This window comes from Streptomyces sp. NPDC005794 (assembly GCF_042871445.1).
In the GTDB taxonomy this organism is placed as follows: Bacteria; Actinomycetota; Actinomycetes; order Streptomycetales; family Streptomycetaceae; genus Streptomyces.
Genome location: NZ_JBIAIN010000002.1, coordinates 411,301 through 468,382 on the forward strand (window position 1 = coordinate 411,301; position 57,082 = coordinate 468,382).

The window sequence follows — 57,082 nt, forward strand, 5'->3', positions numbered from 1 at the left end:
GTGCTGTGTGCGCTGGCCTGGTCGGCGGCCAGCCTGATCGTCTTCCGGGTGATCCAGGGGCTCGGCGGCGGGCTGCTGCCCGCGACCGGGCAGGCGCTGCTGGCCCGCGTCGCGGGCCCGGGCCGCACCGGTCGGGTGATCAGTGTGGTCGCGGTCGTCCCGCTGCTGTCACCGGTGTTCGGCCCGCTGGTCGGCGGCTCCGTCCTCGAAGTGGCGTCGTGGCCGTGGCTGTTCCTGATCAACCTGCCGATCGGCGGTTTCGCCGTGCTGCTCGCCCGCCGCTACGTGCCCGTGGTGCCGCCGTCGACACGGCGCACGCCGTTCGACCTGCGGGGGGCCCTGCTGCTCTCGCCGGGCCTGGCCGTGCTGGTGTACGGGCTGACCGAGGTGGCCCAGGGCCGTACCCTCCCGGCAGTGACCGGTGTGGTGGTGGGGCTGGCCATGCTGGCCGGCTTCACCGTGCACGGGCTGCGGACCCGACGCACCCCGCTGGTCGACCCCCGGCTGTTCGCCCGGCCGCCCTTCGGCGCCGCCGCCCTCGCGCTGCTGGTCCTGGGCGCGTCGGTGTTCGGCACGATGTTCCTGCTGCCGCTGTACTTCCAGACCGGCCGGGGGCTCTCGCCGTGGGAGGCCGGGCTACTCCTCGCCCCCCAGGGGCTGGGCGCGGCCGCCGGTTCGGTCCTGGTCACGCGCACCATCGACAAGGTCGCGCCGCGCACCCTGGTGGTGACCGGCATCGTGCTGATCCTGGCGGGGACGGTTCCGTTCACCCAGCTGGGCCACGACGTCCCGGACGCGGCGATCGCCGCGGCGCTCGCGGTCCGCGGCCTCGGGATGGCGATGGTCGGCGCGCCCGTGATGAACATCGTCTACAGCCGCATCGAGCCCGAGCAGTTGCCCCGCGCGTCCGGAGCGCTCAACCTGCTGAACACCGTGGGCGGTTCGGTGGGTACGGCCGCCCTCGCCGTGGTCCTGGAGAGCCGGCTTTCCGCCCGTGGCCCGGACGTGGCATGGGCGTTCGCCGACACCTTCTGGTGGGTGCTCGGCTTCTGTCTGCTGGCCGCCGCCGGGGCCACGAGACTGCCCCGGACCCAGGCCGGAATGCGATGACGCGCCCCTGCCGGCGCCGTGCACGGTGCGACACCCGTACGATCTCCGGCGGAGCACGCGAGCCGGACGAGTAACGGGGGATTTCACATGCAATGGCCCGCCCGCCAGGAATTCGACCGCTGGGCCGGACGGCAGCAGAGCTGGGGTGCCGGCCTCATGGTGATCTCGGCAGCCCTGTTCCTCTGGCTGGGCTACCTGCTGCTGATGCCTTTCAGCGCGCCGGACGGCGCCTTCGACGAAGTCGCTTGTGAGGCCCCGCTGTTCCACGACAGTGAGGACACCACGCACAGCAAGGACACGCCGTACAGCGAGGACGTGCACCGGCTGTGCGCCGTCGAACGGGACTGGCCTGAGCTGCTCGGGATCGGCATCCTCGCCGTGCCGCCCGCGGTCGCGGGTGCGGCGCTGTTCACCAGCGGGAGCGCGCGCAAACGGGCGAGCGCCCACGTCTTCCGCATCCTGGAGATGCAGGAGTCCGAGGAGCGCCGCGCACGGCAGAAGGCCCGGCCGAAACCATGAGCGCGCCTCAGGGGTACTCCTGTGGGGCGTTCCGCGGCGAGCCGGCCCAGCCGGACAGGAAGCTGAGGGCTTCCGCCGACCGGGAGGCGGGCTCGGCGGTGTAGACGAGCAGGGTCTGGTCCGTCGTGCCGCGTACGTCCAACACCTGGAAGTCGAGGCTGAGCTCGCCCGCGGTGGGGTGGACGAACCTCTTGCGTCCGTAGCTCTGGGCGCGGACGTGGTGGTCCGACCACCAGCGGCGGAAGTCGGCGTCCTTCAAGGACAGCTCTCCGACCAGCCGGGCCAGTGCGGGGTCGTCCGGATAGCGGCCCGCTTCCATTCTCAGATAGGAGACGCACTCCTTCGCGACCTTCTCCCAGTCGGCGTACAGGCCGCGGACCCCGGGATCGAGAATCGCGAGGCGGATGTGGTTCCGCTGACGAGCCGGCAGCGCGGCGAAGTCGGTGAACAGGGCCGCGCCCAGGCTGTTCCAGGCGAGGATGTCCATCCTCCTGCCGAGGACGAGAGCGGGCACGCCCGTCATGCTGTCCAGCAGCACACGGGTCGCGGGGGACACCGATGACGCGGGGGCACCTGCGGAACGCGTCCTGCTCGCAGCGGAGTTCATGGCCGCGCAGCGCAGCAGGTACTCCTCCTCGTCCGGGCGCAGGTTCAGTGCGCGGGCGAGTGCGGTCAGCACCTCGGGCGACGCGGACTTCGCGCGTCCCTGCTCCAGACGGACGACGTAGTCCACGCTGACGCCTGCCAGCGCGGCGAGCTCTTCCCGCCTCAGCCCCGGCACACGGCGTCGGCCTGCCGTCGGCATGCCCGCCTGTTCCGCGGTGATCCGTGCGCGACATGCCCGCAGGTACTCGCCCAGCTCCGTCATGTTCCGTCCTTCCTCCGCCTCCGATGGTAGGCAGACGACAGGTCAGGCGGCACCGGCCCTCGTGTCGTCGTGATCGGTGGACAGGGCCAGGTGCCGCCAGGCAGCGGACTCCTCCCGCAACTGGGCGATCTTGCGGTCCAGTTCCGCTACGCAGTCGCTGCCCAGCTGGGCGCGCAGGGGCGGATTCTTCGCGTCGGCGAGGACGAGTACGGCTGCGGCGCCCTTGACGGGGTCGCCCGGCTGGGTGTGGTTGAGGCCGGGGACGGAGTCCCGTACGGCGCCGGCACTCGGGGCGTAGTCGTCGATGAGGCGGCCCTCGGTGTGCAGGCTGGTCCGGTCGAGGAAGTCGGTGCGGAAGTACCCGGGCTCCACGAGGGTCACGTCGATGCCCAGCGGGGCCAGCTCCTCGCGCATGGCCTCGGAGAGCCCCTCCACGGCGAACTTGGTCGAGCAGTAGACGCCGAACCCCGCGGAACTGGCGAAGCCGCCCAGCGAGCTCAGGTTCAGCACGCGTCCCGCTCGCCGCCTGCGCATCACCGGCAGCACGGCGCGGCTGACGTTGAGCAGTCCGAAGACGTTGGTGTCGTACAGGGCGCGGACGGCGATGTCGGAGGATTCCTCGACCGCGGCGAGCAGTCCGCGTCCGGCGTTGTTGACCAGGACGTCGATGGTGCCGAAGGCATCGACGGCGGAGGCGGCGGCGTCGTGTGCCTGGGCCTCGTCGGTGACGTCCAGCGCGAGTGCGAGGAGGCGGTCACCATGGCCGGGCAGAGCCTCGCGCACCGCTTCGGGGTCGCGCGCCGTGGCCACGACGCTGTCGCCGCGTTCCAGCGCCTGACGACTGATCTCCAGACCGAATCCGCGAGAGGCGCCGGTGATGAACCAGGTGGTCATGTTCGTTTCCGTTTCGACGTATGAGGATTCTTGCGCGGACGGCGCGGAAGCGGCTTCCCGCCCGGACTTCCTGCGCCGTGATCCATGCTCGGGCCGCGCCGGGAAACCGACCAGGGACGTTCCTTCCTGGGTGCGCGGACATAGGAAGGCCAGTACCACCCGGCACCCGGACCCCAGCCGCAGACCTCGCGCGGTGGCTACGGTCGCGTCGTGTGGGTCAGCAGCCGCTCGGCCTCCAGCAGCACCCGCTCGTTGATGTAGCGCTCGGCGCCGAACCCGAGGGCGGCCGCCTCCTGAACCCGGGGACGATGTCGCCCGAATGCCGGGGGAGGGGCGTCGGCTTCGGCATCGGGCGGGTGATCCGCTGTGAGGAGGACCTCAGGTGTATGTATTGGCCTCCCGCAATAATTCATATTTAATAACATCGGTGGTTGTCCCCGGGCATCACCGACCGCTTGTCCCCGGGCATCACCGACCGCCCGAACGCCGTCCGCGCCGCAGCTTCCGGAGTCGCCCCATGCCGTCCACAGACCCTCAGACGTCCGTGCGGGCGCGCCGTTTCGACGGACGTGCCGTCGTGGTCACGGGAGCGGCCGGGGGGATCGGCGCCGCCACCGCCCGGCGTCTCGCGGACGAGGGGGCCCGGGTCCTGGTCGCCGACATCGACGCGACGGAGGGCGAGCGCACCGCCCGTGCCATCCGGGACGCCGGGGGAGAAGCCCTCTTCCACCGCACCGATGTGAGCGACGAGGGCGCCTGGGTGTCCGCGCTGGACGCCGTGCACGAGGCGTACGGCCCCGTCTCGGCGCTCGTCTCCAACGCCTACGCCGTACGCGTCGCACCCGCCCACGACACGACGCTCGACCAGTGGAACCAGCAGCTCGGTGTCACCCTGACCGGCGCGTTCCTCGGTTTCCGAGCCTGCCTGGACGACCTGCGCGCCACTCGTGGCAGTGCCGTCCTGATCTCTTCGGTCCACGCCCTCGTCGGGTTGCCGGGGCGCCCCGCCTACGCCTCGGCGAAGGCGGGACTGACCGGTCTGGCCCGGCAGCTGGCCGTCGAATACGGACCCGAGGTGCGCGTCAACGCCCTGCTGCCCGGCCCCGTGCTCACCCGCGCCTGGGACGGCATCAGCGAGGAGGACCGGCGCAGCAGCGCCGAGCAGACCGTGGCCGGGCGGCTCGGGCGGCCCGAAGAGGTCGCCGGGGCGACCGCCTTCCTGCTGAGTGAGGACGCCTCCTTCGTCACCGGTGCCTCGCTGGTCGTCGACGGCGGCTGGAGCGCCTACAAGACCAGCGCCTGAACCCCGCGCCCTCCCGCCACGAAGGATGCCCGTGCCCCGGTGCGCCCGTCCGCCCGGCCGCACCCGGCCGTACCAAGGAGAAGCATGAAGATCACCCGCGTCGAGACGTTCGCGGTGCCGCCCCGCTGGCTGTTGTGCCGTGTCGAGACGGACGACGGCGTCGTCGGCTGGGGCGAGCCGGTGGTCGAGGGCCGCGCCGCCACGGTCCGCGCCGCCGTGCACGAGCTGTCCGAGCTCCTCGTCGGGCAGGACCCGCTGCGGATCGAGGACCACTGGCAGACCATGACCAAGGGGTCGTTCTACCGTGGTGGACCGGTCCTCTCCAGCGCGGTCGCCGGACTGGACCAGGCGCTCTGGGACATAGCCGGCAAGGTCTACGGCGCACCCGTGCACCAGTTGCTCGGCGGCCCGGTGCGCGACCGGGTGCGGGCCTACACCTGGGTCGGCGGGGACGAGCCCGCTCAGATCGCCGATACCGTGCGGGAGCAGGTCGAGGCCGGGTTCACCGCCGTGAAGATGAACGCCTCCGGGCGGATGAACCGGCTGGCGACCACCCGCGACATCGACGAGGTCGTCGCCCGAGCCGCCGCCGCACGCGAGGCGCTCGGCGCCGACAGGGACTTCGCCGTCGACTTCCACGGCCGGTTCACGGTCGCCAACGCCGCCAAGGTGCTGCCGCACCTCGCCCCGTACAACCCGCTGTTCGTCGAGGAGCCCGTACTTCCCGAGTACACCCACCGGCTGCGTGACCTGGCCGCGGGATCGCCCGTGCCACTGGCCACCGGGGAACGGCTCTACTCGCGCACGGAGGTGCTCCCCGCGCTGACGGCCGGGGTGGCGGTCATCCAGCCCGATCTCTCCCACGCCGGCGGTATCTCCGAGGTCCGCCGGATCGCCGCGCTCGCCGAGACCTTCGACGTGCTCCTCGCTCCGCACTGCCCGCTGGGGCCCGTCTCGCTCGCCGCCAGTCTGCAGATCGCCTTCAGCACCCCGAACTTCCTCATCCAGGAACAGAGCATCGGCATCCACTACAACGTCGGCGCGGGCCCGCTGGACTACCTGGTCGACACGTCGCCGCTCGACTTCCACGACGGGCATCTCCTGCGGACCACGGCCCCCGGTCTCGGCATCGAGGTGGACGAACGAGCGGTCCGCGCCGCCGACAACACCGTCCAGGACTGGCACAACCCGCTCTGGCGCCACGCCGACGGTTCCTTCGCCGAATGGTGAACCCGTCCCGACCGCACGCCCTCCCCGCGACCCTCTTGGACGTGAACGACATGCATTCGCTGACCCCTCTGCACAGTGCCACCTTCGCCGCCGTGCTCCGCCGCACGCGCCTGGCCGCCATCGTCCGCGGCCCGGATCCCGACGCCGCCCTGCGCACCGTCCTGACCCTCGCGGAGGAGGGCGTGGCCCTCGTGGAGGTCTCCCTCAACACCACCGACGCCCTCGGAGTCGTACGCCGAGCCGCCGCCGAGGTGGGGCCAGGAACCGTCGTCGGCGTGGGCACCGTGCTGACCGAGGACGACGTCGCCCGCGCCCAGGAAGCCGGGGCCGGCTGGATCGTGACCCCCGCACTCACCGAAGCCGTGGCCGCGTCGGTCCGGGCCGGGCTGCCGGTTCTGGCCGGCGCTCTCACTCCGACCGAGGCCGTCGCGGCCCGGAACGCGGGAGCCGACGCCGTCAAGCTGTTCCCCGCCTCGCTCGGCGGCCCCGCCTACCTCAAGGCCCTGCGCGACCCCTTCCCCGACATGCCGTTCGTCCCCGTGGGAGGAGTGGACCTGGCCGGCGCCGAGCAGTACCTCGCCCACGGCGCGGTCGCGGTCGGTGTCGGCTCGCCGCTGGTGGGCGACGCCGCGCGCGGCGGCGACCTGGCCGCCCTGCGGGCACGCGCCCGCCGCTTCGTCGCGCTCTGCGCCGGACACACGCGGGAGGAGGCGTGACCGCCGCACCCGAGAGGCAGGCCGCGTCCGCCGATGTGCTGACGTTCGGTGAGACCATGCTCGCCGCCCAGCTGCCCGGCGCCCTGGCGGTCGGCGCGCAGGCCCGGACCACCGTCGCCGGCGCCGAGTCGAACGTCGCCATCGGTCTGGCCCGGCTGGGCCACCACGCCGTCTGGGCCGGCCTCGTCGGCGACGACGAGCCCGGGCGCCTCGTCCTGCGTACGCTCCGCGGCGAAGGCGTCGACATCACCCGAGCCGCCACCCACGCCACGGCCCCCACCGGTGCGATGCTCCGCGAGCGACGCGTCGCGGACCTCGTCCGTGTCCACTACTGGCGCAGCCACTCCGCCGGCTCACGGCTCACCCCCGCCGCCGTCGCGCCCGCACTCGGTGCCGGCGCCCGGATCCTCCACCTGACCGGCATCACCTGTGCCCTCGGCCCCGGCCCCCTGGAGGCGGTGCGCACGGCAGCCGCCCACGCCCACGCCCAGGGATGGACCGTCGCCCTGGACGTCAACCACCGGCTGCGGCTCTGGACGGCCGAGGAGGCGGGCAGGGCGATCCGACCGCTGCTGCCGCACCTCACCGTCCTGATCGCCTCGGACGACGAACTCCCGGTCGTCACCGATGCGTTCACCGAGGGCTCCGACGGGGAGGAGCGCGCCGTCGACGCACTGCTGGACGCCGGAGTGCGAGAGGTCGTCGTCAAGCGCGGAGGAGAAGGAGCCGCCTTCCACGACCGGGAGGCCCGGCACTCCCTCCCCGCTCTGCGCGTGCACGTACGGGACACGGTGGGAGCCGGGGACGCGTTCTGCGCCGGATACCTCTCCGGTCTGCTCGACGGGCTTCCGCCGGCCGGGCGTCTCGACCGCGCGAACACACTCGGTGCGTTCGCCGTCGCCTCGGACGGCGACTGGGAGGGACTGCCGCGGCGCGACGAACTCGGCCTGCTCGCCGCCGCACCGGGCACCGCGATCCGCTGACCGGCCCCACCCGCGACTGCCCGCCCACGACAGCTCGGAGAGCCCACCATGACCGTCCTGACCCCCTTGAACTTCCCGGACCGGCTGGAACTGGGCGAGGGCATCCGCTGGGTCGACGGCAGGCTCGTCTGCGTCGACATCCTCACCGGCCGCCTCCTGACACCCGACGGGAAGGGGGCCGCGGCCACACTGAGGACCCTCGCCCGCCTGGACGTACCCCTGGGCGCGGTAGCGCCGGTCGAGGGACGTCCCGGCAGCTGGATCGCGGCGGCCGGTACGGGCATCTGCCTGCTGGGCCCCGGCACGGACACCGGGTGGCTGGCCACCCCCGAGGACGGTGCGGCGACGGCGATGCGCATGAACGACGGATGCGCCGACCCGCACGGCCGGTTCTGGGCCGGGAGCATGGCGTACGACGGGACACCCGGAGCGGGCTCCCTCCACCGGGTCGGCCCCGACGGCTCGGTCACGCGCGTACTCGACGGCATCACGATCCCCAACGGCCCCGCGTTCGACCGGCAGGGCACCACGATGTATCTGGCGGACAGCGCCCGTGGTCTCGTGCGGCGCTTCCCCGTGGATCCGCGTGACGGCGGTCTCGGTACACCCGAGGAGTTCGCCCGGATCGACGGGGGAAGCCCCGACGGCATGACCGTGGACGCCGACGGCGCTCTCTGGACAGCCGTCTGGGGCGCGGCAGAGGTCCGCCGCTACCTGCCGGACGGCACGCTGGACACCGTCCTGCGCCTGCCCGTCGCCCAGCCCGCGGGCGTATGCCTGGGCGGGGACGACCGGCGCACTCTCTTCGTCACCACGGCCCGGGTGGGGCTCTCCTCACCCGGGCCGCTCGACGGCGCGGTCTTCCGGGCCCGGGTCGACGTACCGGGCCTTCCGACGGCCGCGTACCGGACCGCCCTGCGCTGAGCGGGGGTCAGCTCTCCGCGAGGGGGACCGATCCCAGTACGTCCGGTCCGCAGCGCACTTCCAGAACGACGGCAGCCGGGTCCGCCGCCGGCACGCGGTCCAGGACCAGGGGTGCGCCCGCGGCGCAGGAGCCGAGGCCGCGTGTCTCGCGTACCCGGCCTTCCGCGTCCCGCAGCAGCACGTCGACCGGGCCCGAGCCCATCGGCACACAGATGCCGGTCACCGTTCCCCTCGTGTACGCGAGCGGCTCGCTCCACCAGGCGTCCCGGCCCACGGAGGTCACCGCGCCGAGGCGTGGGCCGAGCGAGACGGCGCAGTCCAGCTCGGTCGTGTCACCCGGAGCCAGCTCCAGGTAGGGGCCGAGCACCTCGCACTCCACGACCCGGTGGCTCGGCCGCAGCCCGCCGAGGTGCTCCAGCGGCTTCTCCAGCGGATGCTCCATCCAGACCTCGGCCCGCGAACCACCGTCCGTGTAAGGGGCGGTGGGGTCGACGGGGAAGCTGCAGGTCCAGGTGCCGGACGGGCCCACATGGGCGATCCACCCGGCCGCGTCGGGGAATCCGACCTTGCCGACCACGTCCTGCGCCGGGAGGTGCAGGACGCCTCCGTGGCGCTCGACGTGCGGGCGCCCGGTGCCCGCGACCAGGTCGACCGATTCCGGTGCACCCGATCCGGCCGACCCGAGCCACACACCGTCGCCCGGCTGCCGGGACGGGTGCCCGGGCAACTGCGTGACGTTCCAGAGGGCCCAGCGGACGCTCTCTCCGGCCGTGTTGAGGGCCGTCAGCCGCAGCCCGAAGTCGCTCCGGCCCGCATCGAGAGTGATCCGCCGGGTGAGGCGGAGGCCGGTACGCGGGTCGTCCGCGCTGGTGAGGGTGACGACGGCGCGCGAGCCGTCGTCCGCCACGTCCACCGCGCAGACGTACGGCCCCGAGTCGAGTACGGGGTCCGGGGGGCCGGCCCACTCCGCCGGTCCCGACCAGCCCTGCGGGGCCGGCCATGTCTTGTCGCCGCCCCAGTTGTGCCAGGCGGACATCGGCCCGTCGTGCGGGCCGACGGTCCGAGGGTCGCGGGCGTTCAGCTCCTCGTCGAGGAGGGCCGGATCGCGGTGCAGGAACTCCTGCCCGTCGCGGACCGCCGAGAGGATACGACCGCCCAGGGCGGGCGCGATCACCAGGCGGACCAGGCCGTTGTCCACCTCCACGACCTCGTGCCCGGTGCGGGCCCGACGGACGGCGCGCACCGGCCCTCCGGCGGTGCGACGTGCGGGTGCGGATGTGCTGTTCACAGACGTACTCCTGGGGAAACGGGGCCGGACGGCAGGGGGCCGGGAGGCCACCCGCCGTCCGGGTCATGCGGGGGACGGACGGCGACGGGCGCAGTACGACGGCCGCCCACACCGAACCTGGGCACGCCGAACCGGCAGACCGGCCGGATCAGTCCTCGAAGACGAGGCAGACCTTGCCCGCCGCGCGGCCGGCCGCTGCCTCGTAGGCGCGCCCCGCCTCCGACAGCGGGAAGCGGTCACTGACCAGCCGCTCGGGGTGCAGCTCGCGCCGGGCCAGCATTTCGGCCAGCCGGGTCATGCCCTGGACGGAGGTGACCCAGGAGCCGGAGATCTGCACCTGCTTGTGGAGGACGTCGTCCGAGACGTCCAGCGTCATCTGCCCGCCCTCGCCGACGAGGGCCAGCCGGCCGCGTACCCGCAGGGCCTTGAGGGCGAGGGAACGCGCCCCGGGGTGGCCGGAGCAGTCGACAGCCGCTTCGACACCGGTGCCGCCCGTCAGTTCGTGGACCCGCCGGAGCGGCTCGTCCGACGAGTCCAGCACCTCGTCGAACAGGCCGAGGGAACGTGCCCACTCCATGCGCTCCGGAACCACCTCTGCGCCGTACACGGTCGTCACGCCGAAGGCCCGGGCGACCAGGGCGGCGGCTGCGCCGACCGGGCCGAGCCCGGTGACCAGCAGACGGTCCGCGCCGCTCACCGCGATCCTGGAGAGCGCCTCGTAGACCGTGCCGATGCCACAGGCGATGAACGCGCCGTCGACGTACGTCAGCGGTTCGGGCAGCGGGACGCAGGTGTTCTCGTCGGCGAGCACGTAGGGGGCGTGGCCGCCGTCGCGCTGCCACCCGTAGGCGGCTCGGGACTCGGAGGTGCAGCCGATGAAGTACCCGCGGGCACACTCGTCGCACTGGCCGCAGCCGGAGATGTGATAGACCGCCACCCGGTCACCGGGCGCGAGCCGCTTGCAGCCGGGACCCACCTCGACGACCTCGCCCGCGGGCTCGTGGCCGGCCACCACGTTGTCGTACGCGGCACCGCCCTCGCCGATGTGACCGTTGTAGATGTAGTGGATGTCGCTCCCGCAGACCCCGGAGGCCCGCGTGCGCAGGACGACCTGGCCGTGGCCGGCGCGGGGACGCGGCGTCTCGCGCAGGTCGACGGTGCCGTCGCCGGGCAGGAAGGCGCCGACCATCGTCGGGCCGTCAGCGGTGCCGGTGTGTGTGCTCATGATGTTCCTCGTTGCTTCGGTGCTGCGTGCGGGGTGACTTACGGCGGACCCGGGGGCGGGGTCAGGACGACAGGAGGTCCTTCGGCGCGGTGGGTGAGGCGCCGCGGGTGCGCCGGGAACCAGGGTCCTCGGGCACGTCCAGGTAGCGCCAGGTCAGCAGGGCGCCGACCAGGTACATGCCGATGTAGACGAGGACGACGCCGGTGTGGCCGACGAGCGGATCGACGACGGAGTACGTCAGCGGCCCGATGAAGGTGGAGAGCCCGGCGGCGAGGCTGTAGATGCCCATCGCGTTGCCCTTGTCCTCCTCGGGCACCAGGGACGGCAGCAGGGCGGACAGCGGGATGTATCCCGCGAGCATGATGCCGTAGACGACCGTGGCCAGCAGCGCCACCGTGTAGTTGCCCGGGGCGAGCTGAGGGACCCAGTAGACGAGCGCCACACCGACCGCGCAGCCGACGCCGCCGGCCCAGGCGATGGTGTCGCGCCAGCCGAGCCGGTCGCTGAGCTTGCCGAAGAACGGGTCGGCGAGGATGCCGATGACCCCCATGAAGGTGACCAGCGCCAGGTACTTCGACTCGCTGATGCCGATGTCGTCGGTGAAGAACGACGGCAGGAACACGAAGAACCCGAAGTACGGCGTCGTGTTGATCATCCGGACCACCGCGGCCACGCCGATGCGCGGATGGCGCTTCAGCACGCTGACGCCCCGCACGAGTTCACCGCGCACGGTGAAACCGGGCGCCGAGGTGTCCACCATCGGGCGGGTGCCGCGGACCTCCCGTACGGCGAACGAACCGATCGCCGCGCCCACCACGACCAGCCCGAGGGAGAGCCAGAACGTGGCGTAGGCGCCGAGCAGGGGGATGCTCACGGCAGCGATGCCGGAGCCGATGGTGGGCAGGCCCGCGCTGTAGGCGAACCAGAACCAGCCGGCGGCGGACCCGCGCAGCTCCTTGCGGGCGGTCAGCTGGATCCAGAGCAGGAAGGCGTAGGCGAAGAGCGGGTAGGCGATGCCACGCAGCCCGTAGAAGACGTAGACGAGTACCTGGTTGTGGCTGGGGAGCGCCACCGTGAGGAAGAGGACCTCGAAGACGATCCAGAGCACCGCGCCTATCCGCATCACACGGCGTGGGCCCCACAGGTTGGAGAGCGCGCCGGAGAGCCATGAGCCGATCGCGACGAAGGCGCCGTAGACGCTGATGACGAGGCCAGCGCCGGAGGAGCTGAAGCCGCTGTCCCGCAGATACGGCTCGAGGTAGTTCGACTCGACCCCGTCGCCGATCATGAAGATCAGAACGGCGACATAACCCCACATGAGGGGTCGGGGGATACCCATGCGCTCCACCCATGGCAGCGCGCTGCGTGGCGTCGTCGGCACACCGGGGGCTGTGCTCATCGAAGTTCCTTCCTGGGCCCGGTGGGGGCCGGGGGACGTGGTCGAAGCGGCAAGCGGAGTTATTAAATATGAATTATTCTGATGGTTCAATGGTGTCGCTGCTCACAGAGCCCTCCGGGTCCCGGGGGCCGGGCGCCCGGGGCCGTACCGACCAGGCATGGTGGGCCCTGCAACGCGCCGTGCGCCCGCCCGTACGGCTTCACCAGGACGAGGAGGCAGGCCATGGCGGCCTACGTCGGCAGGGGCATACACGGTCAGGTCGTGGAGGCCCTGGGGTACCGGATCGTCTCGGGACGGATCGCGCAGGGGGACACCATCGAGGTACGGTCCGTCGCCGAGGAGATGGACATCAGCCTCACCGTGATGAGGGAGTCGCTGAAGGTCCTCGCCGGCAAGGGGCTCATCGACTCCCGTCAGAAGCGCGGCACGTTCGTCCAGCCGGACCGCGAGTGGAACTTCCTCGACGCCGACGTGATCCGCTGGCGGGTGGCGAGCGGCAACGGCGCGAAGCTGCTCGGCGACCTCGCCGAGGTGCGTGCCATCATCGAGCCGGCCGTGGCACGGCACGCCGCCGGGCGCAGGGGCGAGCGGGATCTCGCCGCCCTCGAGGAGGCGCTGGCGGCCATGAGCACGGCACAGGGTGACGCCGACGTGGCGGCCGCCGCCGACACGGCCTTCCACCGCGCGCTGTTCCTGGCGACCGGGAACGACCTGCTGGCCCGGTTCGATCTGCTGCTGGAGCCCGGGCTGCGGGAGCGCGACCGTCTCGTGCACACACACCGGCAGGACGACGATCCCGTGCCCAGCCACCGCGCGGTCCTGGACGCCGTCAGGGACCGCGACGAGGAAGGCGCGCACACCGCGATGCTGGAGCTCCTCAACAAGGCGACCGCCGACGCGGAGACCGTGACCGGAGGCTGAGCGCGGCGCGGTGTCGCACACGGGTGGGGTCAGGCGCGCAGCAGGGCGTTGCACTCCTGCTGCAGGCGGATGTCCTGCCACATGGGGTGCTGCGGGGCGGCGTTGGAGCACACGACGGCCCCGCGCGCCCCGGCCCGGGCGGCTTCGGAGACGGCGCGGCGGCAGAACGCGGCGCCGACCGGGCCCTCCTCGAAGGTGCCGTGCAGGGGCGTGTACCCGACCCAGCCCTCGCCGAAGACGAACGGCACACCCGTCTCGGCGGACCAGTCGGCCGCGGCCGCGATCCAGATGCCGAGCTTCGCCTCCATCGCGGAACGGTGGACGGCGTAGCGGTCGTAGAGCCAGGCGTCGAAGAGGACCGGGTCGCACCAGTCGTGGAGGTAGACCTCGCGCAGGCCCACGACGGTCGCTTCGAGACGCCACCGGTCCTCCTCGGGCGGGGCCCAGTCCTCCAGGTCGGGTGCTCCGGGGCGGAGGAGTTCCCGCGCGGCACGCTCCTGGGGGAAGGGGCGGGAGGGGTCGCGCAGCGCGTAGGCGTCCAGGAGTTCGTCCAGGACGCCGTACACATAAGGGTGGAAGACGGCCACGTCGACGTCCCGGGGAATGCCGCGCATCGAACCGACGGGCACTTCGGCGTAGTTGACGGTGACCGGCCGGTCGGGGTGCCGCTCACGGAACCGGGCCAGGCCCCGTTCCAGCCGGGGACGCAGGGCCACGACGGTGTCGTCGCCGGTGAGCCCTTCGGCCAGACGCCCTGCCTGGACCTCGTTGTGCAGCTCGGTGAACGCGATCCGGTCGTCCAGGCCGTCGTGGTCGGCGAGGAAGTCGATGAGGCCGGCCAGCGCGTCGGCGAGTGCCTCCGCGCGACGCTCGGGCTCGATCGCCGTGATCGCGTCGAACCAGGCCCGGTCACCTGCGAAGGAGGGCGACTGCTGGTACTCCCAGCTGGAGAGGATGACGAAGCAGTCGTGCCGCCTGGCCGCCTCGAACAGGGCGAGCAGGTGGGCGCGGGCGTCGATCTCGGTGGTGCCGCGTACGTCGTACCAGCGCACCCGCTGCCCGTACGCACCGCCGAGGGGGCCGAGCCGGAGTCTGCTGGTGTCGAGGCCGGTGCCGAACAGAAGCAGCGGCATGGCGCAGACGCGGACGGTGTTGTATCCGCGCTCGACCGCTTCGGCGAAGGCGCGGTCGAGATCGGCGAAGGGCTCGCCGGGGCCGGTGCGGGTGTACCAGCTGAAGTCCCACAGGGAGATGGTGAGGGCGGCGGGAAGATGGGCGGGCAGGGGGGTGGGCATGGCGGAGCGCGCCTTCCGTGGGTCGGATGTACGGGGGAGCGGGGCGGTCAGCTCTGGACGGCGCCGGCGGAACGGACGGCGACCCGGCGGACGGGTACCAGACGGGCCGCGTGCAGAGCGGCCGTCCCCTGCGCGGCGTCGAGTCCGGCACGGACCGAGGCGTCGACGTACACCTTGCTGTCGCGGGGCAGGGGAAGCAGGCGGATCTCGATGCCGTGCTCGACGGCCTCGTCGGCGAACCGTCGCAGGCCGATCTCCCAGTCGGGTCCGTACCAGAAGTGGTCGGCCACGAGCCGGCCGCCGACGCGGGCGCGAGCGGCGTCGCCCGTGAAGGAGAGCCGCAGCAGCACCTCGCCCTCGCCCTCGAAGGCCTCTCGGGGCACGGAGATCCGGTAGACGGAAGCCGAGTCGAAGTCCTCGTCCCTGGGGGCCGAGGCGCGGTTGTGCGGTCCACCGGTGCGTGCGGGCGGGGCTCCGGCGTCGGCCCGCACGCATGTCACCACGGGTTCGTACGTCGCCTGCGGGAGGCCGAGCGTCCAGCGGGTGAAGGCCCCGTCGGACTCAGGGGCGCCGAGGCCGGGGCCGGCGAGCGCGGCGGGTGCCGGCAGCAGGCCGAACGAGGGGGCGGAAGAGGCGGTGTGCAGGCGCAGTTCGGGGCCGTCGGCCAGGACGAGCTCGTCGCACAGGACGAGGCGGTCCTCGCCCCAGACGCGGACCCGGTTCGCGGACCGTGCCCGGTCCTCGTCGAGCACGAGTACGCGCACGGGGCCGGCCGGGCCGTGGACCGTGAGCACGGCGCCGGTTCCGGGTTCCGGCACCGACACCAGGGTGGCGTCCGCGCCTGCCGTCACCTCGGCCGGTCCTTCGACGCGCAGCCCGGCGGGCAGGGCGAGGCTCACGGGGATTCCGGCGGTGGCGGCGAGCACGGCCAGGGGGACGCCGTCGATGTGGAGCCGGGTGACGGGCTGGGCGGTGGCCCAGTCCAGCCGGACTCCGTTGCCCAGGTCGTAGCCGATCGGCCAGACGAAGTGCGCTCCGGAGGGCACGGTCACCGGCCGCTCGGGGAGGGTGACGGCGCGGCCGTCGTCGAGCGTGACCCGGAAGCTGACCTGGTCGTGCCGCGGCAAGGACTCGTGCGGCTGGTGGTTGTTGACGAAGAGGAAGCCTCGCTCACCGTCCGACCGGACGGCCCAGCGCAGGGTGGTCCGGTCGTCGAGTCCGTCGGGTTCGGTGTCGGGCAGGACGAGCGGCATTCCGGCGAGGGCGGCACCCGAGTCCCGCAGGAAGAGGTGCTGGAGCCGCAGCGCGTGGAAGGACGGCCGAACCTGCCCGTACTCGCCGAGGGGAGCCTGGAAGTCGTAGGAGACCCTCGGCAGGTCGTTGGGGTAATGCGTGGCGTGGGACTCCTGGTTGGGGACCGTGTGGTCCAGGCGCTGGGAGCAGCCGTGGTACAGGTAGTAGCCCTGCCACACGGAGCCGCTGCCGAGTTTGGCCAGCGCCAGTGCGGTGATGTCCTCGGCGGGCACGGTGGGGCGGCGGTGGTAGGCGATGGCCATGCCACCGCCCAGCTCGCAGGTGGCGTACGGGTAGCGGCGGTCGTCCGGACCCGTGCCGCTGGGCGCTGAGTTCCGGAGGTCGGCGCCGATGGCGTGGTCGTCGCGGATGGGTGTGAAGAAGTAGTGGCGGCGCATGTCCCGCGTCCAGCCCTCGTGCGCGTCCTCCCAGAAAGCCTCCGGGTAGCCGCCGTACAGTGGCAGCAGGACGTCCTCGGGGAGCCGCGCCGCTCCCCAGCCGGTCGCGGTCCACAGCGGGGCCCGGATACCGGCGTCCTCGGCCATGCGTCGTAGCGTCGCGAGGTGGGCGGGCTGGTCGTACAGCTCGTTCTCGACCTGGACGGCGACGATCGGGCCGCCCTCGTCGTGCGCGAGGCCGCGCAGCTCGTGGGCGATCCGGGCGTAGTACGGCTCGACGAGCGAGAGGTAGGCCGGGTCGTCGGTGCGCGGCGTGCAGTCGACGTCCGCCAGCCAGTCGGGGAAGCCGCCGTTGCGGCACTCGCCGTGCGACCAGGGGCCGATGCGCACCGCCACGGCCAGGCCGAGGTCCGCGCACAGCTCGACGAAGCGGCGTACGTCGAGGTCTCCGTCGAAGCGCAGGGTGCCGCGCCGGTCCTCGTGCTGGTTCCAGAAGAGATAGGTCGCCACGAGGTCGATGCCGCCCGCGCGCATCTTCAGCAGCTCCTCGCGCCATTCGGCTGCCGGGTAGCGGCTGAAGTGGAACTCGCCCATGACGGGGATCCACGCCTCGCCGGCGCGGAGCACCCGACGGCTGTCCACCGACACGGCGTGCGGAGTCCCTTCGGTGCTTCCCATCGGCAGGTGCCCGGAGAGCGGTGCGGACGGCCTTCGGATGTGCAACGACAACATGACAGGCGGCTCCTGCGTATGCAGCTGGGGGAAGTGGGTTCATCGTCAGCGCGGACCAGCACCCTGTCAAGATGTATTCATAATTAATGTCTAGTTCTGTGGCTGGGGCGGGCACCGGGCGTTGCAGCGCCCGGAACACGTACACGCCACGGCCATGCCGTTCCCTGCGCGCGGGCCGGGGGTCGTTCACGGCGGGAAGGCCGACCGACGCCTCGTACCCGTACTACGTAGTCGCGTAGTGATGCCGGGCGTTGCCGCACACGCCGATCACCTCCGCCGGATCCGGGAGTCCTCCGAGATCATGGCGGCCAAGGGGGTCCCGGGCACTTACGAGGACCTGCGCCGCACCCTCATGCGCGAGTCCGGCGGCGACCTCGATACGACCAACGGCTGGGACGCCAACGCGCAGAACGGGACACCCTCCGAGGGCCTGCTGCAGGTCATTCAGCCGGCCTTCGGCGCCTGCCATGTCGCCGGCACCCCGCGGGGTGTGCGGCGTGGGACTGCCCCGGTGACGGTGACGGTTTCGGTGACCTGGCCCCAGGTTCCGATCGTTCAGCCTTGACCGGGGCGGAGGTCCGCCGCCTGCCCCGGCTGTGTGAGCCGGCGCAGCGCGCGTACCAGGGCCTCGACACCCGTCTCCGCCTTGGACCGGGGGCACCCCACGTTGAGCCGTACCCGCCCGGGGGAGCCGTAGGCCGCGCCCGGCATGATGGCCACCTTCTCCACCTCGACGAGCTCGCGCTGCAGGGCGGTGTCGTCGACCCCGAGCGGCCGCAGGTCGATCCAGGCGAGGTACCCCGCCTGCGGGGGCTCCCAGCCGAGCTGCGGGAACTCACCGCGGAGACGGTCGGCGACCATCGCGAGGCTGCCCGCGAGATACGCGCGCAAGGCGTCCAGCCAGGGTGCACCCTCCCGGTACGCGGCGATGTGCCCGACCAGCGACAGCACGGCGGGGGAGGACAGGCCGTCCGCCTCCTTGAGCTGCCGCAGGTAGGCGTCCCGCGACGCGGGATCCCCGATGATTCCGTAACTACCGGTCAAGGCGGGGATGTTGAACGACTTGGACGCCGAGGTGACCACAGCCCACCGGCCCTCACCGCCGAATCGGGCCCAGGGGCGGTGCACATGCGGGGCGTGTGCCAGGTCGGAGTGGATCTCGTCGCTGATGACGGCCACGCCGTGCCGTGCGCACAGGCGCGCCATCCGGCCCAGCTCGTCCTCGGACCAGACCCTGCCCGTCGGGTTGTGCGGTGAGCACAGCAGCAGCACGGCGGTGTCGGGCAGTGCCAGGAGCCGCTCCAGTTCCTCCCAGTCGTCGAGCGGGCACTCCCGCAGCTGCCGCCCGTGGGCTGCCACGGTCTTGGGGAACGCGTCGTACATGGGGGTGTGGGTGACCACACCGTCACCGGGGTCCGACCAGAGGCGGAGAAGCTGCGACACCTGGTAGACGACGGACGGCGCGTAGACGATCGACTCGGGATCGACGGCCGTCGCGTGCCGCGTCGCGTACCAGTGGACGATCGCCGAGAGGAAGTCCTCCTGTCGCCACCGCGAGTAGCCGAGCACACCGTGGTCCAGCCGGCCGCGCAGTGCGGTCAGGATCTCCGGGGCGGTCTCGAAGTCCATGTCGGAAATCGTGAAGGGCAGCAGATCCGGCACGCCGAAACGGTCCTCGACGTAGTCCCACTGCGTGCACCAGGTGCCGTGCCGGTCCACCGGGGCGTCGAAGCCGTAGGCGGGGGAAGGGGAAGGCATGGTCAGCCCACCGGAATCATGGTGGCGATGGCGTCCTTCACCGACTGGACCTGCGGCCCGATGACGACCTGCACGGTGTGGCCGTCGAGCTTGATCACGCCCACGGCGCCGAGCTTCTTCAGCCGGGCCTCGTCCACCCGTCCCGCGTCCTGCACCGTCATGCGCAGACGGGTGATGCAGTTGTCCAGCGACCGGATGTTGTCGGCGCCGCCGATCGCGTCGAGGATGGCGACGGCGTCGTACTTCCCTGCCACCAGCTCTCGCGCGGGCTCCGCCGCCGCGTCCGAAGCGACGGGCTCACCGTCCTCGTCGTCCTTTTCCTTGTCGCGGCCGGGAGTCCTGAGGTCGAAGCGGGTGATCGCCCAGCGGAACAGGCAGTAGTACCCGGCGAACCACACGGCCGCGATCACCGGCACCAGGTACCACTTGGTCGACGAGCCCTGGAGGAGGCCGAAGACCAGCCAGTCGATGACATTGCCGTCGGTGTTCCCGATGAAGACGCCGAGCAGGGCCGCCGTGAGGAAGCCGAGTCCGACCAGCACCGCGTGGATGGCGTACAGCCACGGCGCGACGAACAGGAACAGGAACTCCAGCGGCTCCGTGATACCGCCGACCACGCAGGCCACCACGCCGGACACCAACAGGGCCTTGATCTCCGGGCGCATCTTCTTGTTAGCGCAGTGGTACATCGCGAGGGCCGCGCCCGGAAGGCCGCCCAGGTAGGACGCCATCTTGCCCTGGGAGAGGAAGTGCGTCGCGTCGGTGACGGCGGAGTTCGGCGCGCCCGCGCAGTCCAGGTGCGCGTAGAACATGTTCAGCGCCCCGGAGACGTTGTCCCCGCACACGGCCCCCGAACCGCCGACGTCGGTGAACCGGAACATGGCCACGAGGATGTGGTGCAGCCCGATCGGCCGCAGCAGGACCTCGCCCATACCGAAGAAGAAGGGCCCGAAGACGCCGGTGTGCCCGATGCCGCGGCCCACGGCGGTGATCCAGCCGTTGAAGGTCGGCCACACCACGGGGATGAGCAGACCGAGCACGCTCAGGACGAGGGCGGAGATGATCGGGACGAAGCGCAACCCGCCGAAGAAGGCCAGTGCGTCAGGCATCCGCTGCGCACGAAAGCGCTGGTGGAGGAGGCTGACAACGATGCCAACGGCCACGGCTCCGAGGAGTCCCGTATCGATGGACTGGACGCCGAGCACATCGGCTATGCCGTAGTGCGCGATCGCCTTCTCGTCCTCGAAGTCGACGCCCGTGGCGGTGAGGTAGAAGTTCACCGCGAGATTCATGGCGGCGAAGCCGACGAAACCCGAGAACGCGGCCACACCCTTGTCCTCGCGGGCGAGGCCGAGCGGAATCGCCATCGCGAAGAGGACGGGCAGGAAGGTGAAGGCGACCAGCCCCGTGTTGGCCATCCAGGTGAAGACGAGGTGGAAGCCCTCGGCCTTCAGGAAGGGGAGGTTGTCGGTGACGGCCTCGCTGGAGAGCGAGGAGCCGATGCCCAGCATGATGCCGCAGAAGGCGAGCAGGGCCACCGGGAGCATGAACGTCTTGCCGAGTCCCTGGAGGAATTCCCAGAGTGCGGCCTTGGTCTTCTGCATGTGTACGGAACTTTCGAGCCTGGGGGGACGGGACCCGGGTGCTCGCCGTGGCGATGCGGGGACCCACGGGTGACCGAGCGGAGGAAGGCGTGACGTGTTCGATCCGCACGGATCACACCACAGCAGGTCGGCGACTGTCCATGGAGGCCGGAGCATCAGTCTGCGGAGGGCCCTGAGGAGCGGGTGCGCGGAGTGAACCGGCTGTCGCGTGCCGTGACGTACGCCACCCGTTCGTACCGCCCCCGGATGTTTGCCGCCGCGTCGGCGGGTAAGGGGCTCTGTGATCGCCGGGGTGGATAATCCGGTGGATAGTGCGCAAATCATCTACCGAATGAGGAGGTTCGATGTCCTCGAAGCGACGTCGGAAGAAGAAGGCCCGCCGCAAGAACGGCGCGAACCACGGCAGCCGTCCCCAGAGCTGAGGACGTTCCGGCGTGCCGGGGGGTGGCGCGTGCCGCCCCCCCCGGACGTGTTCCTGGCGGGGGTATGCCCCGGCTCGACGTCTCGGCGCCACCGGATCAGGTGAGCAGGTGATTGCGGTGGGAAGCGCGGCGGGCGGCGGCCGGCAGGGCGTGGATCCGGGGGCCGGCCTGGACGAGGCGGGCCAGGGGCTTCGGGCAAGGCCGGTTCGGAGGTGTCCCTGACGGGCGTGTCCTCGACACGTGAGCCGGGGGCGCCGCGGTCGGGGGCGGCCGGGCTGTGCGCATGCCGCGGTGGTGCCGCGTCGCCGGCGCCGACGCCCGCCGGCGGGGTGCGCAGGACCAGCAGGGCGACATCGTCGCCGCTGGGGTCGATGCGGCTCAGGAGTTCGTCGAGGAAGTCCTCGATGTCGCGGCGGGCCAGGGCCGCGGCATGCCGGCGCAGCGTGGCGAAGCCGGCTTCGATGTCACGGGTGCGGCTCTCGACGAGCCCGTCGGTGTAGAGCAGCAGGGTCGACTGCGGCGGGAGATCCGCGTGGGCGTCGGTCCATCCCAGCCCCAGATGCAGGGCCGAGCTGAGACCGAGGAGCGGACCGTGACCGCCTTCCAGGAAGCTCGTGTGCCCGTCGGCGGTGATCAGCAGCGGCGGTGGGTGGCCGGCGTTGACCCAGTGGAGCTGCCAGGGCCCGCCCTCCTTACCTTCGATGCGTGCGAAGACGCAGGTGGCCATGGGAGCGTCGCTCGTGTGGGTGATGGCCTCGTCCAGGCGGCGCATGATCAGGCTGGGGGGCTCCCTCCGGTCCCAGGCCAGGGCGCGCAGCATGTTGCGCACCTCGGCCATGTGGGCGGCGGCCTTGAGGTCATGGCCGACGACGTCCCCGATGACCATCGTCAGGACGCCGTCGTCGAGGAGGAAGGAGTCGTACCAGTCCCCGCCGATCTCCGCGGCGCTCTCGGCGGGCAGATAACGGGCCGCCAGCTCCAGGTGGTCGACCTGCGGCAGCGGAGTGAGGAGCTGGCGCTGCATGGTCTCGGCGACGTGGCGCTGCTGCTCGAACAGCTCCGCGGCTTCCATGACGAGGCCGGCGCGGCGCGCGATGTCGGAGAGTACGAAGACCTCGTCGTCGGTGTAGGAGGAGCCCGGGGCGACGCGCGCCACGGTCAGTGCGCCGAAGACCTGCCGCCGGGTGTGCAGGGGCACCACGACGGCACAGGTGCCTCCCAGCCGGTCGAACAGTTCCCGGTGCGCGGTCGCGAGCGGACTGTCCGGCGCTTCCGTGAGGGCGTCCGCGTCCAGCACGACGGGCTCGGCGCTTCGCAGCGCCTGCACGACCGGTGAACGCGTGGATTCAGGCACGGGCGGCAGCGGTCCCACGAGCGTCTCCGCGGCCATCCGGCCACCGGAGGCGCGGACGGCGACGCGCTGCATCTCACCCTGCTGCCCCGCCGTACGCACGTCGACCGCCGCCCAGTCACCCATGTCGGGTACGAGCAGCCCCGCCAGCCTGTTCAGCATCTGCGGCGTCTCCAGGGTGGAGATCAGAACGGTCGAGACCTCCGCCACCATCGTCAGTCGTGCGGTGAGTCCCTCCAGAGCGGCGAGGTGGGCCGCGGTCTGCTCGGCGGCGTCATGGTGCAGGCTGAAATCGTGGAAGACGAACACCGCGCCTTCGTCACGCCCCGCGTGCCGCAACGGAGTGGCCGCCCAGATGACCGGCACCAGGGCGCCGTCCCCACGAAGGAAGAACTCCTCGCTTCCCTCGGCCGGTCTGCCGTCCTGCAGCACGGTCAGCAGTCGGCACTCGCTCCGTAGGACCGTGCCCCCGTCCCGCCGGCGGTGCAGCAGAGCGTGTATGTCGTGACCGAGCATCTGCCCCTGCGGACGCTCGAGGAGCTGTTCCGCGCGTGGATTGCACGCGGCGATCCGACCGGTGGTGTCGGTGACGAACACCCCCGCGCCCAGGCTGTCGAACACCGCGCGCATGAAGCCGATCTCGAGCGCCCCGTCCGCGGAACTCATCGGGCGGCCCTCGTCCTCGCGTAGGCATCTCCGCCCGCGCTCGCCGTCATCACGTCTTCCGTGCAGTCCGGCGACGGGAGCCGCACGGGCGGTTCCCGGTCCGCCGCAGGCGTCGCGGTCTGGGAGGTCATGCGCTCAATGCCTTCTGCTTCGTGGTCGGAACCCCGTGCCCGGTCCGAGCGGCGAGGAGGCCGGACGGATGGGGTACCACAGCCTCTGTTCATCATTCATCCGGCACGCCCGTTCCGCCGCTCGGGAGAGGCCGCCACGGCCGGCCGGCCGGGCCCGGCGAGCGCGTGATCGGGACGGGAGACCCGCGCACCAGGCGTGCAGGGCAGTGCAGGGCGCCGGGGCTCCTATCGCTCCAGCACCAGCGCGGAGCCCTGGCCCACGCCGATGCGCAGCGTCGCCACGCCGACTCCGGACCCGGCGGCCTTGAGCTGATGGGCGATCGAGCCCCGCGAGGCGGGCTCCCGAGGCGCCGAGGGGGTGCCCGACGACGTACACGTCGCGGGGGCGGAAGCTCATGACGCGACCCTCTCGGCCCTGCGGACCGGAGCGGCCGTCCTCTCCAGGACCTCGGCGGCGCTCACCCCGGGGGCGGTCTCCACGAGGACCAGGCCGCCGTCGGTCACGTCGAGCACGGCGAGATCGGTGATGACGCGGTGGACACACGCCTTGCCGGTCAGCGGCAGGCTGCACTCCTCGACGATCTTCGGGCTGCCGTCCTTGGCGGTGTGCGTCATGGTCACGATGACGCGGCGGGCACCGTGCACCAGGTCCATGGCTCCGCCGATGCCGGTCACCATCTTCCCCGGCACGGCCCAGTTGGCGAGGTCACCCCGGGCCGAGACCTGCATCGCCCCGAGCACGGCGGCGTCGATGTGACCGCCGCGGATCATGCCGAAGGAGAGCGCCGAGTCGAAGAACGAGGCGCCCGGGCGGACGGTCACCGTCTCCTTGCCCGCGTTGATCAGATCGGGATCGACGTCCTCGTCGTACGGGAAGGCGCCGGTGCCCAGGATGCCGTTCTCGGACTCCAGGACGACGTGCACGCCCTGCGGCAGGTGGTTCGGGATCAGCGTCGGCAGTCCGATGCCGAGGTTGACGTACTCGCCGTCGTGCAGCTCCGCGGCCGCCCTGGCGGCCATCTCGTTCCGGTTCCAGGCCATCAGTCCTGTGCCTCCCGTTCGGTGATCGTCCGCTTCTCGACCTTCTTGTCCACGGCCTGCTCGGCGGTCAGTGCGACCACCCGCTGCACGAAGATGCCCGGCAGGTGCACATGGTCCGGGTCGATCTCACCGGGCTCGACCAGTTCCTCGACCTCCGCGACGGTGATGCGGCCGGCCATGGCGGCGAGCGGATTGAAGTTGCGTGCGGACCTGTTGAAGACCAGGTTGCCGTGCCGGTCGCCCTTCGCCGCCCTGACGAGGGCGAAGTCGGTGCGGATGCTGTGCTCCAGGACGTACTCGGTGCCGTCGAAGTCGCGTACTTCCTTGGCCGGGGAGGCCACCGCCACCCCGCCCCCGCCGTCGTAGCGCCAGGGGAGCCCGCCGTCGGCGACCTGCGTTCCCACCCCGGCGGGGGTGTAGAACGCCGGGATGCCGGCCCCGCCGGCGCGGAGCCGCTCGGCCAGGGTCCCCTGCGGGATCAGTTCGAGCTCCAGTTCACCCCCGAGGTACTGCCGGGCGAACTCCTTGTTCCCGCCGATGTACGAGCCGGTCACCCGGCTGATCCGGCCGGCGGACAGCAGTACGGCGAGACCGGTGTCCATCGCTCCGCAGTTGTTGGATACGACACCGAGCCCGCTGACGCCGTTCGCGTACAGGGCGTCGATCAACACGTTCGGCACACCGCTGAGGCCGAAGCCACCCACTGCCACCGAGGCGCCGTCCGGCACGTCGGCGACGGCCGACGCCGCTGACGTGACCACCTTGTCCATGGAACCGCCCATCCGCTAGTGTTCGCATGGTGAAGTTTCCTTCACTGTGATGGAAGAGTCTGCCGCCCGGATCAGAGCTCTGTCAACGGCCCTGACACCTGGTGCACACGCCCGACTGGAGAAACAGATGCCACCGACCAGCACCGCCGGGCCCGGCGCGGAGACGCCCACGGAGGCCGTCGCACCGCTCATGCGCGGGATCGCCGTGCTGCGCCGGCTGACCGACGCGGACGGCTCCCTCAGCCTCAGTGACCTGGAACGCGCCACCGGACTCGCCCGCTCCACGGTCGACCGGGTCACGCTCACCCTCGCCCGGACGGGATACGTCCGCCTCGACGGCCGGACCGTCACCCTCGCGCCGCGCCTGATGGAGCTGGGCAACGCCTATCTGTCCTCGATCCGGCTCCCCGGGCTCCTCGGAGACCTGGTGGACGCCCTCGCGGACGAGCTCGACGAGTCCGTGTCGCTCGCGGTGCCCGACAGCGGGGACATCCGCTTCGTGCACCAGGCCACCCGGCGCCGCGCGATGTCCCTGAGCTTCCGCATCGGCGATCTGCTGCCCGCCGAACGCACCGCCCCGGGCGCGGTCTTCGCCACCCTCTGGGGGCCTGCGGAGTGGCAGGCCTGGCGGGAGAGGCGGGTTTCCGACCCGCCGGGCGCCGGCTTCCCGTCCCTGCCGCCGCGTCCGCACCCGGCGGACGACACCTTCGCGGAACGGGTGGACGCGGCTCGGGCCGACGGGTGGGCGCTGGACGACCAACTGATCGAACCCGGCCTCCTCGCCCTCGCCGTGCCGGTACAGGACCCCGCCGGAGGTATCGCGTGCGTACTCGGCGTGGTCAGCCACACCAGCCGGCACAGTGCGCGGGGGCTTCGCGACCGCCTGTTGGCGCGGCTGCGCGACGCCGCCGAAGCCATGGAAGGCCGACTGCGCGCCGCGCCCTCCACCGGCTCCGCACCCGCTCAGGGGCCCCTCGCCTCATGGACGGCGGCCTCGAAGCAGGAACTGGGCCGGGAGTTCGTCGAGTCCCTCGCCAGGGGCCTGACCGTGATCACCGCCTTCGGTGACACGGGCGCCGCCCTGACGCTCAGCGCCGTCGCCCGCGCCACCGGCCTGTCCCGTGCCTCCGCGCGCCGCGCGCTGATCACCCTGGAACACCTCGGCTACGTGGCGGTCGACGGGCGTGACCACCGGCTGACCCCGCGCGTCCTGGCACTCGGATACCCGCCGCTCTCCCGCATCACCCTGCCTCGGATCGCCGAACCGCACCTCGCCGCACTGGCAGGGCGGATCCATGACTCGACGTCCCTCGCCGTGCTCGTGGACGACTCGGTGCAGTACGTGGCGCGTGCGGCCACCCATCGCATCATGAACGTCAACATCACTGTCGGCACCCGCTTCCCCGCCTACGCCACGTCGTTGGGCCGCGTCCTGCTGGCCGACCTGCCCGCCGCCGAACTCGGGCCCCTCCTCGACCACGCGGAGCTGCGGCCCCTGGCCCCCCACACCCTCACCCGCCGGGCCGAACTCGAAGCCGTGCTGGAACGCGTGGGAACAGAGGGGTACGCCCTGGTCGACGAGGAGCTGGAAGCGGGCCTGCGCTCGATCGCCGTACCCGTACGGGACCGGGAGGGAACCGCGGTCGCGGCCGTCAACGTCGCCATGCACAGCAGCAGCCGGACGATCGACGCGTGCCTCGATCAGGTGCTGCCCCAACTCCGCCTCACGGCCCAGAGCATCGAGTCCGAACTGCACACAGCGGCCCGCTTCACCCGCGTGGCGGTGGTGTGAGCCGAGCTCGTCCGTAGTGAGGGCGGCGGCGGAACTGCCGGTCCGGCTCTCGGTCCCGCCGAGCCTGACGGCGGGGGCGCCGTCTGCGGATGGGCGAACGGGCGGCGGGACCCTCCACCGCACCGCCGGTCCCGCTCCGGGTGCGGAGGACAGCGCGAAAACAGAGGATGCGAAAGGTGGCCGGCCGCACCGGACGGCCCGTCGTACCGACCGAGAAGCGACATCCGAGGGAGACGACACCATGGCGCCCGAACGATCCTCTTCCGGCAGCACCGCGTCACGGGACCCCGGCCTCGCCCGGCCGCTGGCTGAGCGGGCGGGGTGGAGCGATGTGGACCTGCGCGCAGTGGACACCGTACGGGTGCTCGCCGCGGACGCCGTCCAGAAGACCGGCAACGGCCATCCCGGTACGGCGATGAGCCTGGCACCGCTCGCCTACCTGCTGTTCCAGCAGGTCATGCGGCACGACCCCGCCGACGACCAATGGCTGGGCAGGGACCGCTTCGTCCTCTCCTGCGGCCACACCAGCCTCACGCTGTACATCCAGCTCTACCTGGCCGGCTACGGCCTGGAGATGGACGACCTGAAGGCGCTGCGGACCTGGGACTCGGCGACCCCGGGCCACCCCGAGTACCGGCACACCCGAGGCATCGAGATCACCACAGGTCCGCTCGGCCAGGGCATGGGAGCCTCCGTCGGGATGGCGATGGCGGCACGCCGCGAGCGGGGTCTGCTCGACCCGGACGCCGCGCCGGGCACCAGCCCGTTCGACCACCACGTGTACGTGCTGGCGTCCGACGGCGACATGATGGAAGGTGTCGCGTCCGAGGCCGCGTCCCTGGCCGGCCATCAGCAGCTGGGCAACCTCATCACCTTCTACGACTCCAACCACATCTCCATCGAGGACGACACCGACATCTCGTTCAGCGAGGACGTGCCGGCCCGCTTCGCCGCGTACGGCTGGCACGTGCAGACCGTGGACTGGACCCGCACGGGCGACTACGTCGAGGATGTCGACGCCCTGCTCGACGCGATCGAGGTGGCGAAGGCGGAGCGGTCCCGGCCGTCGCTGATCACGCTGCGCACGATCATCGGATGGCCCGCCCCGACGAAGAGGAACACCGGCAAGGCCCACGGAGCGGCCCTGGGGGACGGCGAGGTCGCCGACGTCAAGCGGCTCCTCGGCTTCGACCCAGAGACGTACTTCCCCATGGAGGACGAGGTCCTCGCCCACGCCAGGGCCGTGGGGGAGCGGGGTGCGGACGCCCGGAAACGCTGGCTGCGGACCTACGAGGACTGGCGGACCGCCGCCCCGGAGCGGGCTGCCCTGCTGGACCGGCTGCGGGAGCAGGAGCTGCCCGAGGGCTGGACCGACGCCCTCCCGGACTTCCCGGCCGACGCGAAGGGCATGGCCACCCGAAAGGCGTCCGGCAACGTGCTCACCGCCCTCGCACCGGTCCTGCCCGAGCTGTGGGGCGGCTCCGCCGACCTGGCGGGAAGTAACAACACCACCATGGACGGCGAGCCCTCGTTCGTTCCCGCCGACCGGCAGACGACCGAGTTCACGGGTGGCCCCTACGGCAGGACCCTGCACTTCGGCATCCGTGAGCACGCGATGGGCGCCGTACTCAACGGCATCGCGCTGCAGAGCCTGACGCGCCCCTACGGCGGCACGTTCCTCACGTTCAGCGACTACATGCGTCCCGCGGTCCGCCTCGCCGCCCTGATGAAGCTCCCCGCCACCTACGTGTGGACCCACGACTCGATCGGACTGGGCGAGGACGGCCCCACCCACCAGCCCGTCGAACACCTGGCCGCGCTACGCGCGATCCCGGGCCTCGACGTCGTCCGCCCTGGTGACGCCAACGAGACCACCACCTGCTGGCGGACGATCCTGGAGCACACCGACCGCCCCGCCGGTCTCGTCCTGACCCGGCAGAATCTTCCGGTGCTCGACCGCGCCGACGGCGTCCACGCCTCCGCCGAGGGAGCGGCCCGTGGAGCCTACGTCCTGGTGGAGGCCTCCGGAACCGCCCCCGACGTCATCCTGGTCGCGACGGGGTCGGAGGTCCAGATCGCGCTCGACGCCCGCACACTGCTGATCGACGAAGGGCTGGCCGTACGCGTGGTCTCGATGCCCTGCCGCGAATGGTTCGCCGAGCAGCCGCTGACCTACCAGGACGAGGTGCTGCCGCCCGACGTGCGCGCCCGCGTCAGTGTCGAGGCCGCCGTCGGCCAGGGCTGGCGCGAGGTGGTCGGTGACGCCGGACGGATCGTCAGCCTGGAGCACTACGGAGCGTCCGCCGACTACGCGCGGCTGTACGCGGAGTTCGGCATCACCGCCGAAGCCGTCGCCGCGGCCGCCCGCGCCAGCATCCGCGACGCGGTGGAGCCCCCCAGGCCGGGCGGGCGACGGCCCTGAGCCGGGTCCGTGAACCGGGTGGTCAGCCGGACTTCCGTGTGGCAGCCCGGAGCAAGGAGGCCCCCGCGGGTGTGAGGGTGTGCAGTACGGCCGGGCCGTTGCGGACGGTGGTGATGAGGCCCGCGTCGCGCAGCGCGGTGGCGTGCCGGCTGGCCGAGGACGCCGAGACTCCGGCGGCACGGGCGATCTCGGCGGTCGTGGAGCCGGTGGACGCGGTGCGCAGAGCGACCGCACGAGCACGCCCCAGGAGGGAGGTCAAGGGCTTGTCAGCGCTGTCGTCGGCGCCGTACGAGGCATCCAGCGGGCTCGGTTCGTGGAGCAGCGAGTACCAGAGCACGGGCGGCAGTTGAGGATCGGCGAAGGTGACAGGTTCGCCCCAGTTGAAGTACGAGGGGACGAGGGTGAGTCCACGGCCGCCCAGATGCAGGTCCCGGTCGGCGGTCTGCTTGGGATAGCTGACTTCCAGGACGGGAGGACGCCAGCGCAGCATGGGTCCGAGTCCGGAGAGCATGCCCTCGACCCCGCCGTCCAGGAACCCACGGCAGCGTGCTGCCCGCTCCGCCTCGATCCGGGCCTGAGCCCGTTCCTCGTACGGGGCGACAACCGCGTCGTAATAGGCGCGCAGCATCCCCACGAACTCCTTGCGGGCGTCCAGCCGGGCCAGCTGCCCGGCCCACGCGGGGGCTCCCACGGTCCGGTCGAGGACGGCCATCTCCTCCAGGATCCGGAGCGGCGGCGTGGCCACGATCGACTCCATTCCCGTGGCCAGGTCGCCCACCGCGTCGGCGGGGGTCAGGAAGTCCGGGAAGTACGCGGCCCTCGGGTACAGGGGCAGCAGGACGCTCCGCAGGACACGCTCCAGCCCTTTCTCCCGCAGCTGTCGCCGTGACGCCCGGTACCACTCGGCATAGGCCCACCGCCCTTTCCGTGACTGTAATCGGTGCAGACTCGCGGCGATCTCCCAGACCGGATCAGTCGCGGCGGCGATTCGCGTCCTCGCCAGATCCGTGTCTCCGAAGTGGATGCGGAGCATGTCGGCGTCCCCCTTTTTCTTGCTCGGCTCCTGCACCGGCATGCAACAGCCTTGGTCCAGCACGTCCGACCCGGATAATCGTAGGTCTCGGACATCGAGATGCGATAAACGGATGTTTGACGGACATCGGTACACGTTCATCTGCGCCCGCGCGAGCGTGTACGGGGTAACGGCACGCCGCGGCCTGCGGTCCCTTCCCGCGTGCTCCTAACTCATCTGACGCCGCACCAGTTCATGGAGCTGCCCGGTCGTGTCCGCCAGGAGCTCGGCGGGCGGCCCCTCCTGGACCACACGGCCGTCCGCCATGACGATCACGCGATCGGCGTCCATCACGGTGGACAGCCGGTGCGCGATCACGACACGGGTGGCCCGCAGGGACCGCGTGCTCTCGATCACCGTGCGCTGGGTCTCGTTGTCCAGCGCACTGGTCGCCTCGTCGAAGAACAGGATGCGGGGACGCCGTACGAGCGCCTGGGCGATCATCAGCCGCTGGCGCTGCCCTCCGGAGATCGAGCCGCCGCCGGAGATCATCGTGTGCAGCCCCATCGGCATGCGCTTGATGTCCTCGGCCAGGCCCGCCATCGCGGCGGCCTCCCACGCCTCCTCCTGGGTGAAGACCTCGGCGCCGCAGATGCAGTCCAGGATCGAGCCGGACAGCGGCTGGGCGTTCTGCAGGACCACCCCGCACTGCCGGCGCACCGCAGCCTGGTCGAGCGCAGTCAGGTCCTGACCGTCGTAGAGGACGCTGCCCGCGGCCGGCTTGTCGAAGCCGATGAGCAGTCGCAGCAGCGTCGACTTACCACAGCCACTAGGTCCCACGATCGCGACGAACTCGCCCGGCCGTACGGTCAGCGACACGTCGTCCAGGACCGGCGGCCCGTCGTCGGAGTAGCGGAAGGACACACTCCTGGCCTCGATCTCCCCGGACAGCTCGCCCGGCTGCGTGCTGGCGCCGCGCACCTCGGGCGCCTCGTCGAGCACCGGCTTGATCTGCTCGAACATCGGCAGCACGGCGGCGGCCGACACGAACGCGCCGGTGAGCTGGGTGACGGCCGTCAGCAGCATCGTCACGGACGTGTTGAAGGTCAGGAACTCGGCGGCCGTCAGGGAGCCGCGCGCCGGGCCCGCCAGCAGGACGAAGACGATGAGTGAACACAGCGGCAGATACACCGCGTTGAGGACCGTCGTCAGGTTCTTGATCCGGCCCGCCCGCTTCTGCAGTTCACGGCTGCGGGCGAACTCCCCGGCCCATGCCCCGTACGCGAAGCTCTCCGCCGCCGCGACCCGCAGCTTCGGCAGCCCTCGCAGCGTCTGGAACGCCTGGTTGTTGAGTTTGTTCCCCAGCTCGACCAGCCGGCGCTGCCAGCGGAGCTCCCACATGCCCATGGTGAGGAACACCCCGGCGATGACGACCAGCATCCCGACAGCCGCGAGCGCCAGCGGAACGCTGAACCAGAGCAGCAGGCCCAGGTTCATCGCCCCGAGCGTGCCCGCCTGCACCACGACGGGGCCGGTGCCGGACAGCACCCGGCGGATGGCGCTGACTCCCATGGCCGCGCTCGCCAGTTCCCCCGTGGAGCGCTCGGTGAAGAACTTCGTCGGCAGCCGAAGGAGCCGGTCCCAGACGGCGGGCTGCAGTGTGCTCTCGATCCGCCCCTCCATCCGCAGGATCGTGAGGTTCTGCAGCAGCATGAAGGCCGCGGAGACGACACCGGCGATGATCACGGACAGCGAGACCTGCACGATGAGACCGGTCTGGGCATTCGGTACGTACACGCCGAGCACCTTGCCCGTCGCGATCGGGACCAGCGAACCCAGCGCGACCGTCACCAGACCCGCCAGCATCAGTCTCCGCAGGTCGCCCCGGGTGCCGAACAGGCCGAAGCGCAGCAGCTGCCGTTTGCCCAACGGCCGCTCGGGCAGCGGCCGGTAGAACATCACGGCCCGCTCCTCGAAGTCCTCGGCCGACGCGCTGTCGACCCGGCTGCGCCGCCCGGTCAGCGGGTTGACCGCCTCGTAGCGGCCACGGCGCCAGAGCAGGGCGACCGGCGCCCCGGACGCGGCCCGGTGGCCCACCAGCGGCCCGGAGTTCTCCCGCCACCAGCGCCCGGTGAGCCGCACCGCCCGGGTACGGATGCGCGAGGCGACCGCGACCCGCTCGACCGGGTCGATCCGGTCGCTCACCGCTCCGCCCGTCGCGGACTCCGCGAGGACGATCCCGGAGTCCCCGGCCACCAGACGGCAGGCCGCGTACACCGCGTCGTCCGAGGCCCCTGTCGCAGGCGACGCACCTCGCCCGGACCGGCCGATCGACGTCAGCAGTGCATGGTCGGCCTCCTTGCGGACGGCCTCGCCCGCCTTCATCCCGGCCGCGGTCCGGTCCTCGTGCGCGCGCTCGAGCTGTTCGATCCAGCGGTCCAGCGCCGACAGCAGGCGGTACTGCTGGTTGACCATCCCCTGCCACATCGCCGGATCGACGAGCAGGTCACCCACGGCCTCGGCGCTGAACGCGGCGCCGTACTGCACGCTGCCGGGCGACACCGGCAGCCACAGGATGTCGTCGTCGCCCACCGTTTCGTCGAGGGTGGTCCGCCCGTCCAGCGGGGCCTCGAACAGCACACGCTGGCTGCGGCCCACGCCGAGCGAGAAGGCGTGCTCCAGCAGACTCAGGGTGGCGTCCCCGGTGTCGTAATGACTGCGGTACTGCCCCTCGTAGGCCCCCTGCCCGGCGTACTCCGGCCGGTACAGCTCACGTAGGGGGATCCGGCGCAGCACGCACTCCTGGAGGGGGCGGCCGACCAGGGTGTGCTGCGGGCCCTCGACCGGACCCAGCACCAGCGTTCCCGGTTCGAGACGGCCCAGGAAGTGCCAGTGGCCCTGCTCCACCACGTCCACGGCGAACAGGTCGAGGGCGCCGCCCACGACGAGCCACAGCACCTGGGGCCCCTCCAACGACAGGCTCCGCAGCCCGGTGCAGTCGACCGGCTCGCCGAGCGCGCCCAGTGCGCCGATGACCGGGTCCTGCCCGGGGGCCTCCGTGCCCGCGAGAGGATGTACGGATGCCACGTCAGTGCTCCCTGACCAGATCGGCGTACGGGCCCCCGGCGGCCACCAGATGCTCGTGCCGGCCGCGCTCCACGACGGTCCCGTGGTCCAGGACCACGATCTCGTCGCTGTCCCGCACGGTGCTCAGCCGGTGCGCGATCACGACACAGGCGCAGCCTCGACGCCGCAGGTTGTCGATGATGACGCGCTCCGTCTCGGCGTCCAGCGCGCTGGTGACCTCGTCCAGGACCAGGATGCTGGGGCGGCGCACGAGCGCCCGGGCGATCTCCAGGCGCTGACGCTGCCCGCCGGAGAAGTTGCGGCCGTCCTGCTCCACCCGGCTATGGATGCCACGGGGGCGTCGGGCCACCACGTCGTACAGGGCGGCGTCCCGCAGCGCTTCGGTCACGGCCTCGTCCGGGACCGAGGGGTCCCACAGCGCCACGTTGTCCCGGACCGTCCCCTCGAAGAGGAAGACGTCCTGGTCGACGAAGGACACGGACGCGGCCAGCGCCCCCCGGGGGATGTCCTCCAGACGCTGCCCGTCGATGCGGATCGTGCCCTCCCACGGGCTGTAGAGCCCCGAGATGAGCCGCGAGACCGTCGACTTGCCGCTTCCCGAACCGCCGACGAGTGCCACCTGCTGCCCCGGCCCCACAGCCAGGGAGAAACCGCTGAGCAGCGGCTTGTCGAGCGGGCTGTAGCCGAAGGTGATGTCCTCCAGCGTCACATGGCCCTTGAGACGGCGGGTGCTCGCGGCCGGCTCGGGGCGGGAGTACAGCGGGTCGACCGGGAAGTTCTCGACGTCCTTGAGACGGGCCACATCGGCCGCGAAGTCCTGGACCCGGCCCGCCACCCCGTTGAGCCGGGTGAGCGGCGCGGTGAAGCGGGTCACCAGCGCCTGGAAGGCGACGAGCAGGCCGATCGAGATGTGGCCCTCGACGGCTCGCAGCCCGCCGATCCACAGGATCAGCGCGCTGTTGAGCGTCGCGAGTGCGGGAGCGACGATGCCCAGCCAGGCGCTCGGCACCCCGAGGCGCTGCTGTTCCTCCAGCGTCGCGGCGTGCTGCCCGGCCCACCGGCGGAAGTACCCGTTCTCGCCGCCCGTGGCCTTCATCGTCTCGATCAGCTGGAGACCGGTGTACGAGGTGTTCGTCAGCCGTGCGCTGTCGGCGCGCAGTTTCTGCGTACCGACGGCCCGCATCCGTACGACGATGCGCATCGCGACCACGTTGAGCAGCGCGATACCCACCCCGATGACGGTCAGCTGCGGATCGTAGGTCCACAGCAGGAACGCGTAGAGGAGGACGACGATGCCGTCCACGCCGGCCGCGGTGAGATCCCGGGCGAGCGTCTCGGCCACGGCGTCGTTCGACTGGAGCCGCTGGACCAGGTCGGCCGGGCTGCGCTGCGAGAAGAAGGTGACCGGCAGCCGGAGCAGATGCCGGAAGAAGCGCGCGCTGCCGAGCGTGGACGAGATGATGCGCCCGCGCAGCAGGTTCGCCTGCTGCAGCCATGTCAGTACGACGGTGAGGGCGACCATGCTGCCCATCGCCGCGAACAGCACGCCCAGCAGCGAGGTCTGTTCGCCAATCATGAACATGTCGATATAGGTACGGCTCAGGGCCGGGAGGGTCGCCCCGACGGCCACCAGCAGCAGGCTGGCCAGCAGCGCGACCAGCATCGTGCCCTTCGTGCCGCGCAGTCGGGCGGGCAGCGCGGCCATGACCCCGGGCTTCCGGCCGCCGCGCCGGAAGTCCTCGCCGGGTTCCAGGACGAGGACGACCCCGGTGAAGCTGGTGTCGAAGTCCTCCGTGGGCACGAACCGGCGCCCCTTGTCGGGGTCGTTGATGTGCACGCCCCGCCGGCCCAGCCGGCGCCCCACGCCGTCGTACACGACGTAGTGGTTGAACTCCCAGAACAGGATCGCGGGCGCCCGGACCTCAGCGAGCGCCGCGGGCTCCATCTGCATGCCCTTGGCCTGGAGACCGTAACTACGGGCGGCCTTGAGCACATTGCTGGCCCGTGAGCCGTCACGTGAGACACCGCAGGCGATCCGAAGTTCCTCCAGCGGCACATGGCGGCCGTAGTGGGCGAGCACCATCGCCAGTGAGGCCGCACCGCACTCCAAGGCCTCCATCTGGAGCACGGTGGGGGTGTGCACGGCCCTGGCCCGTCCGGGCTTCGGGGCGGTACGCGGCCGGCGCCTGTTTCCCGGGGCTCCTTCCGGGCGGTGTCTGCCGCGCCCGGGAGGCGGCAGTTGCTGGGCGGCGGGGGAGGGGGGTGGTGCGGTCACGGGAGCAGCCAATCGATCGGGCGCTGGTCGGCGAGACGGACGGAGCCGGTGGCCAGGGTCATGGAGCCGATCGCGTAAGGGGGGCCGTCGGCCGAGGACCACCGATAGCCGGACTTCGTGGAGTCCGAGCGTTCGATCTCCACCAGGACCGCCAACGGCCTGCCGTGCCTGGAGAACTGTTCGCCGAGCTGGGCGTCGCCGAGGAAGCGGGTGATCTGCTGCTGTGTCTGCGCCGTCCTGCCGGCCGCCGCCACCTTGCCGCGCAGTACCCCGTACTGCTGGGCGGGCACCGACTGGACGGTGAGGTCGACGGACGCGCCCACCGGGACGGACGCGGCGCTGCTCCCGGACACGTACAGCAGGACGACCAGCGGATCGTCGGCGCCGTCGATGCGCTCGACGCTCGCCACGTCCGCGCCGGTGGTGACCACCGCGCCGATCGTGGCCGTCATCGAGGTGAGCCGCCCCGCGTCGATCGTACGGACGACGCGTTCACCCTGCTCCGTACGGACCTTGAGCAGGGGAGAGTTCCGGGGCAGGGTCTCGCCCTCGTCGGCGAGCACCTCGGTGATCTGCCCGGCGACCGGGCTCTGCAGGATGTAACTGCCGCGGGAGTGCGTGAGGATGCCCGGTGCGTCGAGCGTGCTGGCGACGGAGCCGGTCACGGCCCAGAAGCAGGCGGCGGCCATCACGACGACGGTGACGCAGAGGACGAGCAGGCCCTGCGGGCGGGCGAAGCGCACCGGAAGATCGAGCTGCTCGGGCGACTGCAGCTTGGACAGCGCCTGCTGGCGGAACTGCACTGAACTTTTCCCTCACCTGTCAGCGATCGGCATCGAGCCCCGGAACCGATCAGTTCCGGGGCTCGGTGGGGTACTGCCGTGTCTCTCAGAGACCGGCGGTCAGGCCGGAGGCCAGACCGGTGACCGTGCCCGTGTTCACGCCGGTGGCGGACTCGACGACACCGGTGACCGAGCCCACGGTGCCGGCGACCGGGACGATGCCCTCGACGGTGCCGAGCACGCCGCCGACGAGGCCGCCCGAGACGTTGTCGAGGTCGGCGTCGGAGATCTCGGCGGTCTCGACCTGGGGGGTGTAGTTCATGATGAGCGCTGCCCTTCGTATGGAAATTGCTTATATACGGAAACCCGGTGGTGCGACCTCCGTATGGCCCAGGATCAAAGCACGCCTGTGCCTCGCACAGCCAATCGGACTGCGGTTGATCCGTGTTTATCGGCCCCTCGAAATCGACGTACGTGCAGAAGTGGTCATTTCGTGGCGGCAAATCCTTCACGAGCTTCACCGAATGAATTCTGTGTCGTCGCAACCTCACGCCCCCCAAGTGGGGCACTCTCGCCCCAATCGCCCCATGGGTAGGCCTGGACCTGGCGTTTTGTGCCAACTTCGGTGGTCGGTGTGCGCACGCCGTGTGCAGGTTTCCCTGGTCCGGCTGCCCCCTCTGATTGCAGGTGTGTGATGCGGACCGCCGGGTGGAGTTCGGAATGTATCGGTATTCACGTCATGGTGAAAGATGAGGGGGGCTCTCTTCTGTTCGTGTGTCACCTGCAAATGGATGGCATGCTTATGAAACGCTTTCCGGCCTTGCGTGTTCGCCGCGTCACGCTGCCTCCGGGTATATGGAGAAGATGTGCCGCCTTTCGTGGCGGCGGCGGACGCCGGCGGCTTCGTCTGGAGCCCCGACGGCGCTGCGGTCCACCACACCACCGGCTACGGCAACTCCTGGACCGCCCCCACGGGCATCCCGGCCGGCGCGACGGTCGAGTCCGACCGGAAGAACCCGGAGAAGTTCTACGGATTCAAGGCAGGCACCTTCTACGTGTCGACCGACGGCGGGGCCACCTTCACCGCGAAGGCCACCGGGCTCCCGGCCGAAGGCAACGTCCGGTTCAAGGCGTTGCCCGGCACGGAGGGCGACATCTGGCTCGCGGGCGGCGCTTCCACGGGTGCGTACGGGCTCTGGCGCTCCACCGACTCCGGCACGAGCTTCACCAAGCTCTCCGGTGTGGAACAGGCCGACAGCGTCGGCTTCGGGAAGGCGGCCTCCGGGGCCTCGTATCAGACCGTCTTCGTCAGCGCGAAGATCGGCGGGGTGCGCGGGATCTTCCGGTCGACGGACACCGGCGCCACCTGGACGCGGATCAACGACGACGCGCACCAGTGGGCCTGGACCGGCGCCGCGATCACGGGGGACCCACGGGTCTACGGCCGGGTGTACGTCTCCACGAACGGCCGGGGGATCCAGGTGGGCGAGTCCTCGGACACCGGCGGTGGGGGCACGGACCCGGACAGGTGACCGCGACGGACGTCGGCCGGAACGGCACGGTGGCGCCGGGTTCCTCGGCGGGCTTCGGCTTCACCGGTACGTCGACGGGCGGCAGTACCGAGCCGGACGCGTTCGCGCTGGGCGGTGCGGCCTGCTCCGTCGGCTGATGCCCGGCGGGACCGGTGCGGGGGAGCGGCCCCCGCACCGGCCCCGTCGGCGGAACACGCCCAGCCGATCGTTCACTTCAGTGCAGCACGCCGGCGACGACCCCTCCGGGGTGTCCTCCTCGGTGACGGAGCGTGAGATCTGACGGGGTATGGGTTCGGGAAATGGCGGATGGCTTCACGGGGCGGCGTACGCGCGTACGTAGTCGAACTCCGCCGTCGCGCCCGACCGGTTGTGGGAGATGAGACCGAGCTTCAGCTCACCCCGCACCGGCAGGGTCCAGACGCCGCTCGCCGACCAGCGGACGCCGTCGCGGCTGGTGGACGCGCGTACCTCGTGCTCCCCGTGCTCGGTGTCGTGGTGGTAGGCCATGCGCAGCCACATCGTGTCGGCCGTGGGGCCCCCGAACATCGGGGCGTTGGCCACCGCCGTCGGTGGGGTGGTGGTGGGGCGCTCGCCCTCCTTGCCGAACTCGCTGACATCGAGCACGGCGCCGTCGCCGTTGGTGAGCGGCAGCACGGTGTGCACGAGCTTGAACCAGCGGTCGTCGTTCTCGTACAGCACGAGACCGGCCTGCTGGGCCGTCTGACCGGGAGCGAACCGCATCTTGGTCTCGACCGTGTAGTCACCCTCCGGCGCGTCCCGCAGGAGTACGGAGGCCGTGTTGGAGCCCAGGTGGAGCTCGGTGTCCTGAGTCGGCCAGGAAAGCGCACCGCCGGACACGGTGACCCCCGCCGCCGGTCCGCGCACCCACTGCCAGGGGGAACCGGCAGCCGTGCCCGGGACCGTGGCGGCGCCGAACTCGTCGCTGTGGCCGGTCAGCAGACGCCCCGGCGGACCGACGGCCACCCGCTTCGTCACCGGCCGGTAGAGGGCGGCCGCCCCCACGTTGTCCGCCGCCGCGCCCACACCCCGTGCGGCGGCACCCACCGCGCCCTTGCGCACGGCGGCGGGCGGCAGGTCACGCGACTGCAGGGCCACCGGGTCCCGCAGCCGGTCGCTCGTCACCTCGGCCGTCAGCCGGGTGCCGCGCAACTCCACGGAGACGTTGTGCCAGGTGTCCCAGGAGAATCCGGACGGCAGCGCGGTGACCTTCTCACCGCGGCTCCTGCCGCCCGCCCGTACGTCGGTGACGAGCGCGCCACGTGCGCGGTCGAGCCAGGCCACGATCCGGTTGCCGGGGTCCCGGTAGGCGAAGGTGAGCCCTGCCGCACCGCCCGCCGCCGTCACCCTCAGATCCGCCTCGGCCCGCAGGTCCGCGGGGGCCCGCCCGTCCGCGACGAGATACGCGGGGTCCGTTCCGGAGGAGCCGGGGGCGTGCGTCGCGTGTCCGCGGGCGTCCGGATCGGTCGCGGTGGACCAGCCGTCGGGGGTGCCGCCCTCGGCGCGCCAGCCCGCCAGGCCGCCATCGTTGAAGGTTCCGCCGGTTGCCCACGAGGTCACCGGCGCGGTGGTCGGCCCGTCCGACGGTCCCGCCCCGGCCCGTACGACGGGCCAACCGTCGATCCAGTCGAGCCGGTCGAGGAGCATCGGGCGCCGGGTCAGCTTCAGGGTGCCGGCGGAGGCCGGTGCGAGGTCTGGGGACTCGGCGGGGATGCCGTGGTAGACCAGCCAGTCCTGGCCCGCCAGGTCGGTCTGGAGGGAGTTGTGGCCGGGGCCGATCCACCGGTTGCCGTTGGCCCCGGCGACCACGCCCGCCTTGCTGGTGAGTGCCATCAGGTCCGTGCCCTCGTCGTCGGTGAACGGACCGGTGGGGCTGGTGGAGCGGCCCGCCTTCACCTGATAGCCGCTGTACGCGCCGTCGCAGCAGCCGGCGTCGGAGTAGAAGAGGTAGTAGAAGTCGTCGCGCCGCGCCACGAAGCCGCCCTCGACCCGGCGGCCACGGGCCACCTGCGTGACCTCACCCTCGGTCCGGGACAGGTCGGCGTTCAGCTTCGCGACGCAGATCGTGTCGTAACTGCCCCAGTACAGGTAGGGCGTGCCGTCCGTGTCCGTGAACTGCGCCTGGTCGATGTTGCCCGCCGGGCAGCCGCTCGGCGAGGGCAGCACGGCACCGCGGTCGGTCCAGGGGCCCGTCGGCGTGGCGGACGTGACGAGGCCGACGGTGTTGCGCCCCGGTACGGAGTAGTAGAGGTGGTACCGGCCGGAGGAGTAACGCACCTCGGGCGCCCACAGCCGCGAACCCTCGTGCCAGGCGGGCTTGTTCGCCGGGGTGAAGACCTCGCCCGCGTACTCCCACGTCACCATGTCGGCCGAGCGCAGGATCGGCAGGATGCGCTCCCCGTCCTCGCCCTCGCTCTGCTTGACCGGATTCTGGGTGCCGTAGGCGTACCAGAGACCGTCCTTGCCGCGGATCACCGCGGGATCGGGAAAGGTGTCGACGGCCCCGGTGGACACCGGATTGGTGTACGTCGCCGTGACGGCCGGGCGATCCTGGGCACCGTGGGACGGGGCGCTCGCGAGGGTGAACACACAGAGCAGGGAGGCGGCGCCCGCCGTCCACCGGGACAGGAAGCGAGGGCTTCTTCTCATGCGTCTCATGGGGTCTCCGTGAGTGTCGCGCCCGGATCCGCGGCCGCGCTCCAGGTCGTGTCGTCGGTCTCGAAGGCGCTGAGGCTGGGGTCGTGGTCGGAGGCACCGATGTCGTACATCGACGTCATCCAGTGGTAGAAGTTGTCGCCCCGGTCCCGCAGCAGCTCGTACAGGCGTCGCATCAACCGGGCCCGCACCACCTTGCACTCGGGGTGCGTGTACCGGTTGCTGAGCTCGTGCGGGTCCGCTTCCAGGTCGTACAGCTCGTTGACCGATTCCGGGTTGACGACGAGTTTGTAGCGGTCGTCGCGGATCATCCGCTGCGGGTACGGGAAGTGGTGGCCGTGGAACTCGGCGACCAACTCGCTCGGCCAGTCCGGGATTTCCCCCATGACCAACGGGACCAGACTGCGGCTGTCCACCGCCGGGGCCGGGTCGCAGCCCGCCAGTTCCAGCAGCGTCGCGGTGCAGTCGGTGAGGCTGACCAGCTCGTCCCTGACCTGCGGGGCGGCCCCGGGGATCCGGATGATGCCGGGAATGCGGTAGATGTCCTCGTACATCGCCGGGCCCTTGTCATGGAGCCGGTGGGCGCCGGTGAACTCGCCGTGGTCCGCGGTGAAGAACACGGAGGTGTTCTCGCTGAGCCCCAACTCGTCGAGGCGGGTGAGGACGCGCCCGATCTGCTCGTCGATCAGGGTGACGTAGCCCCAGTAGACCGCGATCAGCTTGCGGGTCGTCTCGATCGGGATGGTGTCGAACGCCCAGTGCGCGCTGTAGTTGCGCTGCACCGGCGGTTTACCCTCGAAGGTCTCGGCGATGGACGGCGGCAGCTCGACGAGCTCCGGGTCGTAGAGGTCGAAGTAGGCGTCCGGGAGCAGGTAGGGAAGATGCGGGCCGAAGAAGTGCGTGGCCAGGAAGAACGGCTCGTCACCGGCCGCGTACCGCTCCAGATGCTCGATGGCGCGGGTGGTTAGATAGTACTCGAACGTCGCCTCCACCGGCTGGTGCAGCCGGGCGGCCAGTAGGTTCCCCGGGTTCCCGCCCGGGGACGTGCCCCGGATCGGTTCGCTGATGCGGTACGGGGGCAGTCCCTGCTTCTCCAGGTACGCCAGGTAGTCCGGGTGGTCCACGGGGTTGTGCCAGCCCGGCAGGTCCGGGCCTTCGAAACCGTACGAGGCGGCGTTGCGGTGCGTCCCGCCGTGCCACTTGCCGATGAGGCCCAGCCGGTAGTCGCGCTCCGCCAGGGCCGCCGGGAAGGTGAAGGCGTCCTCGCGCAGGTCCTCCAGATAGCCCACATTGCGTTCGTAGTTGGCGAGCAGCCGGTGCCGGAAGGGCGCCTGCCCGGTGAGCAGGCTCGCCCGCGCCGGGGTGCAGATCGCGGTGGGCGTGTAGAAGCGGTCGAAGCGGGTGCCGGTGGCCGCCAGCCGGTCCAGATTCGGTGTGGCGACATGCGGGTTGCCGTAACAGCCGAGGGTGTCGACCCGGTGCTGATCGGTCATCAGGAACAACAGGTTCACTTCTTGTACGCCTTCGTGTAGAGGTCGCCCTCGTAGTACGTGCCGGCCGCCGGAGCCTTCTCGAGCCGGCCCGTGTCCACGAAGAACTCGCCGAGCGCGTCCAGCCAGCCGTCCACGGTGCCGTCCTCGGTCCTGGCGACCAGATCGGCCGTGGACAGCGTCTCCACGTTGGCCGCGTCCGCCGCCACCTTGGCGCGGTCGATCCTCAGCAGCGAGGCGGCCGCGTCGATGGCTTCGTCGGGGTGCGCGGCGCGCCAGTCGTTGGCCTTCTGGAGAACCTTGACGACCTTGGAGTTCAGCGCGGCATCGCTCTTCGCGGCCGATACGAACGCGGTGGGGAAGGCCCGGTCCTTGAGGTCCGCCGTACTGGCGACCTCATTGAGCTTCGGCTTCTTGGCCTTGATGGTGTCGATCAGCGGATACCAGAGGCCCGCCCCGTCGATCTGCCCGGAGACGAACGCCGAGACGACCGTGGACGGGTCCATCGGTACCTTCTCGATGTCCTTCTCCGACATTCCGGCCTTCCGCAGGGCGAGATCGAGTGCCATCGCACCGGAGGTGCCCTCGGGCACCCCGACCTTCTTCCCCTTGAGGCCCTCGACGGAGGTGATGCCGGGCTGGGCTATGACCCGGTCGGCGCGGGCGAGTGTGTTGACCGCGACGACCTTGGCCTTGCCCGACGCCGGCAGCCACATGGCGCCGGGGCCGATGTAGCCGAAGTCGAGGTCACCCGAGCCGAGCGCCTGAATCTGGAGCGGGCCGTTGGTGAACGGCTTGTACTCGGGGCTCAGCCCCTGTTCCTTCCACAGCCCCTGCTCGTCCGCGATGGCCAGCAGGCTCGCGCCGTTGTAGTCACTGATGTAGCCGAAGCGGACGGTGCCGTCGGCCGACGGGTCACCGGAGCACCCGGTGACGGAGAGTGCCAGGGCGGGCACGGCGACGGCCGCCGCCAGGGCGCGCTGAGGTAGACGCATGACGCAGGTTCCTTACGAGAGTCCGGGGGAGCGGGCGGGGGTTTCAGGCAGCCGGGGTCTGGTGGTAGACGGAGGTCCACACGGCATTACGGATCCGGGCGAACTCGGGGGAGAGCCGGATGGCTTCGGTGCGTGGGTAGGGGAGGTCCACCTCGATGACCGAATGGATCCGGCCGGGCCGTGCGGCCATCACCACGACGCGCCGGGCGAGGTACACGGCCTCGTCCACGTCGTGGGTGACGAACAGGACGGTGCGCCGGTCCCGGCTCCAGGTGTCCAGGAGCTGGTCCTGCAACTGCACCCGGGTCAGCGCGTCCAGTGCGCCGAACGGCTCGTCCATGAGCAGCACCTGCGGATCGACGGCGTAGGCACGGGCGATGGCGCAGCGCTGCTTCATCCCGCCCGACAGCGTCTTGGGCAGCGCGTCGGCGAAGTCGGTGAGGCCGACGAGGCCGATGGCGCGCTCCGCCCGCCGCTTCCGCTCGACGGCCGGAACGGACGCCAGCTTCAGCCCGAACTCGACGTTGCCGCGCACGGTCAGCCAGGGGAACAGGGCGTACTGCTGGAAGATCACCCCACGGTCCGGCCCGGGGCCGCTGACGGGCAGGCCGTCGACGAGGACCTCGCCCGAGGTCGGAGCGGCGAGCCCCGCGGCCAGATTGAGCAGGGTGCTCTTGCCACACCCGGACGGACCGACGACGGTGACGAACTCCTCGTCACCGATGTCCAGCGACACCTCGTCCAGGGCGGTGAAGATGGTTTTCTTCAGCGGATAGGTCCGGGAGACCTTCCGGAAGGAGATCTTGGCGTTCAACGTGTCTCCTGCCAACGGGTGAGGCGTCGTTCGGCGAGCAGCAGCAGCCGGTCCATCAGAAGGCCGAGCAGACCGATGGTGATCAGGCCGACGAAGATGGTGGGGAGGTCGTAGTAGAGCTGAGCCCTCTGCATCCGGAAACCAAGGCCTTCCTGCGCGGCGATCAGCTCCGCGGCGACGAGGGTTCCCCAGGCGGAGCCCAGTCCGATCCGCATCCCCACGAGGATGAACGGGGCGGAGGCGGGGACGACCACCTTGAGGAAGATCGTCCCGTCACGGGCGCCCAGCACCCGGGCCGCGTCGATGAGTGTCCTGTCGACCCCCACGACGCCCTGGAAGGCCGCCACGACGCTCGACAGGAACGCCGCCAGGAAGATCACGAACACCTTGGGCACCTCGCCGATGCCCAGCAGCACGATGGCCAGCGGAATCATGGCCAGTGGCGGCACCGTGCGGAAGAACTGGACGTACGGCTCCAGCAGTCCGCGGGCCACCGGGTACCAGCCCATCAGGAAGCCCACGGGCACGGCCAGCAGAGTGCCCAGCGCGAAGCCGGTCAGGACACGGCGCAGGCTCGCCAGCGCGTCGTCGGCCAGAGTGCCGTCCGCGATCAGCTCGCCCGCTCTGCCCGCCACGGCGGCGGGGCCCGGGAGCGCCTGTATCCCGAGCGAGGCCAGCCAGGCCCACAGGCCGACGCCGGCCACCAGGGCGATCAGGTTCAGGGCGATCGCGGGGACGTGGCGAGCCTTCCGCCGGAGCTCGCGGGTGGCTCCAGACCCCTCCTGTACAGGCGCGGCCCGCTCCAGGGGTGTCTCAGTGGAACTCATGCGGCGTCCTCGGGAAGTTCTTCGCTGCCCGGGCCCGGGTAGCGGGCGAGCAGAGGGGATTCATGGAGGGCGAGGGCGACCCCGCCGAGCGCGCCGCCCGCCTCGCCGAGTCCGGCGGGCAGCAGCGTCACGCGGCCACGGGCCAACGGCAGGACGTGCGCGTCGAGTGCCTCCTGCACGGGTGCGAGCAGGACCTCACCGGCCCGGGCCAGTTCACCGCCCAGCACGATCACACCCGGGCCGACCGCGTTGACCACCCCGGCGAGCACCGTGCCGGTCCGGGTCCCCGCGGTCCGCAGCACCTCGTGCGCCGCCGGGTCACCGTTCCCGGCCACCCTCAGCAGGGTCGAAACGTCGTCCGCGCGTCCGCCCAGAGCGCGGTAGGCGGCGAGGACCGGCCCGATCGACGCGATCGTCTCCAGGCACCCCCTGCCCCCGCATTCGCACGGCCCGCCCTCGGGGTCGGCGGTGATGTGCCCGAGCTCGCCCGCGAGGCCGTCCACACCCCGGTGGAGCGAACCGTTCACGACGAGCCCGCCGCCCACTCCGTGCGACAGACGCAGGTACAGCACGTCCTGGCTCGCTGCCGCCGCCCCCCAGGTGGACTCCGCGAGGGCCGCGAGCCGGGTGTTGTTGTCGAGCAGGACCGGCGCCCCGAACCGTTTGCCCAGCAGTCCGGCCAGGGCCGCCAGCGGTTCCTCCGGCGCGCCCCCGGCCGTCCGTACCGGACCGACCACGCCCACCCCGACCGCACCGGTCGTACCGAGGGAGGACAGCCGCAGGGTGCCGCCGGCCAGCGAGGCGACGAGCCGTTCGGCCAGCTCGACCCGCCGCTCCCAGGAGAGGCCGGGAGGATGGGCCCGGCTCGCCGAACCGATCACCTCGTGCGCCACGTTGGCGGCGGCCACATGGACGGCGCGGCGGGCGAAATCGATGCCGACGGCCTGGCCGGCCGCCGGGTTGAGCGTGAGGTGTTCCACCGGACGCCCACGCCGGCGCGGCCCGGGTTCCGCGGCGGCCGCCACGACCGCGCCGCTCGCGACCAGGGTCCCGACTATGTCGTACAGCGTGGTGCGTGACAGCCCGGCCTGGCGGCCGAGCTCGGCGCGGCTCTGCGGCCCGTGCCGGCGCAGCAGACCGAGCACGCGTTCCTCGTGCCCACGCCTCAGCCGCGAGAGAGGTCCACCGTATGAGTGCATGGCGCCCAGCATGAGGACCGCGCGATTTTTTCGTCAATGACCCGGAAAAATATTCATGTTGCCGCAATGACGGCGGGATCAGGCCGTGCGCACACAGCGGAAGCCGAGGTTCCCCGTGGTGCTGTCCGGCGTGTTGCGCGTACGGGCGGCCACCCTGTACCGGTTGCAGTACGAGCGATGGCACAGGTAGGAGCCTCCCCGCATCACCTTGGCGTCCCCCGCGCCCGGACCGCGCGGGTCGCTCCGGCGCGCCGCCGGGTGGGTGGTGCTCCACCAGTCCTGGCACCACTCCCAGACGTTGCCCGCCATGTTGTACAGGCCGTAGCCGTTCGGCCGGTAGGCGTCGACCGGAGCGGTGCCCGCGTGGCCGTCCTCGGCGGTGTTCTTCGTGGGGAAGTGCCCCTGCCAGATGTTGCAGCGGTGCTCGCCGTCCGGAGTCAGCTCGTCGCCCCACGGATAGCGGGCCTGCTCCAGGCCGCCCCGTGCCGCGTACTCCCACTCGGCTTCCGTCGGCAGCCGGGCACCCGCCCAACGGCAGTACGCGCGCGCGTCGTTCCAGGAGAGGTGCACCACGGGATGGTCCGCGCGGTCCTCGGTTCCGCTGCCGGGCCCTTCGGGCGCGTCCCACCGGGCACCCTCCACCCCGCACCACCACGGGGTGCCGTCCGGCCGGCCGGCGCCGCGCCGGAGCGCGGCAGGCAGGAACCCGGCGAACACGTACGACCATCCGAAACGCTCGGCCTCCGTGACGTATCCGGTGGCCGAGACGAACTCCGCGAACCGCCGGTTGCTCACCGCGTGCGCGTCGATGCGGAAGGCGGAGACCCGCACCTCGCGGACCGGCCCCTCGCCGTCGGCCCGGAACCCCTCGGGATCCTCGGTCCCCATGAGGAACGACCCGCCGGGCAGCAGCACCATCCCGTCGCCGGCACCTTCCGCGGTGGGCGCCGCAGGGCTGACCCGGCCCACCCGGCCCGGCTCCGCACGGGCCGACGGAGGGATCACGGACGGGCCGTCAGGCTTCCTGCGGCCGGGGGAGCAGCAGCCGGCCGGTGCGATGTCGTTCATGGCGCGATCCTACGAGCACCACGCCGGCCCCCTACACCGATGATCGTCGCCGCCCAAACATCCCTACGGCGTGGCGTGCCGTCCAACGGGTGACATCTCGCTCGCTGTCACACGATGAGCCCACCGTGTAGCTCGAATGCGTCCTCCCCGAGTGGTGCCCTTCCGGATTTCCGCTGACGGTGGATCACGTCGCACCCGTGATCCGATGAGCCGACAACCAGCCGGCCAGCTCGGGAGTGACGAAAGGACTGTGTATCCATGCGCTCTGCCCGCACCCTGTTCGCATCGGCCGCCGTCACGGCGGTCCTCGCGGTCTCCGCTCCCGCCGCATACGCCGTGACCTCGGCGGACGACTGGGACAAGGACAGCGGCTCCTCCGCGAGCAGCAACGACGACCGCGAGAAGCCTGACTCGTGGAAGCACGACAAGCCCGAGGGCGGTGTGCACGCCGGTGGCGGTGCGCTGGCCGGTGTGTCGGCCGATGACTGGGAGAAGGACAAGGACAAGGAGTCCGGTTCCGGGAGCAACGACGACCGCGAGAAGCCTGACTCGTGGAAGCACGAGAAGCCGGAAGGCGGTGTGCACGCCGGTGGTGGTGCGCTGGCCGGTGTGTCGGCGGACGACTGGGAGAAGGACAAGGACAAGGAGTCCGGTTCCGGGAGCAACGACGACCGCGAGAAGCCTGACTCGTGGAAGCACGAGAAGCCCGAGGGCGGTGTGCACGCCGGTGGTGGTGCGCTGGCCGGTGTGTCGGCGGACGACTGGGAGAAGGACAAGGAGTCCGGCTCCGGCAGCTCCGGGGACAGCGAGCAGACCTGGAAGCACGAGAAGCCCGAGGGCGGCGTCCACACCGGCGGTGGAGCGATGGCGCTCTCCGGCAGCGGCCTGGCCGCGGGTTCGGTGCTGATGCTCGGCGGCCTGGGTGCCGTCGCGTACAAGCTGCGGCGCCGCAACGCCTCGGGTGCCGCAGCCGCCTGACCGGTGCCCCGCACCGCTGAATGAATCCGGCCGTGGCCGCCGCCCCTTCCCCCGGGGCGGTGGCCGCGCCGATTTCGCCGTAGAGCCCCCGTCCTCCTCGTACGCGAAAGGCAGCATGCGCATGGCCGCCCCGCAGCCGTCCGACACAGACTCCGCCCCCCCTGCCCTCGGCCGATCCCTGCTGTGGCCCGCCGTGGCGGTGGGGCTGGGCTTCCTCCTCGTCTACAACTCCTTCGACGCGTCGGCGGGAGTCCCGGCCCCTGCCGTGGTGTCCCTCCCCGCGCCTTCGAAACCTGCCTCGCCCACCCCGTCGGCATCCGCGTCCGTCCCTTCGCCGGGGCTGCCCCGGTCGGAGCCCGAGCGGATCCGGATCAAGTCGATCGCGGTCGACGCACCCTTCACGCCGTTGTCGATCGGCCCCTCCGGGCAGCTGGACGCCCCGCCCGCGAACGACGCGAATCTGGCGGGCTGGTTCAAGGACGGCGCGACTCCCGGCGAGCGCGGCACCTCGGTGGTGGCCGGGCACGTCGACACCAAGACCGGCCCTGCCGTCTTCCTGCTGCTCAGCACGCTCAAAGCGGGCAACACGGTGGACATCACCCGTCGGGACGGCGCCGTCGCCAGTTTCAAGGTCGACTCGGTCGAGACCTTCAGCAAGGCGGACTTCCCGGACAGGCGGGTGTACGCCGACAACGGCAGGGCCCAGCTGCGGCTGATCACCTGCGGTGGTGTCTACGACAAGAAGGAGAAGGACTACAAGGACAACGTGGTGGTGTTCGCCCACCTGGCGTCCACCACGAACTCCTGACGCGGGTTGACGACAGGTATTCGCCGGCTGAGCCGGATCCACCAGGGATCACGGGACAGCCCTTTAGTATCCCGGGGTGACCACGAGCCCCGCGGACGCGCGGACACAGCAGCGACACCTGGGCCGTCCGGGGTGCGACACAGCCGCGGACATCTGTCCGGTCTCCGAACTCGGGCCCCTCATCGGGCATGTGGACCGCCGGACGCGGTATCGGGGGCTCAGCCTTCTCGCCGAGCGGGCGGCCGGGCCCCGGCTGCCGGCCGGCGAAGGGGCCGAGCTGGCGGCGCTGCTGCCGCGCGAGGTGCCGGAGTCGCCGGACGAATCGCTCCTCCTGGCCGGGCTCCACGGGCGGCTCGGAGTCCATCTACCGGGCCGGCGGCTGCCTGCATGGCGTACGGCCCGGCGGCTGCCGGAACGGGTGCGGATCGCCTGGCTGACTGCCGAACTCCTCACGGACCCTTCGGCGCTGCGGCACGAACGGCCCGGTGAACCGCTCTACCAGGCCGTGCGCGGCATCGACGCCGGGGAAGCCCACCGCCCGGACCGGCTCGTGGCCGGACTCCTGGCCACCCGCGATCCCGTCCTGCGCGCGGAGGCGGTCCGGCTGATCCGGCAGGCCTTGCGCGCCGGTCTGCTGGATCCCGACCTCGCCAGGGCGCACCTGGCCGGACTGCTCGGCGCGGACCCGGACGACACGGTCGTCGCGGCCGCAGCCCTGGCGGAACTGGCCGAGCCCTGGGCGGCGTCGGCCCCCCTGCCCGAAGCCCGCTTCGCCCCGTATCTCGGCCCCGTCCACGCGGCCACCCTGGCGGTCCCCGCACTCACCGCCGCGGCGCGGCACGGGCACGGCCGACTGCTGCGGCGGACGGCGTCGGACACCGCCGGGCCCCCGGAGGTGCGACGCCTGGCCCTGGAACTCCTCGGTGACCTGGCGGAACGCGGTGACATCGGCGCACTCCTGGACATCGCCGCGCAGGACCCGCTGCTGCTCGGCGGGCCCGCCGTGACCTGTCTGCGAGGACTCCACAGGCGCGGACACTTCCCGGTCGTGTCCCAGGTGCCGGCTCTCGTCGGCCTGGCGCTGGCCGACCACTCGATCGACCCCCGTACGCTCGCCACGATCCTCTACACCTGTCGCCGGACGACGCTGGACCTGCTCGTCGACGCCCCGGCGGACGACCTGAGCTGGCCTCGCCGGCTCGCTCTGCTCGTCGCCCTGGCCGGGCAGGGGGCAGGGGACCTCCCGATCGGGGCGGCCGTCACCCGCCTCCTCCCCTCCGCGCGCGCCCCCGCACCGTTCCTCGACGCGATCCGCGAACTCCGTTACGAGGGTGCCGAGGCGGCCGTGCTCGCTCTGCTGCCCGAAGCCCCGGCGGCGGCCCTCGACGCCCTCGAAGCCATCGGCGCGCACCGTACGGTCGAGGTCCTGACCGAAGCGCTCGGCCCGCACACCGACGGTCGCGGGATCGCCCCCTTCCTCCGCCCGGTACGCCACCGGGCCCTCGAACTCCTGTGGCAGCTGAACACCGACCCGGACCTCCGCCGCCACCTCCTCGCCCGCGTCGATCCCACAGCGCTGCCACCGGCCGTAGCGGCCGACCTCGGAGCCCCGGACGAGCGGGAGCTGGCCCTGCTGGCCGCAGATCCGGAGCCCGGCGATCCGGTCGCGGCGCTGTGCGCGCTCGCGACCCACGGCAGCGTGGTCACCCTGCCCGCCGTCACCGGCCTGCTGTTGCGGGTCGTGGGCGAACTGGCGGCGTCCTGGGAGACGGTGGAGACGGACCCGCACCCGGAACCGGCCCGTGCCCGGGAACCCGTCGTCCCCCAGGAGATCGTGGACGCCGTACGCGGTCTGGGTGGCCGTCTGCACGAGCGGCGCAGGATCAGGCCGGTCTGCCTGCTCGGCGCCGAAGACGCGCGGGAGGCGGGCGACGCGCTGCTCGCCGGGATCGTGCTGGACCTGCTGGACCGGCCAGGACTGCCGGCCCGTCAGCAGTCCGTCCTGCTCGAGGTCCTGCGCCGCGCGCCCTCGGCCCGGACCCGGCCCCGTGTGCAGCGGCTGCTGCGCCACCGTGATCCGCATGTGCGCAAGCAGGTGATCGCGCTCCTGGCCACGGGCGCCGGGGGCGAGGACGCGCAGGCCCTGTCGGCCACGCTGATCGCACTGACCCGGGCCGAGGACATCCAGACCGTACGGCAGTCGCTGCTGGCTCTCGGCCATGCGGAGGCACGCTGGGCCGGCCCGGCGGTCGCCGCTCTCCTCGGCCACCCCACCATGAACATCAGGAAGACCGCCGCATCGGTCCTGGTGCGCGCCGGCACACCGACCGCCGTGCCCGGCCTCCTGCGCGCACTCGGCCGCGACGACAACCCGGGGCTGCGCGCCGGGCTCGTCGCCGCACTGCGGGCGGTGCTGGGTGATGCCTGCGCGGCCACGGTCCTCGCCGCCGCCGTGCGCTCCCAGGACGCCCGTGAGCGCACGTTGCTGCTCCGGGGCCTCGACGGCGCCCTCACCTCCCGCACTGTGCTCGCCCTCGCCGATCAGGGGTCCCCGGTCGTGCCCGACCTCCTCGCTCTGCTCGGGGACGGCCGGATCCGTCTCGGCGCGGGGAGCGCCGCCGATCTCGCGGAGCTGTCGGCCGGGCACGGGATCACCGTGTCCGCTCACCCGTCGTCCGGGGACGCGGACGCATGGACCGGCGCGCTCATCGACCGCGGCTGGAGCGCCTCCGTGGCGCTGCGCCTCGTGGACAGCCCGGACGCTCTCCGGGCAACGCGCCTGGCGGAGCTGCGGCCGATGCTGGCGGACTGGCTGCGCCTGGCCCGGTCCGTCCCGGATACCGCCCGGGACAGGGTCCTGGGCCTCGTCCTGCGGCTGTGCCCCACGCGGTGGCCGGCCGACGAGCTGGAGCATTTCGCGGGTTCCGCCCAGGTGCTGGTGGAGGGTCTCGAGGGCGAGCGGGCGCACCGGCCGGGACTCCTCTCCGTACTGCAGGCCGTGGCGCCCCGGCTCGCCGGCACGGAGCGCATGGCGGTCGCCGATGCCGTACGCGCCCTGTCACCGCCGGAGCACGTGCGGGCGCTACGGCTGCTCCGCGCCTGCGATGCCGTGCTGGGCAGGGACGATCTGGACCGGGCACTCGCCGCCGCCCGCCTCGACGCCGACGCCCGGGAGGCCGGAACCGCCGTACTGCGCGAGGCGTTCGGTAGGCCGGACCCGGTCACGCCTGACCGGGAGGCGGAGGTCTGGCGGTCCGCGCTGCACGCGGCCCTCCGCACGCGCCCCGCACTGGAGGAGTTCCGGCGCCGCGACCGGCGCCCGCCGGACTCGCGCCACCGCCTCTCGGCCCTGATGGCTGCCTACCCCGATGCCGGCGACGACGGGGTGCGTGCCGGGCTCGTCGACTGGATGGCGGAGCTGCAGCCACTCGGAACACCACCGTGGACGCTCGCCGAGACAGCCGCCGCTTCGGGCACCGTACGCGCCGGCGACCTCGGCCGACCGCGTTCCGCCGCGCAGCGCACCCGGCTGCTGGACATGCTGGACGCGCCTGACGCGGACCGCAGGTTTCACGCCGCCCGGCAGCTCCTGGACTGGCCGGAGCCGGAGACGGCACGCGCGGTCCTCGGCACGTACCTCCGAGGAGATGTTTCCCTGCCGCCCGGAGCGCGTCTGGCCCGCACGCTGGCCACGGTCGACCCGGCGGAGCTGAACGGCGAGGAGATCAGGCCCGCCAGGGTCGCCGCGCTCGCCCGGGAGCTCGGCCCCTGGGACCTCGTGCCGCTGATTCCGCTGCTGCTCGGCTGGTGGGAGCACGGCCCCGCCGAGGTCCGGGCGGAAGCCGGCCACGCCCTGCGCACGGCGCCCGCCGATGTGCTCGCGGACCACCTCCGTCCCCGGCTCGAGGCCGGGGCCTGGGGTTTCCTGGACCTGCTGACGGGGCGGCGGCTACTGGGATCCCCTGAGATGACGCGGACCAGGGAGCGGCTGCGCACCGAGGGGCGCGACGACCTCGCCGCGGGCCTCCTCCTGGACGGAGGGCCGGTTGCCGCTCCTCGTGCGACGGCCCCCGCCGAAGCCGTCCACCGTCCCGGACGTACCGAACTGCTGCGCCTGGCCCGCACCGGCGGCCCGGAGCAGATCCGCAGAGCCCTGTCGCGTCTCGCGGAGGAGCACGGCGGCCGGGCTCCGGACCGGGACCCCGCCCTGCGGGAGGTCCTCGGTGAACTGCTGACCCATCCGAGGCCCAAGGTCAGGCTGCACGCCCACCGGACCTCACGCACCCTGCTGGACCGGTCCGCGCACTTGCTCCACACCGCCGTCCTGCTGGACGACCCGCAACCGGACGTGCGGCGCATGGCGATCCGCACGCTCTGCCACGCCGGCTGGGAACCCGCCGTTCCCGCGCTGGTCGCTCTGCTCGACCACGCGCATCCGGCCGTCCGCGGAGAGGCCGCCGAAGGGCTGCTGCTGATGGGCGTAGCCGCGGTCCCCGCTCTGCGGCGGGCCGTCGGACATGCCCGCCCCGACCGGCGCTCCCGCTACACGGGCGTCCTGGAGCGGCTCACCGGGGCAGAGGGCGGACCACTCCCGCCGTGAGGTGTCAGCGGGCGTTCTCCCGCTCCGCCACGGCGACCTGGTGCAGTGTGCGGCCGGTGCGGGCCGAGCGTGCGTGGTGGGGATCGGGGGTGCCCGGCCGGTCGTGGACGGCCTGCCGGTCGTCTGCCTTGATCAGCAGCCACGCCTCCGGCCCCCGCGTCCCGTGCTCGTCGTCGATACGGAAGCGGGTGAGCGCGAATTCACCGTGCAGCTTGGTCCCGTCGAGCCGGAACGTGGCGTGCCCGCGCTCCAGTGACTCGGCGAACGGGACGGGGGCACCCGCGAGGTCGTGACTGGTCGGGCGGTAGGTGCCCTGGTCCCAGACGATCACGGTGCCGCTGCCCTGTTCGTCCTGCGGAATGACGCCCTCGAACTCGCGATACTCCAGGGGGTGGTCGTCCGTCGGCACGGCCAGCCGTTTGTCGCTCGGATTGTCCGACGGGCCGCGCGGCACGGCCCAGGACTTCAGGACGCCGTCGACCTCGAGACGGAAGTCGAAATGCATGCGCCGGGCGTCGTGGATCTGCACCACGAAACGCCGTGTGCTCTCGCTGTCCACGCCAGATCCCTCCGCCGTATGCGGTCGGACGGTGCGCGCCTGCCCGGGGCGAGACCGCGCGGCCGGGCACAGTCCTTCCCTCCACTGTGCCGCCACCGGGCGGCCCCCGCACGGCGGCGGCCGTCGCGGGGGCCTCTCGGAGGGGTCGTCAGCCGGTGTGGCGCTCGAGGGTCGCGTCGGCCGCCGCGCTCGAGCGGTGCCACCAGGTGGTCACCGGCTCCCAGACCCGGATCCCGTCCGGAGCACCCAGCGAGGCGGCGTCGAACGTCCGCCCGCGGTGCGCGGGGTCCCCGGAGACCGTCAGCTGGTCCACGACCCGCAGCTCCGTGGCCGCCGGGTCCAGGGTGCGCACCGCGGCGTAGGCGGAACCGCCGGCCGGCAGACGGTACGGACCGCTCTCGCCCTCGGGCACCGGCAGAGCGGGACCGTCCAGATCGCCGAAGACGACCGTGGGGATGCGGTCGACGACGCACGCCTGCCGGCCCTGGTTGGTGACGCTGATCCGTAGCGTCCCCGGCTGGTCCGAGGCAGCCGCGGCGACCGTCAGGGAGCTTTCCCCGCACGTGGGGAGAGAGGGCGCGGCGGTGAGGGAGGAGGCGGTCGCGACGCCGGCTGGAGTCAGCAGGGCGCAGGCCAGGGCGAAGACGGCGGGAAGGGTTACTTCGGTACGGATGCGCATGGGTTGTCCGTTCCCCGTCGCGGTGACTTCTACCCGTACCCGTCCGGTCTGGACCAGATCCTTGACGGGCCTCGGGCCACTGCCTTAAATCAAGTGTTGAAAGATACGCATGAGGTGGGCACGCCAAGCGTTCACCTCTCGGCGTCACACTGTCATGCGCATGACTGTCATCCCCCCACCCCGAAAGATGTGATGACTGTGCCTTTTCCCCACCACGCGGTGCGCCGCCTCTCCAAGATGCGTCGTACGACGCTGTACACCGCTCTCTCCCTGCTCTGCTGCTCCGTGGTCATGACCGCCCTTCCCGCCGGAGCCTCGGCCGCAACCGACCCCCACACGGCTGCGTCCTCCACGGCTTCCCGGGCGGCGGAGGCGGCCGTGGCCTTCGCCGACGAGTTCGACGGTCCCGCGGGCTCCGCCGTCGACGGCGGCAAATGGCTGACCGAGACAGGCGACAACGTCAACAACCACGAACGGCAGTACTACACAGCGGGCAACAGCAACGCCGCCCTCGACGGCCAGGGCAACCTCGTCATCACGGCACGCAAGGAGAACCCGGGCAACTACCAGTGCTGGTACGGGACCTGTGAGTACACCTCGTCCCGCCTCAACACCTCCGGCAAGTTCACCGCGACGTACGGACATGTCGAGAGCAGGATGAAGATCCCGCGTGGCCAGGGCATATGGCCCGCCTTCTGGATGCTCGGCGCCGACATCGGCGACGTGGGCTGGCCCAACAGCGGTGAGATCGACATCATGGAGAACGTCGGCTTCGAACCCGGCACCGTCCACGGCACGCTGCACGGGCCCGGCTACTCCGGCTCGGGCGGCATCGGCGCCGGCTACACCCTTCCCGGCGGCGCAGCCTTCGCCGACGACTTCCACACCTTCGCGGTGGACTGGGCCCCCGACTCCATCACCTGGTCCGTCGACGGAACCGTCTACCAGCGAAGGACGCCCGCGGATCTGAACGGCAACGCCTGGGTGTTCGACAAGCCGTTCTTCCTCATCCTCAACCTCGCCGTCGGCGGCTACTGGCCGGGCGACCCGGACGGCAGCACCAGCTTCCCGCAGGAGCTCGTCGTCGACTACGTCCGTGTGACCACCGGCGACTGAGAGCGGATGCGGACCGGCGGCCACCCCGCCGGTCCGCGTGCCGACGTAGCATGATCCGTATGGAGCAGCGCACACTCGGCAGGACCGGCCGTGACGTCTCGGTCGTAGGACAGGGCACCTGGCAGCTCGGCGGTGACTGGGGCGAGGTGAACGAGGCCGATGCCTTCGGCGTCCTCGACGCCGCCGTCGAGTCGGGAGTCACCTTCTTCGACACCGCCGACGTGTACGGCGACGGCCGCAGCGAACAGCTGATCGGCCGCTATCTGAAGGACCGGCCGGACGCGGACGTCTTCGTCGCCACCAAGATGGGCCGGCGCGCCGACCAGGTCCCGGAGAACTACGTCCTCGACAACTTCCGTACGTGGAACGACCGCTCGCGCGCCAACCTCGGCGTCGACACCCTCGATCTCGTACAGCTGCACTGCCCGCCCACGGCCGTCTACTCCTCCGACGCCGTGTACGACGCCCTCGACACGCTCGTCGCCGAGCAGCGGATCGCCGCCTACGCGGTGAGCGTCGAGACGTGCGCCGAGGCGCTCACGGCCATCGCCAGGCCCGGCGTCGCCAGTGTCCAGATCATCCTCAACCCGTTCCGCCTGAAGCCGCTCGACGAGGTGCTCCCGGCCGCCGTCGAGGCGGGCGTGGGCATCATCGCGCGCGTGCCGCTCGCCTCCGGGCTGCTGTCGGGGAAGTACACGGCGGACACGGTCTTCGCTCCCGAGGACCACCGCACGTACAACCGCCACGGCGAGGCGTTCGACCAGGGCGAGACCTTCTCCGGCATCGACTACGCGACCGGTGTGACCGCCGCCGCGGAGTTCGCCGGGCTCGCTCCCGAGGGCGCCACCCCGGCGCAGACGGCCCTGCGCTGGATCATCCAGCAGCCCGGTGTCACCAGCGTCATCCCCGGTGCGCGTTCGGTGGAGCAGGCCCGTGCCAACGCGGCGGCCGCCGCGCTCCCGCCGCTCCCGCAGAGCACCCTGGACGCGGTGCGCGACCTGTACGACCACCGGATCAGCGCGGAGGTCCACCCGCGCTGGTGAGCCCGCGGCTCAGTCGTCCTCGTCGTCGCCGTCCTGAGCGGAACCCGCCGCCGGTTCGGTCGGCGCGGGCGACTCGGGCCCGGCCGACGGCGAGGAGCCGGGATCCGGGGTGCCCGCCGCCCCGGTGTCCGGTGCGAAGAGGATCGTGCCCAGGTACACCGCTGCCAGGAAGGCGATCGTTCCGGCCACGGCGCTCGCCACGCGAGGGCGGCGGCGGATGGCCTCACCCGTGCTGATCCGGCGCGTCGTGGCCGACCGGGTCGCGGATCTGGACGCCCGGGGCGTGGGAGCCGCCCGTCTGCGGCCGGTGGCCTGCGGCAGCCGGTACGTGGGCCCGCCCCCGGTGGCCGGGGCGCCCGGAGCCGGTGAGGCCGGGGCAGCGGTGCGCGGGGCGGCCGGTGCGTGCTGCGGCAGCGGCTCGGGCCGGCCGCGCCAGGCATCCGTACGGAACCAGTCGGAGACCTGCTGCGCGCTCGGCCGCTCCTCGGGC

General features: G+C 71.8%; 43 protein-coding genes and 3 pseudogenes (2 of these 46 running past the window's edge). 18 read left to right on the forward strand and 28 right to left on the reverse strand.

What is annotated here, in order from left to right; all coding sequences use genetic code 11:
* Together ACFYQ5_RS04240 and ACFYQ5_RS04245 are read left to right on the forward strand one after the other, a co-directional pair.
* Positions 1 to 1,110, forward strand: the 3' portion of a protein-coding gene (locus ACFYQ5_RS04240; RefSeq protein WP_389192843.1) for a DHA2 family efflux MFS transporter permease subunit. Its footprint begins 291 nt before the window's first position; the window shows 1,110 of its 1,401 coding nt (coding positions 292–1,401); its start codon lies beyond the left edge, outside the window; the stop codon is at positions 1,108 to 1,110.
* 87 nt (positions 1,111 to 1,197) lie between these two features.
* The gene (locus tag ACFYQ5_RS04245; RefSeq protein ID WP_389192847.1) at positions 1,198 to 1,629 is read left to right on the forward strand and encodes a hypothetical protein; all 432 of its coding nucleotides are present in this window, start codon (positions 1,198 to 1,200) and stop codon (positions 1,627 to 1,629) included.
* Between the two features lie 7 nt (positions 1,630 to 1,636).
* On the opposite strand, the gene ACFYQ5_RS04250 is transcribed toward ACFYQ5_RS04245, so the two are convergent.
* Together ACFYQ5_RS04250 and ACFYQ5_RS04255 are read right to left on the reverse strand one after the other, a co-directional pair.
* Positions 1,637 to 2,497 (reverse strand): helix-turn-helix domain-containing protein, encoded by an 861-nt coding sequence (locus ACFYQ5_RS04250; RefSeq protein ID WP_389192850.1) that lies wholly within the window; start codon positions 2,495 to 2,497, stop codon positions 1,637 to 1,639.
* A gap of 42 nt (positions 2,498 to 2,539) precedes the next feature.
* Entirely contained in the window at positions 2,540 to 3,391 is an 852-nt protein-coding gene (locus ACFYQ5_RS04255; RefSeq protein WP_389192853.1) for an oxidoreductase, read from the reverse strand.
* A gap of 517 nt (positions 3,392 to 3,908) precedes the next feature.
* Here ACFYQ5_RS04255 and ACFYQ5_RS04260 point away from each other — a divergent pair.
* The 5 genes from ACFYQ5_RS04260 to ACFYQ5_RS04280 all read left to right on the forward strand — a co-directional run bounded on the left by ACFYQ5_RS04260 (position 3,909) and on the right by ACFYQ5_RS04280 (position 8,547).
* Positions 3,909 to 4,694 carry an SDR family NAD(P)-dependent oxidoreductase gene (locus ACFYQ5_RS04260; RefSeq protein ID WP_389192856.1) on the forward strand — a complete coding sequence of 262 codons (786 nt, stop codon included), beginning with the start codon at positions 3,909 to 3,911 and terminating at the stop codon, positions 4,692 to 4,694.
* Positions 4,695 to 4,778: 84 nt separating this feature from the next.
* A complete protein-coding gene (gene dgoD, locus ACFYQ5_RS04265; protein WP_389192859.1) occupies positions 4,779 to 5,924 on the forward strand; it encodes a galactonate dehydratase in 1,146 nt (381 codons plus the stop codon).
* Between the two features lie 50 nt (positions 5,925 to 5,974).
* Positions 5,975 to 6,640, forward strand: a complete 666-nt coding sequence (locus ACFYQ5_RS04270) for a bifunctional 4-hydroxy-2-oxoglutarate aldolase/2-dehydro-3-deoxy-phosphogluconate aldolase (RefSeq protein WP_389193111.1) — start codon at positions 5,975 to 5,977, stop codon at positions 6,638 to 6,640.
* The gene (locus ACFYQ5_RS04275) at positions 6,637 to 7,623 is read left to right on the forward strand and encodes a sugar kinase (protein WP_389192861.1); all 987 of its coding nucleotides are present in this window, start codon (positions 6,637 to 6,639) and stop codon (positions 7,621 to 7,623) included. Before ACFYQ5_RS04270 ends, ACFYQ5_RS04275 begins: the two co-directional genes overlap by 4 nt.
* Before the next feature lie 48 nt (positions 7,624 to 7,671).
* On the forward strand, positions 7,672 to 8,547 hold the full coding sequence (locus ACFYQ5_RS04280; RefSeq protein ID WP_389192864.1) for an SMP-30/gluconolactonase/LRE family protein: 876 nt from the start codon (positions 7,672 to 7,674) through the stop codon (positions 8,545 to 8,547).
* Between the two features lie 7 nt (positions 8,548 to 8,554).
* On the opposite strand, the gene ACFYQ5_RS04285 is transcribed toward ACFYQ5_RS04280, so the two are convergent.
* From ACFYQ5_RS04285 to ACFYQ5_RS04295, 3 genes are all read right to left on the reverse strand, one after another.
* Positions 8,555 to 9,835 (reverse strand): DUF4380 domain-containing protein, encoded by a 1,281-nt coding sequence (locus tag ACFYQ5_RS04285; RefSeq protein ID WP_389192867.1) that lies wholly within the window; start codon positions 9,833 to 9,835, stop codon positions 8,555 to 8,557.
* Positions 9,836 to 9,983: 148 nt separating this feature from the next.
* Positions 9,984 to 11,060, reverse strand: a complete 1,077-nt coding sequence (locus ACFYQ5_RS04290) for a zinc-binding dehydrogenase (RefSeq protein WP_389192869.1) — start codon at positions 11,058 to 11,060, stop codon at positions 9,984 to 9,986.
* Between the two features lie 61 nt (positions 11,061 to 11,121).
* The gene (locus ACFYQ5_RS04295; RefSeq protein WP_389192872.1) at positions 11,122 to 12,459 is read right to left on the reverse strand and encodes an MFS transporter; all 1,338 of its coding nucleotides are present in this window, start codon (positions 12,457 to 12,459) and stop codon (positions 11,122 to 11,124) included.
* Positions 12,460 to 12,681: 222 nt separating this feature from the next.
* Here ACFYQ5_RS04295 and ACFYQ5_RS04300 point away from each other — a divergent pair, with 222 nt between their 5' ends.
* Positions 12,682 to 13,380 carry a FadR/GntR family transcriptional regulator gene (locus ACFYQ5_RS04300; protein ID WP_389192875.1) on the forward strand — a complete coding sequence of 233 codons (699 nt, stop codon included), beginning with the start codon at positions 12,682 to 12,684 and terminating at the stop codon, positions 13,378 to 13,380.
* A gap of 29 nt (positions 13,381 to 13,409) precedes the next feature.
* Here ACFYQ5_RS04300 and ACFYQ5_RS04305 read toward each other — a convergent pair whose 3' ends face one another.
* Positions 13,410 to 14,675 (reverse strand): cellulase-like family protein, encoded by a 1,266-nt coding sequence (locus tag ACFYQ5_RS04305; protein ID WP_389192878.1) that lies wholly within the window; start codon positions 14,673 to 14,675, stop codon positions 13,410 to 13,412.
* A 47-nt stretch (positions 14,676 to 14,722) separates the two neighbouring features.
* Positions 14,723 to 17,098, reverse strand: coding sequence for a beta-galactosidase (locus ACFYQ5_RS04310; protein WP_389192881.1), 2,376 nt, complete (start codon positions 17,096 to 17,098; stop codon positions 14,723 to 14,725).
* A 241-nt stretch (positions 17,099 to 17,339) separates the two neighbouring features.
* On the opposite strand from ACFYQ5_RS04310, the gene ACFYQ5_RS04315 reads away from it, so the two are divergent.
* Positions 17,340 to 17,663: a hypothetical protein gene (locus ACFYQ5_RS04315; protein ID WP_389192884.1), complete on the forward strand. Its 324-nt coding sequence runs from the start codon at positions 17,340 to 17,342 to the stop codon at positions 17,661 to 17,663.
* Here the strand turns inward: ACFYQ5_RS04315 and ACFYQ5_RS04320 are convergent.
* Positions 17,654 to 18,856 (reverse strand): MalY/PatB family protein, encoded by a 1,203-nt coding sequence (locus ACFYQ5_RS04320; protein WP_389192887.1) that lies wholly within the window; start codon positions 18,854 to 18,856, stop codon positions 17,654 to 17,656. The genes ACFYQ5_RS04315 and ACFYQ5_RS04320 overlap by 10 nt on opposite strands.
* Before the next feature lie 2 nt (positions 18,857 to 18,858).
* Positions 18,859 to 20,460 (reverse strand): maltose/glucose-specific PTS transporter subunit IIBC, encoded by a 1,602-nt coding sequence (gene malX / locus ACFYQ5_RS04325; RefSeq protein WP_389192890.1) that lies wholly within the window; start codon positions 20,458 to 20,460, stop codon positions 18,859 to 18,861.
* Between the two features lie 344 nt (positions 20,461 to 20,804).
* On the opposite strand from malX, the gene ACFYQ5_RS04330 reads away from it, so the two are divergent.
* Positions 20,805 to 20,882 (forward strand): 50S ribosomal protein bL37, encoded by a 78-nt coding sequence (locus ACFYQ5_RS04330; RefSeq protein WP_370443954.1) that lies wholly within the window; start codon positions 20,805 to 20,807, stop codon positions 20,880 to 20,882.
* A 199-nt stretch (positions 20,883 to 21,081) separates the two neighbouring features.
* Here ACFYQ5_RS04330 and ACFYQ5_RS04335 read toward each other — a convergent pair.
* The 4 genes and pseudogenes from ACFYQ5_RS04335 to ACFYQ5_RS04350 form a co-directional block, all read right to left on the reverse strand.
* A pseudogene (locus ACFYQ5_RS04335) lies at positions 21,082 to 22,899 on the reverse strand (SpoIIE family protein phosphatase); the annotation flags it as partial.
* 356 nt (positions 22,900 to 23,255) lie between these two features.
* Positions 23,256 to 23,397 (reverse strand): annotated as a pseudogene (locus tag ACFYQ5_RS04340) (3-oxoadipyl-CoA thiolase); the annotation flags it as partial.
* 26 nt (positions 23,398 to 23,423) lie between these two features.
* Positions 23,424 to 24,071 carry a CoA transferase subunit B gene (locus ACFYQ5_RS04345; RefSeq protein WP_389192893.1) on the reverse strand — a complete coding sequence of 216 codons (648 nt, stop codon included), beginning with the start codon at positions 24,069 to 24,071 and terminating at the stop codon, positions 23,424 to 23,426.
* On the reverse strand, positions 24,071 to 24,841 hold the full coding sequence (locus ACFYQ5_RS04350; RefSeq protein ID WP_389192896.1) for a CoA transferase subunit A: 771 nt from the start codon (positions 24,839 to 24,841) through the stop codon (positions 24,071 to 24,073). The genes ACFYQ5_RS04345 and ACFYQ5_RS04350 overlap by 1 nt, the downstream gene beginning before the upstream one ends.
* A 127-nt stretch (positions 24,842 to 24,968) precedes the next feature.
* Here ACFYQ5_RS04350 and ACFYQ5_RS04355 point away from each other — a divergent pair, with 127 nt between their 5' ends.
* Both ACFYQ5_RS04355 and tkt read left to right on the forward strand, forming a co-directional pair.
* A complete protein-coding gene (locus tag ACFYQ5_RS04355) occupies positions 24,969 to 26,633 on the forward strand; it encodes an IclR family transcriptional regulator C-terminal domain-containing protein (protein WP_389192899.1) in 1,665 nt (554 codons plus the stop codon).
* 241 nt (positions 26,634 to 26,874) lie between these two features.
* The gene (gene tkt, locus ACFYQ5_RS04360) at positions 26,875 to 29,055 is read left to right on the forward strand and encodes a transketolase (protein WP_389192905.1); all 2,181 of its coding nucleotides are present in this window, start codon (positions 26,875 to 26,877) and stop codon (positions 29,053 to 29,055) included.
* Between the two features lie 22 nt (positions 29,056 to 29,077).
* Here tkt and ACFYQ5_RS04365 read toward each other — a convergent pair whose 3' ends face one another.
* From ACFYQ5_RS04365 to ACFYQ5_RS04385, 5 genes are all read right to left on the reverse strand, one after another.
* Positions 29,078 to 30,088 (reverse strand): ArsR family transcriptional regulator, encoded by a 1,011-nt coding sequence (locus tag ACFYQ5_RS04365; protein WP_389193114.1) that lies wholly within the window; start codon positions 30,086 to 30,088, stop codon positions 29,078 to 29,080.
* Positions 30,089 to 30,295: 207 nt separating this feature from the next.
* Positions 30,296 to 33,154: an NHLP bacteriocin export ABC transporter permease/ATPase subunit gene (locus ACFYQ5_RS04370; protein WP_389192907.1), complete on the reverse strand. Its 2,859-nt coding sequence runs from the start codon at positions 33,152 to 33,154 to the stop codon at positions 30,296 to 30,298.
* A 1-nt stretch (position 33,155) separates the two neighbouring features.
* Positions 33,156 to 35,429 carry an NHLP family bacteriocin export ABC transporter peptidase/permease/ATPase subunit gene (locus tag ACFYQ5_RS04375; RefSeq protein ID WP_389192909.1) on the reverse strand — a complete coding sequence of 758 codons (2,274 nt, stop codon included), beginning with the start codon at positions 35,427 to 35,429 and terminating at the stop codon, positions 33,156 to 33,158.
* Entirely contained in the window at positions 35,426 to 36,232 is an 807-nt protein-coding gene (locus ACFYQ5_RS04380) for an HlyD family efflux transporter periplasmic adaptor subunit (RefSeq protein WP_389192912.1), read from the reverse strand. The genes ACFYQ5_RS04375 and ACFYQ5_RS04380 overlap by 4 nt, the downstream gene beginning before the upstream one ends.
* 85 nt (positions 36,233 to 36,317) lie before the next feature.
* The gene (locus tag ACFYQ5_RS04385; protein ID WP_389192915.1) at positions 36,318 to 36,533 is read right to left on the reverse strand and encodes a type A2 lantipeptide; all 216 of its coding nucleotides are present in this window, start codon (positions 36,531 to 36,533) and stop codon (positions 36,318 to 36,320) included.
* 559 nt (positions 36,534 to 37,092) lie between these two features.
* Between ACFYQ5_RS04385 and ACFYQ5_RS04390 the strand changes: the two are divergent.
* Positions 37,093 to 37,880 (forward strand): annotated as a pseudogene (locus tag ACFYQ5_RS04390) (cellulose binding domain-containing protein); the annotation flags it as partial.
* Between the two features lie 175 nt (positions 37,881 to 38,055).
* Here ACFYQ5_RS04390 and ACFYQ5_RS04395 read toward each other — a convergent pair.
* The 7 genes from ACFYQ5_RS04395 to ACFYQ5_RS04425 form a co-directional block, all read right to left on the reverse strand.
* Positions 38,056 to 40,410 (reverse strand): family 43 glycosylhydrolase, encoded by a 2,355-nt coding sequence (locus ACFYQ5_RS04395; protein ID WP_389192918.1) that lies wholly within the window; start codon positions 40,408 to 40,410, stop codon positions 38,056 to 38,058.
* Positions 40,411 to 40,415: 5 nt separating this feature from the next.
* The gene (locus ACFYQ5_RS04400) at positions 40,416 to 41,927 is read right to left on the reverse strand and encodes a sulfatase-like hydrolase/transferase (RefSeq protein ID WP_389192921.1); all 1,512 of its coding nucleotides are present in this window, start codon (positions 41,925 to 41,927) and stop codon (positions 40,416 to 40,418) included.
* Positions 41,924 to 42,901, reverse strand: coding sequence for an aliphatic sulfonate ABC transporter substrate-binding protein (locus ACFYQ5_RS04405; protein ID WP_389192924.1), 978 nt, complete (start codon positions 42,899 to 42,901; stop codon positions 41,924 to 41,926). The genes ACFYQ5_RS04400 and ACFYQ5_RS04405 overlap by 4 nt, the downstream gene beginning before the upstream one ends.
* Positions 42,902 to 42,944: 43 nt before the next feature.
* Entirely contained in the window at positions 42,945 to 43,715 is a 771-nt protein-coding gene (locus ACFYQ5_RS04410) for an ABC transporter ATP-binding protein (protein WP_389192927.1), read from the reverse strand.
* Positions 43,712 to 44,542 (reverse strand): ABC transporter permease, encoded by an 831-nt coding sequence (locus ACFYQ5_RS04415; protein ID WP_389192929.1) that lies wholly within the window; start codon positions 44,540 to 44,542, stop codon positions 43,712 to 43,714. The genes ACFYQ5_RS04410 and ACFYQ5_RS04415 overlap by 4 nt, the downstream gene beginning before the upstream one ends.
* A complete protein-coding gene (locus ACFYQ5_RS04420; protein ID WP_389192932.1) occupies positions 44,539 to 45,753 on the reverse strand; it encodes an ROK family protein in 1,215 nt (404 codons plus the stop codon). Before ACFYQ5_RS04420 ends, ACFYQ5_RS04415 begins: the two co-directional genes overlap by 4 nt.
* A gap of 66 nt (positions 45,754 to 45,819) precedes the next feature.
* The gene (locus ACFYQ5_RS04425; protein WP_389192934.1) at positions 45,820 to 46,809 is read right to left on the reverse strand and encodes a formylglycine-generating enzyme family protein; all 990 of its coding nucleotides are present in this window, start codon (positions 46,807 to 46,809) and stop codon (positions 45,820 to 45,822) included.
* Positions 46,810 to 47,067: 258 nt separating this feature from the next.
* Between ACFYQ5_RS04425 and ACFYQ5_RS04430 the strand changes: the two genes are divergently transcribed.
* The 3 genes from ACFYQ5_RS04430 to ACFYQ5_RS04440 all read left to right on the forward strand — a co-directional run bounded on the left by ACFYQ5_RS04430 (position 47,068) and on the right by ACFYQ5_RS04440 (position 53,195).
* Positions 47,068 to 47,787 carry a hypothetical protein gene (locus ACFYQ5_RS04430; RefSeq protein WP_389192936.1) on the forward strand — a complete coding sequence of 240 codons (720 nt, stop codon included), beginning with the start codon at positions 47,068 to 47,070 and terminating at the stop codon, positions 47,785 to 47,787.
* Between the two features lie 121 nt (positions 47,788 to 47,908).
* Positions 47,909 to 48,595: a class F sortase gene (locus ACFYQ5_RS04435; RefSeq protein ID WP_389192938.1), complete on the forward strand. Its 687-nt coding sequence runs from the start codon at positions 47,909 to 47,911 to the stop codon at positions 48,593 to 48,595.
* A gap of 76 nt (positions 48,596 to 48,671) precedes the next feature.
* On the forward strand, positions 48,672 to 53,195 hold the full coding sequence (locus ACFYQ5_RS04440; protein ID WP_389192941.1) for a HEAT repeat domain-containing protein: 4,524 nt from the start codon (positions 48,672 to 48,674) through the stop codon (positions 53,193 to 53,195).
* Positions 53,196 to 53,199: 4 nt separating this feature from the next.
* Here the strand turns inward: ACFYQ5_RS04440 and ACFYQ5_RS04445 are convergent, their stop codons facing one another.
* Both ACFYQ5_RS04445 and ACFYQ5_RS04450 read right to left on the reverse strand, forming a co-directional pair.
* A complete protein-coding gene (locus ACFYQ5_RS04445) occupies positions 53,200 to 53,700 on the reverse strand; it encodes a DNA polymerase ligase N-terminal domain-containing protein (protein ID WP_389193117.1) in 501 nt (166 codons plus the stop codon).
* A 202-nt stretch (positions 53,701 to 53,902) separates the two neighbouring features.
* Positions 53,903 to 54,433 carry a DUF4232 domain-containing protein gene (locus ACFYQ5_RS04450; protein WP_389192944.1) on the reverse strand — a complete coding sequence of 177 codons (531 nt, stop codon included), beginning with the start codon at positions 54,431 to 54,433 and terminating at the stop codon, positions 53,903 to 53,905.
* Positions 54,434 to 54,625: 192 nt separating this feature from the next.
* Here ACFYQ5_RS04450 and ACFYQ5_RS04455 point away from each other — a divergent pair, with 192 nt between their 5' ends.
* Together ACFYQ5_RS04455 and ACFYQ5_RS04460 are read left to right on the forward strand one after the other, a co-directional pair.
* Positions 54,626 to 55,549, forward strand: coding sequence for a family 16 glycosylhydrolase (locus ACFYQ5_RS04455; RefSeq protein ID WP_389192948.1), 924 nt, complete (start codon positions 54,626 to 54,628; stop codon positions 55,547 to 55,549).
* Positions 55,550 to 55,599: 50 nt separating this feature from the next.
* Positions 55,600 to 56,592, forward strand: a complete 993-nt coding sequence (locus ACFYQ5_RS04460; protein ID WP_389192950.1) for an aldo/keto reductase — start codon at positions 55,600 to 55,602, stop codon at positions 56,590 to 56,592.
* A gap of 9 nt (positions 56,593 to 56,601) precedes the next feature.
* On the opposite strand, the gene ACFYQ5_RS04465 is transcribed toward ACFYQ5_RS04460, so the two are convergent.
* A protein-coding gene (locus ACFYQ5_RS04465) for a protein kinase (protein ID WP_389193120.1) crosses the window boundary here: on the reverse strand, positions 56,602 to 57,082 show its 3' portion. It continues 695 nt past the right edge of the window; 481 of the gene's 1,176 nt are visible here — the last part of the coding sequence; the start codon falls outside the window, past its right edge; its stop codon occupies positions 56,602 to 56,604.

Excerpts from the sequence above, each read along its gene's own strand:
- ACFYQ5_RS04245 (WP_389192847.1), top strand. The coding sequence starts at position 1,198 with ATGCAATGGCCCGCCCGCCAGGAATTCGACCGCTGGGCCGGACGGCAG.
- ACFYQ5_RS04250 (WP_389192850.1), bottom strand. The coding sequence starts at position 2,497 with ATGACGGAGCTGGGCGAGTACCTGCGGGCATGTCGCGCACGGATCACC.
- ACFYQ5_RS04255 (WP_389192853.1), bottom strand. The coding sequence starts at position 3,391 with ATGACCACCTGGTTCATCACCGGCGCCTCTCGCGGATTCGGTCTGGAG.
- ACFYQ5_RS04260 (WP_389192856.1), top strand. The coding sequence starts at position 3,909 with ATGCCGTCCACAGACCCTCAGACGTCCGTGCGGGCGCGCCGTTTCGAC.
- dgoD (WP_389192859.1), top strand. The coding sequence starts at position 4,779 with ATGAAGATCACCCGCGTCGAGACGTTCGCGGTGCCGCCCCGCTGGCTG.
- ACFYQ5_RS04270 (WP_389193111.1), top strand. The coding sequence starts at position 5,975 with ATGCATTCGCTGACCCCTCTGCACAGTGCCACCTTCGCCGCCGTGCTC.
- ACFYQ5_RS04280 (WP_389192864.1), top strand. The coding sequence starts at position 7,672 with ATGACCGTCCTGACCCCCTTGAACTTCCCGGACCGGCTGGAACTGGGC.
- ACFYQ5_RS04290 (WP_389192869.1), bottom strand. The coding sequence starts at position 11,060 with ATGAGCACACACACCGGCACCGCTGACGGCCCGACGATGGTCGGCGCC.
- ACFYQ5_RS04295 (WP_389192872.1), bottom strand. The coding sequence starts at position 12,459 with ATGAGCACAGCCCCCGGTGTGCCGACGACGCCACGCAGCGCGCTGCCA.
- ACFYQ5_RS04300 (WP_389192875.1), top strand. The coding sequence starts at position 12,682 with ATGGCGGCCTACGTCGGCAGGGGCATACACGGTCAGGTCGTGGAGGCC.
- ACFYQ5_RS04305 (WP_389192878.1), bottom strand. The coding sequence starts at position 14,675 with ATGCCCACCCCCCTGCCCGCCCATCTTCCCGCCGCCCTCACCATCTCC.
- ACFYQ5_RS04310 (WP_389192881.1), bottom strand. The coding sequence starts at position 17,098 with ATGTTGTCGTTGCACATCCGAAGGCCGTCCGCACCGCTCTCCGGGCAC.
- ACFYQ5_RS04315 (WP_389192884.1), top strand. The coding sequence starts at position 17,340 with ATGCCGGGCGTTGCCGCACACGCCGATCACCTCCGCCGGATCCGGGAG.
- ACFYQ5_RS04320 (WP_389192887.1), bottom strand. The coding sequence starts at position 18,856 with ATGCCTTCCCCTTCCCCCGCCTACGGCTTCGACGCCCCGGTGGACCGG.
- malX (WP_389192890.1), bottom strand. The coding sequence starts at position 20,460 with ATGCAGAAGACCAAGGCCGCACTCTGGGAATTCCTCCAGGGACTCGGC.
- ACFYQ5_RS04330 (WP_370443954.1), top strand. The coding sequence starts at position 20,805 with ATGTCCTCGAAGCGACGTCGGAAGAAGAAGGCCCGCCGCAAGAACGGC.
- ACFYQ5_RS04345 (WP_389192893.1), bottom strand. The coding sequence starts at position 24,071 with ATGGCCTGGAACCGGAACGAGATGGCCGCCAGGGCGGCCGCGGAGCTG.
- ACFYQ5_RS04350 (WP_389192896.1), bottom strand. The coding sequence starts at position 24,841 with ATGGACAAGGTGGTCACGTCAGCGGCGTCGGCCGTCGCCGACGTGCCG.
- ACFYQ5_RS04355 (WP_389192899.1), top strand. The coding sequence starts at position 24,969 with ATGCCACCGACCAGCACCGCCGGGCCCGGCGCGGAGACGCCCACGGAG.
- tkt (WP_389192905.1), top strand. The coding sequence starts at position 26,875 with ATGGCGCCCGAACGATCCTCTTCCGGCAGCACCGCGTCACGGGACCCC.
- ACFYQ5_RS04365 (WP_389193114.1), bottom strand. The coding sequence starts at position 30,088 with ATGCTCCGCATCCACTTCGGAGACACGGATCTGGCGAGGACGCGAATC.
- ACFYQ5_RS04385 (WP_389192915.1), bottom strand. The coding sequence starts at position 36,533 with ATGAACTACACCCCCCAGGTCGAGACCGCCGAGATCTCCGACGCCGAC.
- ACFYQ5_RS04395 (WP_389192918.1), bottom strand. The coding sequence starts at position 40,410 with ATGAGAAGAAGCCCTCGCTTCCTGTCCCGGTGGACGGCGGGCGCCGCC.
- ACFYQ5_RS04405 (WP_389192924.1), bottom strand. The coding sequence starts at position 42,901 with ATGCGTCTACCTCAGCGCGCCCTGGCGGCGGCCGTCGCCGTGCCCGCC.
- ACFYQ5_RS04415 (WP_389192929.1), bottom strand. The coding sequence starts at position 44,542 with ATGAGTTCCACTGAGACACCCCTGGAGCGGGCCGCGCCTGTACAGGAG.
- ACFYQ5_RS04420 (WP_389192932.1), bottom strand. The coding sequence starts at position 45,753 with ATGCTGGGCGCCATGCACTCATACGGTGGACCTCTCTCGCGGCTGAGG.
- ACFYQ5_RS04425 (WP_389192934.1), bottom strand. The coding sequence starts at position 46,809 with ATGAACGACATCGCACCGGCCGGCTGCTGCTCCCCCGGCCGCAGGAAG.
- ACFYQ5_RS04430 (WP_389192936.1), top strand. The coding sequence starts at position 47,068 with ATGCGCTCTGCCCGCACCCTGTTCGCATCGGCCGCCGTCACGGCGGTC.
- ACFYQ5_RS04435 (WP_389192938.1), top strand. The coding sequence starts at position 47,909 with ATGGCCGCCCCGCAGCCGTCCGACACAGACTCCGCCCCCCCTGCCCTC.
- ACFYQ5_RS04445 (WP_389193117.1), bottom strand. The coding sequence starts at position 53,700 with ATGCATTTCGACTTCCGTCTCGAGGTCGACGGCGTCCTGAAGTCCTGG.
- ACFYQ5_RS04450 (WP_389192944.1), bottom strand. The coding sequence starts at position 54,433 with ATGCGCATCCGTACCGAAGTAACCCTTCCCGCCGTCTTCGCCCTGGCC.
- ACFYQ5_RS04455 (WP_389192948.1), top strand. The coding sequence starts at position 54,626 with ATGACTGTGCCTTTTCCCCACCACGCGGTGCGCCGCCTCTCCAAGATG.
- ACFYQ5_RS04460 (WP_389192950.1), top strand. The coding sequence starts at position 55,600 with ATGATCCGTATGGAGCAGCGCACACTCGGCAGGACCGGCCGTGACGTC.